The sequence below is a fragment of the Saliphagus infecundisoli genome, from assembly GCF_020177375.1.
In the GTDB taxonomy this organism is placed as follows: domain Archaea; phylum Halobacteriota; class Halobacteria; order Halobacteriales; family Natrialbaceae; genus Saliphagus; species Saliphagus infecundisoli.
The window spans coordinates 1-55806 of record NZ_JAIWHV010000023.1; the positions used below are offsets into that span (position 1 = coordinate 1).

The 55806-nt window shown below is 57.9% G+C and carries 55 protein-coding genes and 3 pseudogenes (1 of these 58 only partly in view); 14 read left to right on the forward strand and 44 right to left on the reverse strand.

Translation table 11 applies throughout. The annotated features are described in order from the left end of the window. Positions 1-170: 170 nt before the first annotated feature. The 9 genes from LCF40_RS17860 to LCF40_RS17900 all read right to left on the reverse strand — a co-directional run bounded on the left by LCF40_RS17860 (position 171) and on the right by LCF40_RS17900 (position 5371). Positions 171-437 (reverse strand): hypothetical protein, encoded by a 267-nt coding sequence (locus LCF40_RS17860; RefSeq protein WP_224829545.1) that lies wholly within the window; start codon positions 435-437, stop codon positions 171-173. 34 nt (positions 438-471) lie between these two features. Then, complete coding sequence (locus tag LCF40_RS17865) at positions 472-618, reverse strand: DUF7563 family protein (protein ID WP_198668079.1); 147 nt, start codon at positions 616-618, stop codon at positions 472-474. Further along, positions 611-796 (reverse strand): hypothetical protein, encoded by a 186-nt coding sequence (locus LCF40_RS17870; RefSeq protein WP_224829546.1) that lies wholly within the window; start codon positions 794-796, stop codon positions 611-613. Before LCF40_RS17870 ends, LCF40_RS17865 begins: the two co-directional genes overlap by 8 nt. After that, positions 793-1122 (reverse strand): DUF8118 domain-containing protein, encoded by a 330-nt coding sequence (locus LCF40_RS17875; RefSeq protein WP_224829547.1) that lies wholly within the window; start codon positions 1120-1122, stop codon positions 793-795. Before LCF40_RS17875 ends, LCF40_RS17870 begins: the two co-directional genes overlap by 4 nt. A 508-nt stretch (positions 1123-1630) precedes the next feature. Then, the gene (locus tag LCF40_RS17880) at positions 1631-2557 is read right to left on the reverse strand and encodes a hypothetical protein (RefSeq protein ID WP_224829548.1); all 927 of its coding nucleotides are present in this window, start codon (positions 2555-2557) and stop codon (positions 1631-1633) included. A gap of 600 nt (positions 2558-3157) precedes the next feature. Beyond that, on the reverse strand, positions 3158-3475 hold the full coding sequence (locus LCF40_RS17885; RefSeq protein ID WP_224829549.1) for an SWIM zinc finger family protein: 318 nt from the start codon (positions 3473-3475) through the stop codon (positions 3158-3160). 558 nt (positions 3476-4033) lie between these two features. Continuing rightward, the gene (locus LCF40_RS17890; RefSeq protein WP_224829550.1) at positions 4034-4258 is read right to left on the reverse strand and encodes a hypothetical protein; all 225 of its coding nucleotides are present in this window, start codon (positions 4256-4258) and stop codon (positions 4034-4036) included. Between the two features lie 352 nt (positions 4259-4610). Continuing rightward, the gene (locus LCF40_RS17895) at positions 4611-5021 is read right to left on the reverse strand and encodes a DUF7567 family protein (protein WP_224829551.1); all 411 of its coding nucleotides are present in this window, start codon (positions 5019-5021) and stop codon (positions 4611-4613) included. Positions 5022-5026: 5 nt separating this feature from the next. Then, entirely contained in the window at positions 5027-5371 is a 345-nt protein-coding gene (locus LCF40_RS17900; protein ID WP_224829552.1) for a hypothetical protein, read from the reverse strand. A 469-nt stretch (positions 5372-5840) separates the two neighbouring features. Between LCF40_RS17900 and LCF40_RS17905 the strand changes: the two genes are divergently transcribed. Beyond that, positions 5841-5969 carry a heavy-metal-associated domain-containing protein gene (locus tag LCF40_RS17905; RefSeq protein ID WP_224829553.1) on the forward strand — a complete coding sequence of 43 codons (129 nt, stop codon included), beginning with the start codon at positions 5841-5843 and terminating at the stop codon, positions 5967-5969. Between the two features lie 74 nt (positions 5970-6043). Here LCF40_RS17905 and LCF40_RS17910 read toward each other — a convergent pair whose 3' ends face one another. After that, positions 6044-8317 (reverse strand): heavy metal translocating P-type ATPase, encoded by a 2274-nt coding sequence (locus LCF40_RS17910; protein ID WP_224829554.1) that lies wholly within the window; start codon positions 8315-8317, stop codon positions 6044-6046. Between the two features lie 133 nt (positions 8318-8450). Between LCF40_RS17910 and LCF40_RS17915 the strand changes: the two genes are divergently transcribed. After that, entirely contained in the window at positions 8451-9005 is a 555-nt protein-coding gene (locus LCF40_RS17915) for a winged helix-turn-helix domain-containing protein (protein ID WP_224829555.1), read from the forward strand. 3 nt (positions 9006-9008) lie between these two features. Here LCF40_RS17915 and merA read toward each other — a convergent pair whose 3' ends face one another. Continuing rightward, entirely contained in the window at positions 9009-10448 is a 1440-nt protein-coding gene (gene merA, locus LCF40_RS17920) for a mercury(II) reductase (protein WP_224829556.1), read from the reverse strand. Positions 10449-10526: 78 nt separating this feature from the next. On the opposite strand from merA, the gene LCF40_RS17925 reads away from it, so the two are divergent. Beyond that, a complete protein-coding gene (locus LCF40_RS17925) occupies positions 10527-10889 on the forward strand; it encodes a winged helix-turn-helix transcriptional regulator (RefSeq protein ID WP_345777863.1) in 363 nt (120 codons plus the stop codon). 171 nt (positions 10890-11060) lie between these two features. Here LCF40_RS17925 and LCF40_RS17930 read toward each other — a convergent pair whose 3' ends face one another. From LCF40_RS17930 to LCF40_RS17975, 11 genes are all read right to left on the reverse strand, one after another. Further along, a complete protein-coding gene (locus LCF40_RS17930) occupies positions 11061-12689 on the reverse strand; it encodes a DNA cytosine methyltransferase (RefSeq protein WP_224829558.1) in 1629 nt (542 codons plus the stop codon). 352 nt (positions 12690-13041) lie between these two features. Then, positions 13042-13254 (reverse strand): hypothetical protein, encoded by a 213-nt coding sequence (locus tag LCF40_RS17935; protein ID WP_224829559.1) that lies wholly within the window; start codon positions 13252-13254, stop codon positions 13042-13044. Positions 13255-13367: 113 nt separating this feature from the next. Then, positions 13368-13541: a hypothetical protein gene (locus LCF40_RS17940; protein WP_224829560.1), complete on the reverse strand. Its 174-nt coding sequence runs from the start codon at positions 13539-13541 to the stop codon at positions 13368-13370. Continuing rightward, positions 13538-13930 (reverse strand): hypothetical protein, encoded by a 393-nt coding sequence (locus LCF40_RS17945; RefSeq protein WP_224829561.1) that lies wholly within the window; start codon positions 13928-13930, stop codon positions 13538-13540. Before LCF40_RS17945 ends, LCF40_RS17940 begins: the two co-directional genes overlap by 4 nt. Beyond that, a complete protein-coding gene (locus tag LCF40_RS17950) occupies positions 13923-14243 on the reverse strand; it encodes a hypothetical protein (RefSeq protein WP_224829562.1) in 321 nt (106 codons plus the stop codon). The genes LCF40_RS17945 and LCF40_RS17950 overlap by 8 nt, the downstream gene beginning before the upstream one ends. 409 nt (positions 14244-14652) lie before the next feature. Further along, positions 14653-15060 carry a type II toxin-antitoxin system PemK/MazF family toxin gene (locus tag LCF40_RS17955; protein ID WP_224829563.1) on the reverse strand — a complete coding sequence of 136 codons (408 nt, stop codon included), beginning with the start codon at positions 15058-15060 and terminating at the stop codon, positions 14653-14655. Then, a complete protein-coding gene (locus LCF40_RS17960) occupies positions 15050-15505 on the reverse strand; it encodes a MarR family transcriptional regulator (RefSeq protein ID WP_224829564.1) in 456 nt (151 codons plus the stop codon). The genes LCF40_RS17955 and LCF40_RS17960 overlap by 11 nt, the downstream gene beginning before the upstream one ends. A 510-nt stretch (positions 15506-16015) precedes the next feature. Then, positions 16016-16162 carry a DUF7563 family protein gene (locus tag LCF40_RS23795; protein ID WP_425504256.1) on the reverse strand — a complete coding sequence of 49 codons (147 nt, stop codon included), beginning with the start codon at positions 16160-16162 and terminating at the stop codon, positions 16016-16018. After that, complete coding sequence (locus LCF40_RS17965) at positions 16155-16343, reverse strand: hypothetical protein (protein ID WP_224829565.1); 189 nt, start codon at positions 16341-16343, stop codon at positions 16155-16157. The genes LCF40_RS23795 and LCF40_RS17965 overlap by 8 nt, the downstream gene beginning before the upstream one ends. Beyond that, complete coding sequence (locus LCF40_RS17970) at positions 16340-16669, reverse strand: DUF8118 domain-containing protein (protein WP_224829566.1); 330 nt, start codon at positions 16667-16669, stop codon at positions 16340-16342. The genes LCF40_RS17965 and LCF40_RS17970 overlap by 4 nt, the downstream gene beginning before the upstream one ends. 443 nt (positions 16670-17112) lie before the next feature. Next, a complete protein-coding gene (locus tag LCF40_RS17975) occupies positions 17113-17862 on the reverse strand; it encodes an SCO family protein (RefSeq protein ID WP_224829567.1) in 750 nt (249 codons plus the stop codon). 93 nt (positions 17863-17955) lie between these two features. Between LCF40_RS17975 and LCF40_RS17980 the strand changes: the two genes are divergently transcribed. Then, on the forward strand, positions 17956-18600 hold the full coding sequence (locus tag LCF40_RS17980; RefSeq protein WP_224829568.1) for a plastocyanin/azurin family copper-binding protein: 645 nt from the start codon (positions 17956-17958) through the stop codon (positions 18598-18600). A gap of 336 nt (positions 18601-18936) precedes the next feature. Here LCF40_RS17980 and LCF40_RS17985 read toward each other — a convergent pair whose 3' ends face one another. The 5 genes from LCF40_RS17985 to LCF40_RS18005 form a co-directional block, all read right to left on the reverse strand. After that, a complete protein-coding gene (locus LCF40_RS17985) occupies positions 18937-21399 on the reverse strand; it encodes a heavy metal translocating P-type ATPase (protein WP_224829569.1) in 2463 nt (820 codons plus the stop codon). Next, complete coding sequence (locus tag LCF40_RS17990; RefSeq protein ID WP_224829570.1) at positions 21396-22217, reverse strand: sulfite exporter TauE/SafE family protein; 822 nt, start codon at positions 22215-22217, stop codon at positions 21396-21398. Before LCF40_RS17990 ends, LCF40_RS17985 begins: the two co-directional genes overlap by 4 nt. 245 nt (positions 22218-22462) lie before the next feature. Further along, positions 22463-24253 carry a polysaccharide deacetylase family protein gene (locus tag LCF40_RS17995; RefSeq protein ID WP_224829571.1) on the reverse strand — a complete coding sequence of 597 codons (1791 nt, stop codon included), beginning with the start codon at positions 24251-24253 and terminating at the stop codon, positions 22463-22465. 724 nt (positions 24254-24977) lie between these two features. Beyond that, complete coding sequence (gene cydB, locus LCF40_RS18000; protein WP_224829572.1) at positions 24978-25982, reverse strand: cytochrome d ubiquinol oxidase subunit II; 1005 nt, start codon at positions 25980-25982, stop codon at positions 24978-24980. After that, positions 25975-27399, reverse strand: a complete 1425-nt coding sequence (locus LCF40_RS18005; RefSeq protein ID WP_224829573.1) for a cytochrome ubiquinol oxidase subunit I — start codon at positions 27397-27399, stop codon at positions 25975-25977. The genes cydB and LCF40_RS18005 overlap by 8 nt, the downstream gene beginning before the upstream one ends. A gap of 201 nt (positions 27400-27600) precedes the next feature. Here LCF40_RS18005 and LCF40_RS18010 point away from each other — a divergent pair, with 201 nt between their 5' ends. Then, entirely contained in the window at positions 27601-28146 is a 546-nt protein-coding gene (locus LCF40_RS18010) for a plastocyanin/azurin family copper-binding protein (protein ID WP_224829574.1), read from the forward strand. Between the two features lie 132 nt (positions 28147-28278). On the opposite strand, the pseudogene LCF40_RS18015 reads toward LCF40_RS18010, so the two are convergent. Together LCF40_RS18015 and LCF40_RS18020 are read right to left on the reverse strand one after the other, a co-directional pair. Then, positions 28279-28459, reverse strand: a pseudogene (locus LCF40_RS18015) (IS1595 family transposase); the annotation flags it as partial. Between the two features lie 89 nt (positions 28460-28548). Beyond that, a complete protein-coding gene (locus LCF40_RS18020) occupies positions 28549-30927 on the reverse strand; it encodes a twin-arginine translocase subunit TatC (protein ID WP_224829575.1) in 2379 nt (792 codons plus the stop codon). 367 nt (positions 30928-31294) lie between these two features. Here LCF40_RS18020 and LCF40_RS18025 point away from each other — a divergent pair, with 367 nt between their 5' ends. Beyond that, on the forward strand, positions 31295-31873 hold the full coding sequence (locus LCF40_RS18025; RefSeq protein ID WP_224829576.1) for a hypothetical protein: 579 nt from the start codon (positions 31295-31297) through the stop codon (positions 31871-31873). 106 nt (positions 31874-31979) lie between these two features. On the opposite strand, the gene LCF40_RS18030 is transcribed toward LCF40_RS18025, so the two are convergent. After that, entirely contained in the window at positions 31980-32330 is a 351-nt protein-coding gene (locus tag LCF40_RS18030) for a DUF7471 family protein (protein WP_224829577.1), read from the reverse strand. A 215-nt stretch (positions 32331-32545) separates the two neighbouring features. Here LCF40_RS18030 and LCF40_RS18035 point away from each other — a divergent pair, with 215 nt between their 5' ends. After that, positions 32546-33073, forward strand: coding sequence for a winged helix-turn-helix transcriptional regulator (locus tag LCF40_RS18035; RefSeq protein ID WP_224829578.1), 528 nt, complete (start codon positions 32546-32548; stop codon positions 33071-33073). An 88-nt stretch (positions 33074-33161) separates the two neighbouring features. On the opposite strand, the gene LCF40_RS18040 is transcribed toward LCF40_RS18035, so the two are convergent. Further along, on the reverse strand, positions 33162-35687 hold the full coding sequence (locus tag LCF40_RS18040) for a heavy metal translocating P-type ATPase (RefSeq protein ID WP_224829579.1): 2526 nt from the start codon (positions 35685-35687) through the stop codon (positions 33162-33164). Between the two features lie 570 nt (positions 35688-36257). Between LCF40_RS18040 and LCF40_RS18045 the strand changes: the two genes are divergently transcribed. The 3 genes and pseudogenes from LCF40_RS18045 to LCF40_RS18055 form a co-directional block, all read left to right on the forward strand. Continuing rightward, entirely contained in the window at positions 36258-36452 is a 195-nt protein-coding gene (locus LCF40_RS18045; protein ID WP_224829580.1) for a hypothetical protein, read from the forward strand. 433 nt (positions 36453-36885) lie between these two features. Then, the gene (locus tag LCF40_RS18050) at positions 36886-38100 is read left to right on the forward strand and encodes a hypothetical protein (protein ID WP_224829581.1); all 1215 of its coding nucleotides are present in this window, start codon (positions 36886-36888) and stop codon (positions 38098-38100) included. A 209-nt stretch (positions 38101-38309) separates the two neighbouring features. Continuing rightward, positions 38310-38501, forward strand: a pseudogene (locus tag LCF40_RS18055) (IS1595 family transposase); the annotation flags it as partial. A gap of 209 nt (positions 38502-38710) precedes the next feature. On the opposite strand, the gene LCF40_RS18060 reads toward LCF40_RS18055, so the two are convergent. The 4 genes from LCF40_RS18060 to LCF40_RS18075 all read right to left on the reverse strand — a co-directional run bounded on the left by LCF40_RS18060 (position 38711) and on the right by LCF40_RS18075 (position 41374). Beyond that, positions 38711-39439 (reverse strand): CPBP family intramembrane glutamic endopeptidase, encoded by a 729-nt coding sequence (locus tag LCF40_RS18060; protein ID WP_224829582.1) that lies wholly within the window; start codon positions 39437-39439, stop codon positions 38711-38713. A gap of 91 nt (positions 39440-39530) precedes the next feature. Continuing rightward, complete coding sequence (locus LCF40_RS18065; protein WP_224829583.1) at positions 39531-39965, reverse strand: disulfide bond formation protein B; 435 nt, start codon at positions 39963-39965, stop codon at positions 39531-39533. After that, positions 39955-40461, reverse strand: coding sequence for a DsbA family protein (locus LCF40_RS18070; RefSeq protein ID WP_318247910.1), 507 nt, complete (start codon positions 40459-40461; stop codon positions 39955-39957). Before LCF40_RS18070 ends, LCF40_RS18065 begins: the two co-directional genes overlap by 11 nt. A 247-nt stretch (positions 40462-40708) precedes the next feature. Then, the gene (locus tag LCF40_RS18075; RefSeq protein WP_318247911.1) at positions 40709-41374 is read right to left on the reverse strand and encodes a COX15/CtaA family protein; all 666 of its coding nucleotides are present in this window, start codon (positions 41372-41374) and stop codon (positions 40709-40711) included. A gap of 49 nt (positions 41375-41423) precedes the next feature. Between LCF40_RS18075 and LCF40_RS18080 the strand changes: the two genes are divergently transcribed. The 3 genes from LCF40_RS18080 to LCF40_RS18090 all read left to right on the forward strand — a co-directional run bounded on the left by LCF40_RS18080 (position 41424) and on the right by LCF40_RS18090 (position 43489). Further along, complete coding sequence (locus LCF40_RS18080) at positions 41424-42386, forward strand: transcription initiation factor IIB (RefSeq protein WP_224829606.1); 963 nt, start codon at positions 41424-41426, stop codon at positions 42384-42386. Between the two features lie 450 nt (positions 42387-42836). Beyond that, positions 42837-43214, forward strand: coding sequence for a helix-turn-helix domain-containing protein (locus LCF40_RS18085; RefSeq protein WP_263623743.1), 378 nt, complete (start codon positions 42837-42839; stop codon positions 43212-43214). Beyond that, positions 43211-43489 (forward strand): DUF7521 family protein, encoded by a 279-nt coding sequence (locus tag LCF40_RS18090; RefSeq protein WP_224829587.1) that lies wholly within the window; start codon positions 43211-43213, stop codon positions 43487-43489. Before LCF40_RS18085 ends, LCF40_RS18090 begins: the two co-directional genes overlap by 4 nt. 11 nt (positions 43490-43500) lie before the next feature. On the opposite strand, the gene LCF40_RS18095 is transcribed toward LCF40_RS18090, so the two are convergent. The 8 genes from LCF40_RS18095 to LCF40_RS18130 form a co-directional block, all read right to left on the reverse strand. Then, complete coding sequence (locus LCF40_RS18095; RefSeq protein WP_224829588.1) at positions 43501-43890, reverse strand: SpoIIAA family protein; 390 nt, start codon at positions 43888-43890, stop codon at positions 43501-43503. 26 nt (positions 43891-43916) lie between these two features. Next, positions 43917-44852: a cation diffusion facilitator family transporter gene (locus tag LCF40_RS18100; RefSeq protein WP_224829589.1), complete on the reverse strand. Its 936-nt coding sequence runs from the start codon at positions 44850-44852 to the stop codon at positions 43917-43919. A gap of 4 nt (positions 44853-44856) precedes the next feature. Beyond that, complete coding sequence (locus LCF40_RS18105; protein WP_224829590.1) at positions 44857-45300, reverse strand: DUF7996 family protein; 444 nt, start codon at positions 45298-45300, stop codon at positions 44857-44859. A gap of 1 nt (position 45301) precedes the next feature. After that, positions 45302-47986, reverse strand: a complete 2685-nt coding sequence (locus tag LCF40_RS18110) for a heavy metal translocating P-type ATPase (RefSeq protein ID WP_224829591.1) — start codon at positions 47984-47986, stop codon at positions 45302-45304. A 109-nt stretch (positions 47987-48095) separates the two neighbouring features. Next, complete coding sequence (locus tag LCF40_RS18115; RefSeq protein WP_224829592.1) at positions 48096-48401, reverse strand: cupredoxin domain-containing protein; 306 nt, start codon at positions 48399-48401, stop codon at positions 48096-48098. Positions 48402-48542: 141 nt separating this feature from the next. Next, positions 48543-49793: a ZIP family metal transporter gene (locus LCF40_RS18120; protein WP_224829593.1), complete on the reverse strand. Its 1251-nt coding sequence runs from the start codon at positions 49791-49793 to the stop codon at positions 48543-48545. 1 nt (position 49794) lies between these two features. Beyond that, positions 49795-51054 carry a multicopper oxidase domain-containing protein gene (locus LCF40_RS18125; protein WP_224829594.1) on the reverse strand — a complete coding sequence of 420 codons (1260 nt, stop codon included), beginning with the start codon at positions 51052-51054 and terminating at the stop codon, positions 49795-49797. Between the two features lie 128 nt (positions 51055-51182). Continuing rightward, positions 51183-51860, reverse strand: a complete 678-nt coding sequence (locus LCF40_RS18130) for a metal-dependent transcriptional regulator (protein ID WP_224829595.1) — start codon at positions 51858-51860, stop codon at positions 51183-51185. Positions 51861-52093: 233 nt separating this feature from the next. Between LCF40_RS18130 and LCF40_RS18135 the strand changes: the two genes are divergently transcribed. Then, complete coding sequence (locus tag LCF40_RS18135) at positions 52094-54139, forward strand: aconitate hydratase (RefSeq protein ID WP_224829596.1); 2046 nt, start codon at positions 52094-52096, stop codon at positions 54137-54139. A 409-nt stretch (positions 54140-54548) separates the two neighbouring features. Here LCF40_RS18135 and LCF40_RS18140 read toward each other — a convergent pair. Next, positions 54549-55806: pseudogene (locus tag LCF40_RS18140) on the reverse strand (heavy metal translocating P-type ATPase); its annotated part runs 312 nt beyond the window's last position; the annotation flags it as partial.

Below are 55806 nucleotides of genomic sequence, written 5' to 3' on the forward strand. Positions count from 1 at the left end.
ACGGACTGTGGCCAAGCTCCAACATGGCGACGGCACGCCGTCGCCGTGCTTCCAATTCTTCTTTCGTTCCGACTGGACGTGTCACAATGTTCAAACTAGGCGTCGAGTGAAGATAGCTCTTTGCTCGATGAAAAGCTCAATATCGAGGACAATCCGGGGCGTGGGGTAACTCACGATCGAGGGGGTTCAACGCGGTCGATCGACTCGAGATGGACGGTGTCGCGCAACTCGCCGTCGTGGCGAACATCGGTGATGATACGAATGTCGCCATCCATGTCGAACCGCTTAGCAATATCGAGGAGATCGAAGAGGCCAGCGTCAGCGTCTCGATCTAATACGAGGATCAGGTACCCCCGAGTCGGGATCCAGCCGTCTTCGACGAGTGCGAGCGACTGAAACTGCTCGAGCGCTTTCTCCGGGTTGTCTGAAGAGCCCATCGGGGGTATGGTTTCGATATGTGCTGGCAGTAGGTTAATTGTTGAGGCCAGCGGTGGCTCCGTCGTAGCGGTCTGTCTGGCTTCGACAGTGGGGACAAGCATGGAGCGTGCCCTGGTTGTCCGCGAACACGAGTTTGTACTGGTCGCTGACGTGACCGCCGCAGTTCTCGCACTTAGCCATCGGTACTCTCCGTCTCTGTGAGCTGATCGTAGAGAGCGAGCGTCGTCTCGAGTTCGCCGATCGACTCGGTGAGCGTTAACGGTTCAAGGAGGTGGTTTTCGAGACGGTCAAGGGTTTCGAGCGTATCATCGAGTTCGGTTTTGACTCGGTTGCTCGACCAGGAATTGCGGGGGCTCATCGGTTCTCACCCCTGCGTTGGGGGCACCCCGGAGCGTGGGGCAGACGATCGCGGCCACCGAGGTCGACGAGGAGCTCGCGCTGGCAATCCCGACACCGGACGTAGGCTTTCCCGCCCTGTTCGGGTGGCTCGGTGTGGTACGTGTACGCCGATTCGACCGTCGTCTTACCACCGCTGTCGGCAATCGTTGCACCGTCGGTGATGGCGTCTCGATCTCGTAGCGCACGAACTCGGGCTGCGGTCCGCTGTCGGAGTTCGCGACCTGCGTCGGTTTCGTAGTGGTCGGCTCGCTGTGCGATCGCGTCGATCTGGCGCTGTTGTGCCATCTAACTTCGCCTCCACCCCTCTCAGGGGACGACCAACACCACGAGCGGGCTGCGAGGAGTGGTTCTAGTAGATGGTTACCCCACGTAATTGGCGTTTTCAGCCGCCAATGAGACAGGCACGACGGACCGACTATCCACATTGGAGTTGCAATCTGTTTCGGAACGGTGCTCATCTCTTTCTCAATGAAAACCTCAAAATCGCTTTTAGATGGATCTGTGGGGTAACTAAAGCGTCTTCCATGCGAGTCGTGTTCTCGAGCGATTCAGAATGCGAAAATTCCAGGTTGCTCTCGCCTGATTCTCGCGTTACGTACAGGTCAAGCAGGTAACGGCGCAGCAACCTATTCCTCCGATATCTGCCAAGAGAAGCCTGCTAAATATAGAGAGTATGAAGCAAAACGCTTCAAGCATGTCCTCGAATGAGGGTTTCAACAAGGTAGCCAATCTGGTATTTTGAGGACATAAACCATCTCAATGAAATGTTCATTCCACATATCACTGGTCTCATCTAATATCTCTGATGGACGTTTGCTGGCTCGATATTTAACTTCTTAATCCGTTCGACCATCCTGTCATCCTCTAATTGGAAATGTCCAGGAGGCCCCCCTATTGCCTCCTCAAGATTATCAGTCTGGTAGACGTCGAAATGGCCCGATTCAACTTTCGAAAAGTGGTTCTGACCCATATGGTCTTTATATACCAACCACAGATGGATATCAAGATTGTTAATGGTATTCTCTCGAAGAATTTGAAGAACATCTGTGAAGATGATAGTCTCTGCTGGAATACCACGTTCAAACCCTAAAAATCCGATCTCGGCTTGATACTCGGCTGTTTCCCCTGGTTCTAGATACCCTCCATAATGTCGCATCTGGTCGGATTCAAACTGCTTAGGCGACACGAGAGAGTCGAGAGCAGGCCGTAAGTTAAATGGCCGTCCATCCATCTCTAAGCGGATATCATCTATCAGAATAAAGCTATCTCCATCATAGTAGAGTAATTCACACCACAGGTTAAGATGGTTCGCAACTCCTTCTCCCTTATTGGCAAGTTTCACAGTGTACAAATTATTCTCAACCCCGAAATCCGGATTACTCAAAATGGGTGATGATTCTAAAACCTCGATATCTGGCTCGAATTGAGTTCTGTTTAGGGAAACTTGTCTCTCCAATATCTCATTTTGTTTATCTTGGATGTCAGTTTGCTTTGCTATAAGTTCCGTTTGTCGCTCTTGGGCAATCCCGAGATTCAAGTACAGGAAGGCGAGAATAATGGCAAAAATGAGCGAACCTGCAGGTGCTACAGCTTGTGTCAACTCTAAGTAAGAGAACTGGGTTAAGGGAGCGATGATAAACACAGCAGGAAAACCAAGTAAAACTATGCTCGAAAGTAGCAATAATAGCCAATATCTTTTGTCAACTTCTTTTCCCCACATACTATCAGTATCTCATGCTAACAAAACTTTACTCTTGCTCTAACTCACATCAGACAGAGGATCAGTTTTCCGCTGACTACCCCAACTGCTGCATTCGCGCTGTGTATGCAGCACGACTCTATCGATATCCATATGATTTTACAGAAGTGATCGCGTTAGGTTCGCACTCCGATGTAACATTGGTCGAGTTTCGCCGATCGACAGAGCGGCGCTATCGTTACATACAGGTGACTGAAGTAGCGGCTCTCGCTACTGTCCAATTGACCGTTCATTTTCTGTCCACTTTTCGTCGAAACGAGGACCTTTCCTCACAACGTGCTCGTCTCTGTCCCAGTTCACCACTTCTTCCCTCTCTAATTCCGTGAGAGACAAGTGACTCAATTGGAGGCGGAGCTTCGCTACATCTTCGTCGGCTGAAGGAGGGTCATTATACAACACATTTTCAGACTGGTTCTTTCCGATCATAGCTAATAGAGACAGGAGCCGAATACGGATTAACTCCGGAGATTTTCACTAATCTCTTGTTTTTAATTAACCGAGATACTTTCTGTGGCGCATGATCAGTAAGCACGCTCGATGTAACACGACCGCACGTATTGCTCATTGAGTAGCGACTGGCCGACCGGAGAGGTTTCGAACGCGTTGGAGATTATACGCCGAGTCGAGGACGGCCGTTCGAATCGCGACTGCGGCTCGATGTTTGCACGCCCCCTGGTGGTGCTCGTCTGCTGGACACGTGCAACTGTCCGGCAAGCCGCCGTCGATCGTCACGAGGTACTCGTGGTCGCTCGGGTCTTCGTGGCTCGCGTTGCGGACGACCACACCCTGTTCGATGAGTTCGAACTCGAAGGCTTCGTATTGAGCGCGTTCGAGCGTCCGCTCGGTCGTGTCAAGGCGATCAAGTGGATGTGCTGGCATGGGTTACTCACAGTCGGGACAGATGAGCGGCAGGTCGAGATTCTCGGCGGTTTCCCAGCGGTCTCTCTCTCGACCACTCCAAACCTTCCGCAGAAATCACAGCTGGTGTTCGTCTGCTCTGGATCGGTTAGCACTTCGACGCGGGAATTGGCCGACCTGGACTCGAGGGTCAGCGGTGGTTCAGGCGTGAACTCTGCGACGATCGGATCTGAAGCTTCGCTGGCGGTGATCATCTCGACTCTCAGCGCTCAGGAGAGCGATCAACACAACCTGGGGCGCAACCCAGTGAGCTGTCCTGTCTTCTCCCACTGATTAATACGACGGCCCTGTATGGAAGCTGCGGACCTCACAGTTCTCGTTGCGACAGCGAGCACGCGTGAAGCCCATCCTTCTGGCCAGTTTGTTCTGGTATTGGCAGTGGGGACAGCGGTACGTTCCGCTCCGGGATTGGGTGTTCTGATTCATCTCTGTTCGCCTCCACCCCTCTCCGAAGGGTCGACCAACGCCACGGCTGTGTGCTTCGGATCCAGTGACCAGTTGGGGGCGGTTCCACCGGTATCAGACACTGTCTTCGCTCTCTGTACCGTCTTCAGCTTCCAACTGACAGGCCAGCGAACAGTAGTCGGGCAACCCAAGGTTGAGCGTTTTGTGGCTGTTCTCGGGAATCGGTTCGGTGCAGACTGGACACGGGTCGCCAGCCGTGTCGTTCATCGGAATCGGCCGTGCGATCCCTCGATCGCGAAGACCGTCGAGGATCTTCGCTTCGATTTCCTTCTCACTCATCGTGATCACCGCCATCCTCAACGGGATCGACCTGGATGGTGAGCTGGCAGATCGGACACTCGAGGACGAGTGGGGATGCCGTTCGAATCGTGAGAAACGTCGGATCGTGCGACCACGCCGTCCCCAAGCACTGCACTCGAGGGATCGACGTCGTGGTTCGATGAGGCGACTCGTGGTCAGGGGTTGAACACTGGTGTTGCATCTGAGGGTCCTTGTCAGGACGAGTTGATCGCGTCATCCCTCTGCCCCTCTCCAAGGGACGAACACCACCACCGGCTGGCGTTCGTGCGATCGGGCAGCCACTGGTCTGATGGTGGGGCTTGATCTGGGTGAGTTACCCCACGAGTGTTGATCATCTCTCGGTCGTGGGGTAACTATGCTCGTCCTCGTTCTCGTTCTTTGGCTCTCGATTCCAAGCTGGTTCCCACTCACAGTCGTCGTGAACGTGGTCTGCGCGCGCCGAAAACCAGTGCCGGTGGTAGCCAATGTTCTCGGTCCCAAGCCACTTTCCCGAAGCGACCGGGGCATACTCCTCGGTTTCGGGGATTTTCTCGCCATCGTCGACCGACCAGGTGTACGTGCCGTCGAACTCTGTGATGAACCCCTGATCGCCCGCTGGTTCCCGAAGTGTGCATTTCGTGTTGCAGTTCCTGCAGAACACGCCCTGGTATACGAGGTGGGTCCACTTGTCGGACCCACAGACTGGACACTTCACGACGTCGAACACGCCACTATAGCGGTCTTCGGTTTCGACGATTCCCATACTGATCAAGCCTCACTTCCGTCGGGGTCGATGCGGGTGGTCCGTCCAACTTTCCCGTGAGCGCCGGCCAACACCTGTGAGACGTGATCGAGCATCGCGATGTCGGTGACGATCGTGTTCCCGTCTTTCTGGAGAACGACCACACCGCTGTCGTGGAGCCAGACGGAGACGCCGATGCCCCAGTGGTGCCATCGGTCAGCCGAGAGGGCTGCCGACGAAAGCGACAGGCTCTCCTCACCGCGTTCGATAGCAGCCCGAACGCCGTTGCGAAGCTCCCACGCCTGCGACTCGGTCAGCGTCTCCGAAGCAGCCTCAGCACTGTCGACGTGGGCCAACAGGTTGGCGACCATCACGTCCCACCCCCGGTGTCGGTGGTCGTCGCAATCCACCCGTTATCGAGTCGAGTGGTCGGTAGCTGTGCTACTGCCAGTTCGTCTGTGCGAAACCTCTCTGAAACCCCAGCCCTCTCTGAGGGTCGACCAACGCCACTGGCCGTCCGCTGCTCGTTCGAGAGAGCGATATGCCGACGCTCTCTCGACGCGTCACGATCGCGGTCTGACAGGGATCATCGAAGCAGTCCATAGTTTTGAAGTAGATCTATTCAGAAGTTGTCAGAAACGCCGTGCAAGATGTAACGCGCGTATCTCGCACAAGAAGGAATCATATCGAGGATCCACGAATGATCCTCCGATTCGACGAGGGATGCTGTGAGGAGTGTTTCAGAGACGAGAGCTATACCAGATAGTCTGGTTTGACCACCCTTCGACTACTACAAAGATTATCGTAACAGTCTTTGGCGAACAGGTCAGACTGATTTATATGGAACGCAAGACGATCTCCGTCACGGGAATGTCGTGCAACGGGTGCGAACAGAACGTCGAGAACGCCCTCCAGACCGCCGAGGGGGTCACCCGCGTCGACGCCGACCACGATGGTGACACCGTTTAACTCGTCGTACAGGATGACGTTGTGGACGACGACATCGAAGTCGCCATCAAGGACGCGGGCTACGACGTAACGGCCTAATCGGCAGTCGCTCCTTCTTCTACGACCCCGCCTGTGTCACCGTTTTCGACGGCGAAGTCAGTGTTGACACCCTCGCCGGAGAGGAGCTGACTCGCGAAGCTGTTGGCCAGCACCGCCGACACGGACAGCACCATCGCAATCATCGCGAACACGGGGTGGACGAGGCCAGTCGTCGCCGCCGCGACACCAATACCGTTGAACGAGAACGCTGCTACGAGATTTTGTCGAGTTTTCCGGTAGCTCTCTCGGCCGATCTCGTGGGCGTCCATCACGCCGCCCAGCCGATCGCCCATCAGCACGATGTCGGCGGACTCGATGGCGATGTCCGTCCCCGCGCCGATAGCGATGCCGATGTCGGCCTGCGTGAGTGCCGGGGCGTCGTTAATGCCGTCGCCAACCATCGCCACGCGGTGCCCTTCATCCTGCAGATGACCGATCTCCTCGCGCTTCTCGTCGGGCAGCACGTCGGCCATCACGCGGTCGATGCCTACCTCCTCGGCGACCGCTTCGGCGGTACGCGCGTTGTCACCGGTGATCATGACGGGCGTGATACCGGTGTCGTGCATTCGCTGGACGGTCGCAGCGGCGTCGACCTTGATTTCATCGCCGATGCCGATCAGGCCCACAAGATCGCCGTCACGGACGACGCCCGAGACCGTGAGGCCGCGATGCTGGAGGCGCTCGATCTCAGCGGCCACACGCGAGAGATCGATGCCCTCGTCAGCGAGCCAGCCCGGCTTCCCCACGAGGACGTCGTCACCGTCGGCGGTTGCCCGGATGCCCTTGCCGGTGACAGAATCGAACGTCTCGGGGTCGGCGTATTCCACGCCACGCTCGTCGGCACACTCGAGAATTGCGCCGGCGAGCGGATGTTCGGAGAACGCCTCTGCACCCGCTGCCGTCGCCAGCACCTCGGACTCAGCACCATCGAGTCCAACGACCTCGCTGACGGCGGGCTCGCCGACCGTGATGGTGCCTGTCTTGTCCAAGACCATGCGGTCGACGTCGGGGAAGATCTGGAAGGCGTCCCCGGAGCGCATCAGAATGCCGTGGTTTGCCGCCTTTCCGCCGCCGCGGATTAGGGCGAGCGGCGTCGCCATCCCGAGCGCACAGGGATACCCGAGGACGAGAACGGCCAGCGCCGCGAAGGCACCGCGCTGAACGTTCGGGCTGGCATCCCACGTGAACGGCGTGACCAGCCAGAACAGGAAGGCCAGCGCGGCGATGGTCAAAACGGTGGGGACGAAGTACCGCAGAACGCGGTCGGCGAGTTGAATGATCCCGGGTTTCATTGCTCGCGCTTCTTCAATCTCGTGAGCGACCTGATTCAGAAACGCGTCCTCGCCGGTCTCGGTGACTTCGACCAACAGCGTGCTGGTCTCGTTGACGCTGCCACCGATCACCTCGTCGCCTGCAGATTTCTCCTCGGGGATGGACTCGCCGGTGGCAACCGACTCATCGACGGTTGATTTGCCGTCGACGACCTCGCCGTCGACGGGGATGTTCTCACCGGGTTTGACGCGGACGCGGTCGCCGACATCAAGATCGTCGACCGGGACTTCCTTGGCGCCGTCCTCGGTGATGCGGCGTGCGGTGTCCGGTTGGAGGTCGAGGAGGCTCTGGACGGCCTGCGACGCTCGCGTACGGACGATGAGGCTGGTATACTCCGAGAGAATGTGATAGGTGGTGATGAATACGGAGACGGCGAAGAAGTGGACGGTCGGGAACCCCGGAAAGACGGACAGACCGAGGAATCCGCCGAGCAACCCGGCGAAGGCGCCCGCCTCCAACAGGACGTGCTGGTTGAGGATGCCCCGACGAAGGCTCTGATAGGCCTTCTCCTTGATGTAGCGGCCGGGGCCGAACATCGTTCCAAGGGCCAGCGTGAGCGCACCGAGATCCATCGCCAGCGATTCGGACTCGAAACGGCCCATCACGACTATCATCCAACCCATCAACGCGGCGACGACGATAGAGGCGCTCCCCGCGAGGACGAGCCGACGCTTACCGTCGGCGAGTTCGGCCTGCTGCTCTTCGTACCGCTTCTCCTTGTCCGGGTCGCGGATCGAGTAACCGAGGTCGCGGAGCGTGTCCTTCACTTCGACCTCGTCGATGCGGTCGTCGTCGTACTGGACGAGTACCTCCTCGTGGGCGAGGCTCACATCGACGTCCTCAACCCCGTCGGTGCGGTGGTATGCCTTCTCGATGCTCTCCGCGCAGAACGAGCAAGACATTCCGCCGACGTTGAACTGTTTCTGTGTCGTTCCCATCTTGAGTCATCCTTGTCACGGGACGCCCATAACCATTACGATAGAAATTATAACGGTGTCAGGTATTTCGAACCGTAGTCGGATGCGTGGCGTTACTCTTACTACCGTTGTTCTCCTACCCGATGGCAAGGAAATGGCCCTGCTTGAATCCGACGTGCCGATCCGCGAGGTCGTCACGACCGACCCTGAGAAGGCGAAAGCCCTCGAGAATGACGTGCGAGCGAAGATACTGGACATGCTCGCCGAGGAAGAGATGACGATCGAGGGGATTCATGAAGAACTGCAGCGGCGCGGCGAGGACAAGGCCGAGACGACAGCGCGGCACCACGTGAACGTCCTGAAGGACGCCGAAATGGTCGAGATTGCCCGGCTTGAGGAGGCCGGTGGCGGCACGCGGAAGTACTACAAGTCGAACACGCGAGTCTTCTCCTATGACCTTCCGGAAGGGGCCGACGAGAGCCTCACGGGGACGCAGGCTACCGCGACTGAGGAGTTGGAGTCGCTCGTTGAGACGCTGTACACGGAACACGGCGACGAGATAGAGGCGGTCGCCCGCGAGATGAAGCCCTGCGAGTACTGCGAAACCCAGTACTACGAGGAGTTCGTCCTCCGTGAACTGTTGAACCAGGCCCTCATCGATCTGAGCGAAACCGGTGGCCTCGAAGACGTGTTCGGGGAGAACGACTGAGCATCACTCGACGCAACAGCTCATCTTCGAGGTGTCCCGGCGGAACGCCTGACAGGCGTGTTTGAACGCCTCGGAGAACGTCGGGAATGGATGGATTGTGTCGATGATGTCATCGACGGTGAGGTCGAACTTCACGGCCAGCGTCGCCTCGGGGATCATGTCGGCGGCCCGTGGCCCAACCATGTGGACGCCGACGATTTCGTCGGTTTCGTGGTGCTTGACGACCTGCACCAACCCACGCGTGTCCTCGACGGCCTTCGCCTTCGGGACGTCGTCCATCTTCACCGTTCGGCACGTGCAGGTACCGTGCTCGTTCATATACTCCAATTCGGTGGTGCCGACGCTGGCGACTTCAGGGCTGGTGAACACCACCTTCGGGACAGTGTGGTAGTCGATGGTTGAGCCCTCGTCGCCGGATGCGTTATTAACGGCGTGGTTACCCTCCTTGGCGGCAACGGTCTCCAGCATCGGCTCCCCGATGCAGTCTCCGGCCGCGTACACGTCCGGATTTCCAGTCTGGAACCCGTCATCCACGACGATGGCGCCCGATCCGTCAGTCTCGATACCGATCTCATCTAGTCCGATGTCGTCGGTGTTCGGGCTGACACCGGTAGCGACGAAGAGGTCGGCAGCCGTGAACGTCTGTGAGTCGCCGGCAACCGTGGCCTCGACGGTGACGCCGTATCCCGTCTCGCTTCCCTCGGAGACCCGCTCGATGTCCACACCCGTCTCGACGGTGATTCCCTCCGCCTCGAAGCACCGCTGGAGTTCACGCCCGAGCTGGCCCTCCATCTCAGACAGGACGCGGTTCGACCGCTGGAGGATCGTCACGTCCGTTCCCATATGGTGGAGGATCTGGCCCCACTCAAGCGCGACATAGCCACCACCGATCATCACGATGCTCGTGGGGAGGTCGCAGCGTTCGAGGATGGTCTCGCTGGTCTCGTATTCCACTGTGTCAATTCCGTCGATAGGCACGATATCCGGAGAACTACCGGTCGCCACGAGCGCCTTCTCTCCGGAAATCGTCGTGCCGGCGTCGGCACCATCGACAACCCCGATGGTCGTGTTGTCGACGAGGCAGCCGTATCCCTCGTAGATGTCTGTGCCGAAGTGTTCCGCCACGTCGATGTAGTTCTGTTCGCGGAGCGAGGCGACGATCTCGTCCTTCTCGTCGATGGCTGCCGCCCAGTTCGTTGCCGGTTGGTCGTCGTCGTATTCGACCGCATCAAAGGGAGTGTTCGGCGGCTCGTAGGCCGTCTTTCCCACTTCCAGGAGGTGCTTGCTCGGGATACAGCCGACGTTCACGCACGTCCCGCCGAGTGGCAGTCCAGTGTTCACTATCGCGATTGAGAGGTCGCGCCGGTCGGCCTCTGTGATGGCCGCAAAGGCCGCTGAGCCGCCGCCGAGAATTACGAGGTCATACGAGCGAGAAGTCGTCATCTTGGTCTATAGTTTGTAACGCGAAGTTATTATACTGTGGAGTCCAAAGCTATTGAGTAGGTTGGAGGCCTCTAAGTAATGGCAGACGCTACTTCTTCACCGGAACCGACGTGCGACGTTGACGGGACGTGTTACTGTCCACTGACGGGCGTGATCAACACGCTCAGTCGAAAATACGCGATGCAGTTGGTGAGCATCATCGGCGCCCACGACTCGCTTCGCTTCGCCGAGATTGAAGACCACCTCGCGAGTGCCAGCACCTCGACGATCTCGAAGCGGTTGGACGAGTTCAAGGAGGCTGGACTGGTGTCGCGCACGCAGTACAACGAGATTCCGCCGCGCGTGGAGTATGCACTGACCGAGGAAGGTCACGAAGTGCGCGAGCGGCTCGAACCACTGCTGGAGTGGACGATGACTCGATCTGGCACGGCCACTCAATAAGCACCTCTATTGGTTAGCTGAATGAACTCAAATTGCTCGGAACAAACAAGGTCAGTCTACTGAACTCACTCTCTAAGTCTTGCACGCCGATTTCAACATATCTTCTATCTATCCACATCAACTAGTGTGAGAATCTCCGCTACCCCCTCTGAATCTACCATGGAGTAACGGCTAGTTGTCGGCAGTTTCACCTCCGTCGGCGACCGTCTGGGGCGTCTCGTACTGGGTGACAGTCGGCTGGTTCGTCGGAAGCAGCAGGTGCTTCACGAGTGCTTTGCCGAGGCTAACTGGCACAGCGTTCCCGATCTGCTTCGTGATCTGAGTCTTGTTCCCGGCGAACTCGTACGCTTCGGGAAAGCCTTGGGCCACAGCAAGCTCCCGTGGTTGGAGCATCCGGTAGCGGAGATCGAGTCCCCACGGGTAACAGTCTGGGATGCACAGCGCGTGACGATCTTTCGTCGTTACCGTCGGGAGCGGCTCGTCGATTGACTCCACGTCGGAATTCCCGTAGTATTCCACCAGGAACGGACGAGCAAGGTACGGATCGGACCCAGTTGCGGTGATCGTCGGGTACGGCTCCTCGATCTCGTGCGTTCGGGGACACTGCCCTTCTCGTTCGCTCTTGTATGGGACGAGAAACGGCCAAACGAGGTGCCCATCGTGGTTTTTCGCCGTCACCGTGCGGAGTGAACACTCGTCCGGCTCGTAGGTCGTGTTTGAGTGCAGCCCTCGGAACGCTCCGTTTCGTGGAAGAACGAACGGGTCAGTGTGGATACAGTGGATCGCCCCCCGCGTGGCGACCGTCGGGACGGGACTTTCGGTGGCGTCCTTCGCCAGTGCGTTCGAGTGCTGTCCCATCACCATCGTCGTCGAAAACTCGGTCTCATCGGCGTCAGGATCGGCTGCTGGCCCCTCCACGAGGAACGGATCGTCGCGTTCGTCGGCTGTGTGCTCGAGATCGTCGAGGGCAACCACGTCGTCTTGCATCGCTTCGACGTCTTCGGGCGTGATCTCGGCGATGGCGTCTGCGTACGGCGCGAGACTGTCGGCACAGTGTTGGCGGATGCCTTCGGCGATCCGCTGCATCGTGTTGTTCGACAGGGGCCGAGAGCGCGTCCAGATCGAGTCGCCGAGCTCGTCCCAGTCGATGATCTCCGCAGCACTGCGCCACTCGTCGGTACCCGGCTCGTCGCCGTTCTGACTGTGGGTTGGGTCGGGGAACGCGGGACGATAGTCCCGACGCGCCATGACGAAGAAGCGGCGGCGAGAGGTTGCATCACCGTAGTCCGCCGCGTTCAACGTCGTGTGGCGAACCGAATAGCGGTCGGCCTCCAGCTGGGTTTTCCAGGCGTCGAATTTCGTCCCGTCACGCGTCGGTTCACCATCGACGATGGGTCCCCACGATTTGAACTCGGGGACGTTCTCGAGGAGAACCGACTCGGGTTGGAGTTTGCCGATCCAGTCGAGGACGTGCATCGGGCTCGCACGCTGCTGTTCGGTCACCGGCTTGCCGCCTCGGGCGGCCGAGAAGTGCGTACACTCGGGAGCGGCGATGAGGAGATCGACGGCTCCAGGGTCGACGACGTCGGGCGGGTAGAGTTCCTCGACTTTCGCGTTGAGGTGCGCCGCCCACGGGTGGTTTCGTTGGTGAGTTTCGATAGCCTTCCCCCAGTGATTGACTGCAACGAGTTCGACGTCGCGGTCCAACTCTTCGCAGGCTTCTGCGAGGGCCGTTGAAAGACCCCCACCGCCGCAAAACAGGTCCACGGCACGAACGGCCTCGTCTGATCGGTTTGTCATCTTTTGAACCCTCCACCCCTTGTCGAGGGGGTCGAACAACGCCACCGACGTGCGGTGCAGTCCGCAGCCCGTCGAGTTGAGGAACAGCGGCAAGGTTCCAAGTTACCCCACGCCCTCGTATTCTGTTTCCTCCGTGGGGTAACGAAGAGAGTCCCATCGAGAGAGGTGGTGAGCAAACCGGCGATACCGCCGCCGGTTAGGATCACTGTTCGTTGTGGTTCGCGTCTCGAATTCTCGAAGCCGCCTCGTCGATCGCGTCTTGAAGATCGGCACGCTTGAAGGTGGCCGGACGACTCGATCCTGCAAACGTCGACGTCCGGGGAGCGTAGCCGGCCCAGTGGTCGTCGCGACCCTACTCCAACTTGTAGAGCCGAGAGTGCTCGGCGTCGCAGAGTGAGATCGTCTCTTTCGTCACGTTGACGTACGCCAGTCGGTCGAGATCGAGCGATTCACAATAGACCTCAATCCGTTTGCGGTCTTCGAAGCTCCCTGTCCGTAGCTGGAGCCGCTCTAGATCACCGCCCCCAAACCTGGAAAGCATCGTTTGGCTCTCTTCAGAAGGCATCGGTGGTCACCTTGACCGAGTCGTCTGTTCGTGACATCTCGCTCCATCCCATCGTACCTCTGCCCCTCTCGGGGGGTGACCAACGCCACCGGATGTGCGGTGCGCGCAGGCAGTCACGCCGGGGTTGCTGGGTCGTGGCTGTCGGGATCGTCACACGAGCAGCCGATCGCGGCGACGTCGCCACAGTTGGGACACTCGTAGATCGGAATCACGTCCGAGCCCCGCTGGGGCAGCGGTCCTTCTTTCGGCCCCTCGTAGCCACACTCGGAACAGTGAGAGCGACTCATCGGTCTCGCCGTGCTTCCTCGCGGACCCAGTGGGCCGCCTGCTGGTGGTCAGCAACCAGTTCGTGCGTTGTGGTCTTCCCAGCGAGCAGCCGGCCGGTCTCGACATCGGTCACGACGTCGGAGCGAGCGACTGCCGAGAGCAGATCGCTCGCGATTGAAGCCATCGTCGCTGCCCGTTCGTGGGCGTAGGCGTCGTGTTCGTGATCGAGCGCGGGCTCGGCGGGCCGGTCGGCCTCGAGTTCGGCGAGGCGCAGGATCGCCCGTGCACCCCAGCAGTCGAACTTGGTGTCGTCGAGGTGGTCCGACTCGTGAACCACGTCGTGTAACTGCTCGGCACGATCGCGGATGATCGGTGCATACGCCTCGGCATCGATCTCCTCGTCAGTCATCCCGATCGGCCCCCACATTGCCGGAGTGCTCGCCGACCGGGCACCACCACTGGACGACAACCGTCCCGTTATCGAGATCATCGACATCGTACTCGGCGCCGTCTGGGATCGGCAACGTGACGTGTTCCTCGCCGGCCTCTTCGGGGTAGCCCTCGGCCGGTTCCGAGCGGTCGTCGCCGTACTCGGCGTCTGGTACCGGATCATCGATCCCGCCGGGTCGACCGTAGCCGGGAACGGCGTGAGGGTCCGAATCAAGCGCCCGCCGCCGTTCCTCTCGAGCGCCCTGATGGAGCTCACGGAGTTCGGGATCCATCAGCACCACCCCTCGTCGGGTTCACTCGAGAGGCTGCTGTCGTCTTCGGTGAGCGGTACGTCTTCGTCGAACGTGCGGTCGTAGACCTCGAGTAGTGGCATTCGAACTCACTTCCAGGGGACGAGCTACTGCCTTCATCTCGCCCCTCTACCCCTCTCGGGGGTGAATCGACACTACCGTGCGGTGCGGACAGGTGTCTCGGTGACGTGTCCGGGCTGGATACGGGCTACGGTGGCTGTGGGGCAGCCCCGCGTTCGAGCGAGTTGAACCCGCCGAGATTCGCGTGCAGGAGTTCGCCCGGTTGAACGACGTATCGACAGGCGTGGACCGGATGCCGGCACTTGATGAGCCCGGCACCCTCGTGTCAGAGTCACCCTCTCGAATCAAGCTGATGGAGAGGTTATACTTTTCACAGGTGTGTTTCGGAGGGGTCGAAAAACGTCTTGTAATCGTCGCCGAGGGCATAAAGGAAGTCCTCGGTGACTTGCGCGACGCGCTTGTCGATTTCGGACTCGTAAATCGGGCGGAGAGCCCAGAGCATCACGTGTGAGTTCTGTCGGGAAAGAGCTTTACCCTCATCGAGGTCGGTGTAGGTGATTTTCCGTGCCCACGCGTTGTCCGTATAGAATCCAGTGGTGAGAAACGCAGCAGTGTAGGCAGGATCTTCGACAGTCTCGTTGTATCGGTCAGGATGTTTGTCGTCAGAAATAATGAGGGCAGGACGACTGGATTTAGCATCATATGGATCATGGTCGAGAACGACAACTGCTCCCTGTGGGTAATAAGTATCCATAACTGAGGGCACGTCACTCGTCAAGATCCGGCATCTCGGCTATCGTCTCGAGATCCGCTTCATGGTCTCCCTGTTCCGCATCGACATTCGGCTGCGGGAGACGTTCTTGGCCGAGGTCGGGAAGGTCACTAGCCCAGTTTGGGTTCTCTTCGAAATAGTCGTCGTCGAACATTCGTTCCAACGTGTTGGCGTCTTTGAACGACCGGAGGCGACGATAGATAGCATCGCGTCGATCATGATTGATATGAACGTGGTCGCCGTCGGAATGCCGTTCAATGACTCCCTTTTCCACGAGACGGTCCACGGTTTTGTAGACGCTCGTTTGCTTCACGTCGGCGTGCTCTGCGAGCTCGGTCTTCGTGAAGGCAGTATTCGGGTATTTGCTGAGGACGGCAAGTACCCGGGCTTCGTTGGTTCCCGGCCGAACATCGATAGGATCGTCGCCGTCATGCTGAATTTCAATTGGCATAGTTGGTGTCAACCTATGTCTGATTATGTCTTATGACGTCAGGCCATAAAAAGTCTGCGGAGCAACATTCCTCACACAGATCGATCTTTCCGTTAGGAATGGGGAGACGCTTATCCCCGAAACGAAGCCAGATCACTCAGGTTCTCACCCCGATCTTCGTTCGACACGAGCATCCACGGCAGGAGCTGTTCGATGTTGTCGCTGCTTGGAGTATTGCCATAATACCACGCGGAGGACAGTCGTTCCCCCGCAGCCCTCCAGGGGATGAACAACATCTCCGAGCACAACGGGTGCGTTGGTCGCCGTTTGCGGAGTTACCCCACGGCCTGGACTAACCTCTCCTCTGTGGGGTAACTCACGAGACGAGTGGCTGGGCGGGGAGCTGTTCGACCGCTGCTTTGGTCTGCTTCGCTGGCGTCATCTCTCTTCGCACTCCTGGTCTTCTGGAGTGAACCAACACGACCAGTGGGAGCAAGCTGCTGGCCGCTCCCACCTTCCACCCTCCGTCGGTTACTGGGCCAGATCTGCCCCAGCGCCCTCGAAGATGTCAGTTTGGGACCGGCAGTTCGGGCAAGCGTGGAGCGTCCCATCGTTGCCAGCGAATACCCTGGCGTATTGTTCTGTCACGTGACTGCCACAGTTCTCGCAGTTAGGCATCGTCGGCCTCCATCTCGGCGAGGTGGTCGTAGAAAGCGATCGTCGTCTCGAGTTCGACGATCGAGTCGTTGAGCGTCAGCGGCTCGGCAAGGTGCTCGTCGAGCCGGCGGAGATTCTCAAGCGCGTCTTCAAGCTCGGATTTCACCCGATCGGATGACCAGGATTGGCGGGTGGGACTCATCGCGACTCACCCGTGCGTTGGGGGCATCCTGGTGCGTGGGGCAAGCGATCTCGCCCGCCGAGTTCGACGAGGAGTTCGCGCTCGCAGTCGCGGCACCGGACGTACGCTTCCCCGCCCTGTTCAGGTGGCTCGATGTGACGAGTGTAGGCCTGTTCGGACGAGCTGTCACCACCACTGTCGGTGATCAGTCCTCCGTCGGGGGCGACGTCTCGGTTCCGGAGGGCGCGAACTCGGGCTGCTGCACGCTGGCGGAGTTCGCGCCCCGCGTTGGTTTCGTAGTGATCAGCTCGCTGTACGATCGCGTCGATCTGGCGCTGTTGTGCCATCTAACTTCGCCTCCATCCCTCTCAGGGAGAGACCAACACCACGAGCGGGCTGCGGGGAGTGGTTCTAGTGGACGGTTACCCCACGTAATTGGCGTTTTCAGCCAGCAATGAGACATGCACGACGGATCGACTATCTACATCGAAGTTTCAACCTGTGTAGAGATAGTGGCAGTCTCATTCTCAATGAAAACCTCAAAATCAATTTTAGATCGGAAACGTGGGGTAACTCAAGCATCTTCCATGCGAACCGTGTTCTTGAGCGAGTCAGGGCGCGAAAATTCCAGCTTGCTCTCGCCTGATTCTCGCGTTACGTACAGGTGACGCAGATAGCGGGACGACAATCACTCCCTCCGCGGCAAAGGTGTATTGAGACAGATTCAAGCGGTCGTTCTTGAGAGGGTTAGAGGCGGCATGGACGTTTCAGCGGCTATTCGCAGCGACGGTTAGTCAAAGCTGTTCCGTACGGTCCCGAGATCGTCGATAAGTACTGCTGGCGTCGGCGTGTTACTCCCGTCGTAGGCACGTTCGACGTAACCATCTCGGTTGACGAGCACCGTCAGGACGACGTGAACGAACGGGGCGTTGCCACCGTCGTGCTCCGTGTTCTGTTGGTCTCCGTCCGTTTGGTTATTGCTCTGATTCCCCCGTGGCTCCAGATCGTACGTCTCGGTCTTCTCGACGCCAACGCCGAACGTCTCGTTGACGACGGACGTCACACGGTCAAATGACGACGGGCGGAGGAACTGCCAGTTATCGGCTGTGGGATCGGCACCTCGGTCTTCGCTAAACGCCTGTAGGCGCTCGGCAGTATCGAACTGGGGATCAAACGTGATCGGAAGGAGAGCGATCTCGTCTCCGTACCCGTTTTCGGCGGCGTCCACCTGGACCTGTGCTAAATTGCTGGTGAGCACCGGACAGGGGCCCATACATCGGGTGAAGATGAATGTGACGAGAACGTGACGATCACCTTCAAATTCGGTCGTCGTCACCTCGCGATCGTGCAACGGCGATGGGAGCGTCACTTCGGGAAGTTGTTCCTCGAACGCCGGAAACGAGAGCGCTTCACTCTCCGCTCGCCGCCACTCCGGTTTGTCGAGGACTGTTGGGCCAGAATCCCGAAACGTACTGAGACATCCTGCCCCAAGAATCGATCCGACGGCCGCGGTATGGCGAAGATAGGAACGCCGGTCCATGCATAGCACAATTGGAGACATGTATAACCATGGTCTGGTTTGATTGTCGAAGGGGGCACAAGGCCTATGGAAAATCTTCCCTGATGATGATGTATGCACAGACGGGAACTGCTCAAAGCGGTCAGCGGCATGCTCAGTGTCGGCGTTGCCACGACTGCGATGACCCCCGTCGGAGCCCAAGAGGAAGCGAACGAGAGCGGCGGCGGCGAGGACGGTGGCGGAGAAGCAACCGGCAACGGAAGCGAGGGTGGTAATGAGACCGGAGGCGGTGGTAACGAGAGCGCCGGCAATGAGACTGGCGGTAGCGGAGGTGGCGCGACGGAGACGATCGACGTCGTGGACAACGCATTCGAGCCCGAGGAGCTCGCAATCGAACCGGGAACAACCGTCGAGTGGGCCTGGCAGAACACCGCAAACCAGCACAACGTCAACCCGACGTCCCAGCCGGGTGAAGCCAACTGGGAGGGTCACATGTCCTTGGAGAGCGGGGACTTCTCCTTCCAGTCCACGTTCGACGTGGAAGGCGAGTACGAGTACCAGTGTGACCCCCACGCGAGTCTCGGGATGGTCGGTACCATCACCGTCAGTTCTGGGGCGGGCTCGGCAGCCGAAGGCCCGATCCAGCTCGTCCCCGACGCGGCCTGGACACTCGTGATTGCAACCGTCGCGGGGATGCTCGCGACGTTGTCGCTAGCCTATGCGTTCATTCGCTTTGGCGGCTCGAACCCCCAACAGTAGTCCCGAACACTAATCAGAAGGCGTAGTTGGCCCTCTGATGACTTCCATGTCGGAAAGAGTGATCAGCGAAGCAGTGGAATCCTTGCAGAGAAAGCATGAGAAGCGTTACTGAATCGTCAGAAAACTCGAAATAACTTCACAATGTGGCTGATGGATTCTAGGTAGCTCTTGGCTTATATTCCCCGAAAATCTTCCCTACAGTGGGTCACCGTGCAGTAATCGCCGGTAGGAAGACCGCTTCTGCGGCGGGTACTACCCTGATGGGACATGAATTAGAAGCTACTACCGACTCCGAGTACCACGGTTGAGACGACGAGATAGTCCATAGTCCGCAACTCATTGAAGCAACGATCGCGAGGAGTTCGTGACGACCAGCAGGCTACTGGCCCCCATCGCGAGAGCGGCGAACAAGGGGTTGAGCAGTCCGGTTATCGCCAGCGGGATCGCGACCGCATTGTAACAGAATGCCCAGCCGATGTTGCCTTTGACCCGGCGATCAGTCGCGCGTGCGAGTTCGAAGACGGTATCGACCGACGAGAGATCGTCATCTACGAGTGCGACGTCGGCGGCGTCCGCGGCCATTGCGGTTCCGCCGCCCAGTGCGATCCCGAGGTCCGATGCCGCGAGCGCCGGCGCATCGTTGGTGCCGTCGCCGACCATCACCGTCCGTCCCGTCTGCTTGAGGCGCTCGACAGTCTCAGCCTTTCCCTCGGGAGGGACGCCGGCAAACACACGGGAGATCGACGGATCGTCCCGAAACTGGCCCGCAGCACGGGCGTCGTCACCGGTGAGCACGACGACCTCGGTGTCGGTCGCTGCGATCGCCGACAGCGTCTCCGACCAGTCTTCCCGGAGGTCGTCGCCGACGACAATTACGCCCTCGGCAGTCCCGTTTCGACCAACGGCGACCGGCACGCGCCCTGCCTCGCGGCTCTCGGCGATCCGCCCCACGATCCCCTCGGGGACTGTCCACCCTCGCTCGCGAAACAGGTCCGGATGGCCGACGACGACCTCCTTGCCGTCTATGACCCCGGAGACACCGTTTCGATGGCTCTCGAAAGACTCGATGCCGTCGGTGCAGTCGGCCTCCGTCGTGTCGGTCTCCCTGGCCCCTTCCATCTCACCCACTGTCGATGCCGGCTCGACCGTTCCTCCGTCGGCGAGCCGGCGCTCGGCGGCGATCGCCCGGCCGACCGGATGGGCCGACCGCGACTCGAGCCTGGCGGCCAGAGAGAGCAACTCGTCGCCGAGGTCGGTTTCGACGACGGTCATCTCGCCGGTGGTCAGGGTGCCGGTCTTGTCAAAGACGACGGTGTCGGCCTCGCGGATGCGCTCGAAGACGGTGTCGTCGAAGACGACGATTGAGCGCTCCAGGGCGTCCCTGATCCCGGCGGCGACCGCGAGTGGCGTCGCCAGCCCGAGCGCACACGGACAAGAGACGATCAATACGGTGAGTCCGACGAGTAAGGCGTCGGTGACCCCGGCGCCCGTTGCGAGGTAGACTGCGGTGACGACGACCGAGAGCGCGAGGACGAGCGGGACGAAGATCGTCGCGAGCTTGTCGGCGAGCTTCTGGATCCCATGGCTTGAACTCTGGAGGTCCCAGACGAGTTCGGTCACCCGGTCCAAGCTGCTCGTTGCGTCCTCGCCGACCCGGACGGTGACCGCGCCGTCGGTCACCAGTGAGCCACCGACGACGGGGTCGCCGACACTTTTGCCAACAGGCAATGACTCGCCGGTGACGACTGCCTCGTCGATCGCGACCTCACCGGAGACGACCTCGCCGTCAATGGGCACGCGTTCGCCCGCACGAACCAGCACGCGGTCGCCCGGTTCGAGGTCGTCGACAGCGACCTCGACGTGGCTCCCGTCAGCCTCGATACGGCGGGCATCATCGATTCGGACGGCCGTGAGATCGGAGAGCCGTTCGGTCGCCTGCTCCTTGATCGTCGACTCGTAGTAGTTGCCCACCGAAACGATGACGATGATCGCGACGGTGACGTCGTAGTAGACGTGGTTGCCACCGACGGCGATCGACAATGTGCTGTAGAGGTAGGCGCTGACGGCCGCGATCGCGACAAGCAGGTCCATGTTCGGCGAGCGGGTCTTCGCGGCGACGTAGGCTCCCTGGAGGATCGGCTTGCCAGTAACGCCCAAGATGATCGTCGTCATCGCGGCGATGGTGAGATAGAACGGTGTTGCGAGGTCACTCGCAAGTGTCTGTGTGAAGAACTCGGTCGTCCGCTCGTCGTAGAGCAGCCCCCCGAAGTAGGTAGGGTAGATGATGAGAACGTACTGCAACATGACGGTCATTCCCATGAGCACGCCGACGATGACCCGCCCGATCATCCAGTTGTCGGCCTTGCGGCGGCTGACCGCGTCGTCGCGAGAATAGGCGCTGTAGCCGAGCCCGCTGATCGCCTCCTGAAGCTCAGTCTCAGAGACGAGGTCGGGATCGTGGTCGATCCGGACCGTATCCGTCACGTAGCTCGAATCGGCGTTGCTCACGCCCTCGGTTGCGACCGCGGCCGACTCGATGAACGCCTCGCAGGTCGCACAGTGCATCCCGTCGACCTCGAGATAGGTCGCCTCGTGGTCGTCGGGGACCTCCCGCTCGGTCCCCTCCGAGCGTTCGCGACGGACATCCTCGGCCCCGACGTCCTCGACATCCCCGAGGGCGGCGTGGACGTCCCGACAGCCCACACAACAGAAGCGGTTCCCTTCGTCGTCGGTGACGTCGCTCCCTGTAACGGGGAGTTCACACAGCGTACAGCCGGCGGCGTTTACGTGATCAGTCATCTCGGTGTGATCTCAGTGGTTGGCATGATCGCCCCGGCCATGCCGACGTCAACCCCGTCGTAAAATGGGAGGCTGGGATGGGGGACGTGGATCCCGATGCTCATCAGGCCGTGGGCAAAGAGGACGTAGCCGAGTGCGACAAAGGCGACCCCGAGCAGCCGATGGACCCGCCGGCGGTGAACGGCGTCGACGGACTCGATGACCGTCCCGTAGGCGAATACTGTCGGGATGGTCCCGACTCCGAGAGCGGCGAGGGCGACCGCGCCGCCGGTCGGCGAGCCGGTCGTGAACGCATAAAGATAGGCGGGGTAGAGCACGGGGCAGGGAAGCAATCCGTGGACCGCGCCGAGAGCGACGATCCCTGGCCCGTTCGCGAGGCGGTCGACGTGCGAGAGCAGCCAGCCGGTCACCCGCTCGAGGCCCGGAATCGAGAGTCCCCCGGTGGTCCGCCCGGCCAGATAGTAGATCCCGGTCGCGATGACGAAGCCGCCGACGAGCAGGCCGACGCTGCCACGAAGCGGTTCGACCGCCGCGGTCACCGAGTCGGTCGTAACGAACAGTATCCCCCCGAGCGCGCCGAAGACGGCCCCGATAATGGTATAACTCGCCGTCCGACCGAGATTGAACAGCGCGTGCTGGCGGACCTCGTACGTCGTGAGGTGGGCCCCGCGGCTCTCGTGGCTCTCGCGGCTTCGATCCATCCGGTCGGAGTAGATCGTCACGAGCGGGCCACACATCCCGAGGCAGTGGGCACCGGCAAGCAGGCCGATGACCAGAAACAGCGCCACGTCGACCCCGAGGAGGGTAGGTACGTCCACGGTCTGGTCCTTGTCTCGGCTATCGGCCCGACGAGGTAATGGGTTTCGCCTCACCGGCGTCTCCGGGCCGGTCTTCGAGAGGGCCCAGACGACCTCCGCCGATCCGATCGTACCTCACGGCCGTGATCGGGATGACGACGATCGGATGGTCGATCCCGCGATCATCTGTGTGACGCTTCTCACGGGGCTATTCGTCGTCGATACCGGGGCTGAATCGCTTGGGCCAGTCGCGTGGAGTCGACCGATTAATGGTTCTCGGTCCGCATCTGCCAGAGGTCGTCGAAGGTGATTACCTCGACGTTATCGGTGTCGACAATGTATTGGAGGAACTCTTCGTACTCACCCTCATTGACGGTGTTATCGAGGTCGAAGTCGTGGAAGTTGAAGATCGCACACTGATTGTATTCGGCCGCAAGGTCGATACTTTCCTTACAGATTTCTAAGTCGTACCCGATCGTCCGGGGGAGGACGAGGGGGTCGAAGCCGTAGACGCCTGTGAGATTGGTGTTGCCGGCCTGGTTGAAGCCGCCAGCGTAGTAATAATCGCTGACGATGTCGAGAACGGTCGCGTTGAAGTTGTTATGGGGGAACGTGAGGAAGTTCGCGCCCTCAAAGCCGCTGTTGACCTTGAATTGCTTGTCGGTTTCGATGGTGTCCCTGAGTTCGTCAGGGTCCATCTCTCCAAGGCGGGTGTGGGAGCCGTGGCCGACGATCTGGTCGCCGGCCTCCTGACGTTCTAAGAGTTCCCCGCGGGTCATTACGTCCTCGCGGCCGCCGATGATCCACTGGCGAACGATTGATTGGGCGGCGTTGACACCGTACTCATCATGCAGCGGTGAGGCTTCGTCGTAGAACCCCCGCATCCCGTCGTCCCAGCTGAGTACGACGTAGCCAGAATCGGGTTGGTCGTGGGTACGGATGTCGTCGACCCAGACTTCGGCTTCCTCGCCCGTATGGTGGACTCGGACCTCGAGGGTCGAGAGGAAGTCCATCTCGGGAGGATACTCATCTTCGGCGACGACACCGGGGGAGGTGCGGAACCAGCCGGGATCGTCGCCGCCGTAGGCGATCGAGCGGAGCTGATAGGTTCGGGAACTGCCGTAGACGTCGACGAAGCGGAGCTCGATAGCGATATTTTCGGGGGTCGTTGTTCGAACGGCCATCGAGAAATCGAGGTCGGTTAGGTCGGGGTTGTCACTTTCGAGGTCGCGCTCGATGACCATGTTCGTGCCCTCCTCTTCGGTGTACATTCGGACGCTCTGGGAGCCGGTAAAGGAGACGTCAGCATCCTCCTCGGCGTTGCCTTCCGTGATCGACCAGTTCGAGAGATCCTCGAAGTCGTCGAAGGAGTCGCCGGGTTGGGCGTACTCCTCGCGGCTGTTGTACTCCGTCTCAACGGCGAGGCCGCTCCCGCCTTCCTCGAGGGTGACCGTCGTCTCGGCGTCGTCGCCATCGATTTCGACGGTCTCCTCGTTTTCAGCGTACTCCTCGGCGCTGGCGAGAACGGTGTACTCGCCGTCGGCCAGCCCGGTAAGCTCGACCGTGCCGTCGCCGCCGGTTTCGCTCTCGTACTCGCCGGAAGCGGCCGCGTCTCCTTCGGAGGCCGTCTCGTTACCGGACCCACTCTCGTTGGCGTCCGTTTCGTTTCCGGTCTCGTTGGCACTCGTCTCGTTGCCGGCGTCGTCCCCCTCCTCGGGAGCATCTCCGTCCGTGAGCTGGTCGCCCTCGAGCCAGACGGTCGCTCCCTCGATCGGATCGCCGTCCCCGGTCTCGACGGTCACGGAAAGTGAGTAACCGTCCTCGGTGTCGGACTCATTGCCCTCGCCAGCGTCGGACTCGTTGCCCTCGTCCGTGCCGTTGTCCTCGTCGGTTTCGTTTCCGGCGTCGCTTTCGTTGGTGTCGTCGGTTTCGTCAGTCTCGTTTGTGTCGTTACCCTCATTGCCGGTCTCGTTGGGATCTTCCCCGTCGTTGCCACCGTCAAAGGCGGAGCAACCGGCGATTCCGGAGACGGCTGCGACCCCGGAGAGCGCGAGCATTCGACGTCGTGTCGTCGGTTCGGGAACCATTTTGACTTAAGAGCCGCGTGGGTAGGTTGTTATAGTTTATGTATCTGTTCTAAGCTGGGAACGGAGGCTGATCGCCGAAGCGTCAGTTATTCGTTCAAAAGCTTTCTCAATGAGTTACACCGAATACGGACATACTCGGATCATCTGTAGACACAGACTGGTAGCGAATTGGAAGTACTCCATTGAGGATTTGGATCTCGATCCTCGGCGTGAAATGTCGATATGATTGGCCGAACTACAGTAACGGAGCATCTCGAATTGATATTCTCTATACGGCTGAAATCGTAGGATTCTGTTATATTTTGCCTCCCTGCTGAATCAGATTAAGTTCACTCACTTGACGAAATCGAATTCGATATCTGGAGACGACTAAGTGGTGTTTGCGTCGGGAGCAATCCATTGTTTGATGAGTTCGTTCACATTATAGAAGAGGACGCCAACAGAGACGAGAGTTGTGCTGAAATAAATAATCAACCCTGGCGGACCACCGATCGATGTGCCAATTGCACCTCCTCCGAAACCAATAACCGTGAGTTCGACCCACGTCACTACGATCCGAGACAGCAATCGGGGTTCCGAATTGGACGGTATTGATGTCATCGTCTCTGATCACCATATTTGCTAACCGATTTTGAGTTCTTCATTAGATTCTGTTTCTGCAACTCAACGACACGCTGTTGCCTAATCATATGTCTCATCCGTAAGATTCCTCAGTATCGACGGGACCACTGAACGCTGAATAGAGCACGACAAAGTACACGAGCACGATCGGGAGCAGCACGCTCGCCATGATCGACATGAGATTGAGCGGAAGCGTAGAGATGATGGCCTCCCGGATAGTGAGTCCTGCGGTCCGGTCGACGAAGGGGAACAGAAGGGTTGCGACGAGCCCTACGAGTCCGAAGACGAGGGCGGCTGTCGTTGCGAACGCGGCGTAGTACCGGTTACTACGGAGCGCGACGATATAGATTCCTGTCAGGGTGGCAGTGAGGATCACAAGTGCGACGATGAGGGGTGATCGGAACGAAGAGCGCAGCCCTGGTTCAGTCATATATATCGCCCCGAGAGTACTGATCGCTACACCAAGATAGCCCACGGCAGCTCGGACACCGTAGTCTCGCATTTCACCTCGTAGCGCGCCGCGGGTTTTCAGCCCGAGGAATGCCGCACCGTCGACGATCGTGAGGGCAAGGACTGTGACACCGCCTAGGATCCCCACTGGGGTGATGAGGCCGGTCGCTCCGACTAGCCAGTTCATGATGAACAGACCCAACAGAAACGGCGTAACGGTACTCCCGATAACGAACGAGTAGCCCCAGAGTGTCCGCCAGCGGCTGTCTTCACGCTCCTCGTACATTTCTGGGGCGAGCCCTCGGAGACCGAGAGCGGCCAGAATTGCGAACATCAACAGATAGTATCGGCTGAAGAGGTTCGCATAGACGGACGGAAACGCTGCGAATAGTGCTCCACCGAAGACGACAAGCCAGACTTCGTTCCCGTCCCAGAACGGCCCGACAGCCGCCAACAACTGTTCCTTCTCGTGATCGTCGTTACGGGTCGCAAATAGCACGCCCACGCCGAAGTCGAACCCATCGAGAAAGAGGAACATACCGAGGATGAAAAACAGCAGCGCAAACCAGAGCTCGGCGAGCGGTAATCCGAATAGCGGCTTCGTGGCCAACGATCCGACGTTAGTCACTAGACGTCACCTCTGACTCTGGGGCACGGGTAGATTCACTCTGCGTGAGTTCGTCTTTCGCTGGCGGCCCCGCGCGGATGATACGACCGACGACGTATGTGTAGAGGCCCAATAACAGGATGTACCCGGTAACGAACCCGAGGAGTGTGAATGTTGCTTCGGCGCCTGTGAGATTCGGAGAGACGCTGGCACTCGTCTTCATCACCCCTTGAATGACCCATGGTTGTCTCCCGACCTCGGTGACGATCCAGCCGACCTCTACGGCGACGAATCCCAGGAGAGATGACGCCATCAACGCTTTATGCAGCAAGCCATCCTCGAAGAGCTCCCCGCGCCACCATCGATAGGTACCCCAGAGGGCCAGCAGAATGAACCAGAAGCCGAGCGCAACCATGATTCGGAACGCCCAGAAGACGATCGCCACTGGAGGAGATTTCGTCGAGAAGGTTTCGAGGCCACGTATCGTAGCCTGTGGGTTTCCTCCACTTGCGAGCCAGGATGCTCCACCCGGAATGCCGATGCCAAAGAGATCTTTCGTGCGTGGATTCAGGAGATCGTTGACGTCCATCGGGAATGCAACAATATACTCGGGGACGTAGGAGTCGGTTTCCCAGACGGCTTCCATTGCGGCGAATTTTTGGGGTTGGGTTTCCAAGACGTGGCGGGCATACCCGTCGCCCTGAATCACCTGCAGTGGGGCTGTGATGAGGAGGACAACGAGCGCGATTTTGAGCGTCTTCTCCCAGACGTTGATGTGTTCAATTGAGTAGCCCCAGACGTGATGCCGGAACACGTAGTAGGCAGCAACGCCAGCCATGAAGAGTGCGACCGACTCAACGGCAGCGTTCTGCATGTGGATGAACATATAGGGGAACCTCGGATTGAGATAGGCTGCGAGCGGGTCGGTAAGCCTCACAATTTGCTGGTCGTTCTCCACGACAATCTCGAACCCACGCGGCGTCTGCATCCACGAGTTCGCGATGAGGATCCAGACGGCCGAGAGCCACGTGCCGAGCCCGACGGCAATACTTGACAAGAAGTACAGCCGATCCGATACACGGCCACGGCCGAAGACGAAGATCCCAAGGAACGTCGCTTCCAGCATAAACGCCATCATCCCTTCGAGGGCGAGTGGACCCCCGAACAGCTCCCCGGCGGTTGTCGAGAACGCGGCGAAGTTCGTTCCAAATTCGAACTCAAGAACGAGCCCGGTCACGGTACCCACAACGAAGCTCACTGCAAAGATTTGTGTCCAGAACCGACGGAGCTGTTCGTACACTGGCTGTTTGGTACGAATTTCTTTCCATGTGAAATAGATGAGAAACGGTGCGAGGCCCATACTCATCACTGGGAAGATGATATGGACGATCGTGGTAAGCGCAAACTGGAGACGACTAGCAAGAACGGGATCAACCATCGGCCCCACCTCGATGGATGTCTCTCTTGGTCTGAACGATGACCTCCAAATTGAGCAAAACGTGGGCCCTTGTCGGATAGCAGATCATCACTCAGACTTTGCGACTTCGGTACGTCAAATGAAGGCGGTGTCCTACTTATTGGGAATCCACCTTGGCTCCATATACCAGGGCCTTTGAAAGTGAGTATGGAGCGCCGACAGATGCTCAAGACAGCCGGAATTCTCGCTACAGGTGGCGTAACTAGTCTCGCAGGATGTAGTTCTGGAAACGGAAATGGTGATGGCGGTGAACCGGCCACGACTGAGACAGAGGGGACCGATGGCTCGGGCAGTTCGAATACGGTCATGATGGTCACCGAGGACAGCGAGTATTATTTCGATCCGATCGGCCTGTTCGTCGAATCCGGAGAGACAGTCACGTTCGAAATCGAGAGTGGAAGTCATTCGGCGACTGCCTACGAGGAAGAAACGAGTTCGGCATCGGTAACCCGGATACCTGACGGAGCAGAAACGTTCAATAGCGAAACACTGAGTGAACAGGGCGCGACCTACGAGCACACGTTTGAGACCACCGGTACATACGATTACTTCTGTATTCCACACAAGACCCAGGGGATGATCGGACGGATCGTCGTCGGCGAACCAGGCGGCCCTGCTGAAGGGAGTATGCCGCCGGACGGAGACGTTCCCGAGAGTCAGACCATCGTCGACCAAGGTAGCGTCTCATACAGCGAGTTCTCTGGGTGACATCCACCCCAGCATAAACAGTAGACGCCGAATCAAAGTGAAGCCGGAAGATGTTCTACCTTCCCGCCGGCCTCATTGAGGAAAACAGGAACAGAACGTCGCGGAAGGAATCGAACATCGAGGACCGCCGCCGTTGTCCCGAGCCTGGAGAGCTGTTTCACCACACTCGGGACAGGGAGCTTGCTCCCAGGCGTGCTTGTAGCGCTGCTCGATGATGGCGTCGAGCGGCTCGAGGCGGAACACTTGCCTGGCGCTCGACAACCTCCTGTAGCATCCCGCCGAAAGCTGTCTGTTGGAACACATCCACTAGCAGACGGCGGGATGCTGTAGTTCCTACGCGACTGTTTCACCAGATTCGGCAAGAGCGTTAATTGATCCGCCAATCGATCCACTGCCCGGCGATCAGCGATCCAGCAGGCCGGTATCCAGCGTCGGGCCCTTCCGCTTGCCGCCGAAGAACCGGCCGCCGGCGGTGAGCAGGTAGAGGACCCCGAGCCCAAGGAGGTAGGTGAAGGCGAGGGGGAATGCGAGCAGGAGCATTGTCAGGATCCCAGAGGGGCTGGCGAAGGCCGCGGCGGTGAATATCGCGACGATGACGACCCGCCAGCCTTTGAGCATCGTCCGGTAGGGGACGAGCCCGCCGACGTGGAACAGCATCATCGTGACGACGATGTTAAACAGGAAGCCGATGCCGATGGTGGTGAAGATCACCATCCAGCTGAAGTGTTTGATCCGGTAGGAGATCACCATCCCAGCGTCGATCGAATCGGAGATTAGGTACGAGATCACCGAGGGGGCGATCCAGAAGAACCCAAGGAAGGTTCCGAGCGCGAAGCCGGCGATCAAGGCGCCGCCCCAGACGATGAACACTCGGCGGTCGCCCCGAGCCAGCCCGCGTTCTTTCAGCGCCGGCCAGGCGTAGTAGAGGATCAGCGGGAGGACGGCGATGATCCCCGCGATCACGCTCACCTTCACCTCGAAGATCAGCACCTCGACAGGGTGGAGGGCGATGACGAAGTCGCCCTGCTGGATCAGCGTCTGGGTGTCGGCAGTCGGCGAGATATCGGTTCCCTGGAGTTCCGCCAGCGAGACCAGCAACTCGTGGGGCACGTTCGAGACGAACGCCTCGAGGATGATCCCGAGTCCGCCGGAGTAAAGCCCCATGAACACTCCGCCCATCACGACCATGAACAGGCCGACGATGCGGAACATCCGCGAGGTGAGACTCTGGAAGATGAAGGCAATGTCGTAGGCGTAGCCGCCGATGTCCTCCTCGGTCGTCTCTTCCTCGGTAAAGGAGTTCACGATGTCGGCGGCGGTACTCGAGAAGACGTTGTCCTCCTCCTCCTCGTCGGGAGCGGGTGCTCCCTCGCCCCCGCCGCCAGCGGCCCCGGCGTCGTCCGCGGTCGCGGAGGCGTCGCCGGTGGCGGCCGTGCCTGCAGCGCCGACCTCCCCTTCGGCGGTCGGCCCCTCGTCCTCGGCGTGGAGGGTATCGAACCGGTCCAAGATCGCCTGGGCCTTCTCGCGGTCGTCGTCGAACATCGCCTGGCGGGCGTGGTCCATCGCCTCCTCCTCGTCCATCTCGAGGAACGCCTGTGGCGGGACGGCGTCGATCGCGTCGGCATCGAGGACGTCGATGCCGATCTCCTCGGGCTCGCCGGTCCGGATCTGGTCGATCCGGGGGTGGACCGGCTCCTGGAGCACCTTGATCGTGTAGGCAAAGAGCGCGAGGAAGCCGATGACGCCGGCGACGAGCAGGCCCGCCAGGAGCGCACCCGCAGTGCCGTACTCGGCGCCGAGGGTCTCGAGGGCGGTCGGCCCGCCCGGCCGGATCGCCCCGGGGAGGAGGGGATAGAGTTCGTCCTCGAGGACGTCGAAGCCGCCGAAGGCGACGAAGCCGGCAACGGCGATCCAGACCGCACCGAGGGTCCCGCCGGCTTGGAGCGCCCGCTTCCGGAGCAGGCTGGTGCCGCCGATCGCCTCGGCGGCGCCCCGCCTGCGGGTGTTGGTCAGCAGTTTCGCGAGCCCGAGGCTGAAGGCGTAGAGGACGGTCAGTGGGATCATCCACATGACCAGCGTGAAGGGGTCTGGCGGCGAGAACAAGGCGCCGAAGACGGCGATGGCGACGATGGAGTGGCGCCACTTGTCCCGGAAGGTCTCGTAGGGGACGATTTCGGTATAGGCGAGCGCGCCCATGAAGAGGGGAAGCTGGGCGGCAAGCCCGAAGGAGATGGTGAGCAACGCCATGAACTCGGTGAACTCGGTGATCCCGAAGTTGGGATTGACGCCCGCGCTGTCGGCATTGCCCGCGAGGAACTCGAAGGCAAACGGAAAGAAGACGACGTAGGCGTAGACGATCCCGACGCAGAAAAGCCCCAGCGCGGTCACGACGAAGCCGACGATCGATGCCTTCGAGATCGGGATCGCCGACTCGTATCCCCGCTCCCTGATCGGTTCCCGAGCGAAGTAGAGGACAGCGGGGATCGAGAGGATTGCGCCGACGATCATTCCGATCTTCGCCTGCAATAGGAGGACCTCGAACGGCGTTCGGGTGATGACGTCGGTCTGCCCGGCGAGCTGGCTCGACATCTCTGCTTCCGCCGTCGCCTTGAGGAACTCCCAGACGTAGATCCGGAGGGCGTAAAAGGAGCCGATGAAGCCGATGACGAAGACGATGAAGATCTTCTGAAGATGGTTCTGTGCGATCGAGAGCACCTCGGCGATCGTCTGCCTACCGCTGTCGATCGCCCGGAGGGCGTCTTCGTCGACGGCGGAGCTCATCGCGTACCCGTACGGTACTTATATCCAGTTATCAACCTTTCGTGTCGGGAGCTTCAGATGATCACCCGTCCTTCCACCGAGATCTCCGTCGTCCCGGAGTGATCGTAAGAAAAAAGGCCTACGCTCTTACCGTGTCTGATGAGACACGTTGAGGGCGAAGGAGCCAATAAACGCCGGAATTCTCTCGCCTTTGAAGATAGATTCCGGGGGCCATATCGGCTGTGAACTCGATCATGTGTCGTTCAGCGGGGGCGACGTTCGTGACGTCCATGTCATGTCTCGCCAGTATTGTATATAGGGTAACACAGCATTTCGACAATCGAACCCGAAACGATAGATGAGTTCTCATCGAATCTCATCCTGTCGTATGGACTTTAATTCATCCCACTCGGCTGATCGTGTCGACAAGGCAAACCATTCCACAACTAGACGCCGAGTTCTTAAAACGAGCGCCGGTGTAGTCGCAGCCACAAGTGCTTTTCCGGTGCTAAGTGGAACGGCAGCTGCTCACTTTCCGGATCAGCTTGAACTTGATGTCAAACCTGGCTGTGCGGACAATCCTCTCGACGTACAGAACGACGATGACGTCCCAATTGCTGTCCTCTCAACAGAATTCGTCGATGGAGATGGAGAGACCGTGATGTTCGATCCGACAGAGCGGGATGTTCGCTATCGGTTCGGTGCGCCCGACGCTGTTGAGAGTGGTGGCGGTGCACGCCCCGTTCACGATGGCCATTGTACTGATGAAGGAACGCTCATTCTCCATTTCCCGGTCGAAGACATGGATCTTGATGGCGATGAGACAACTGGCAAACTCCTCTGGGAACGTGACGAAACTGGCGAACACGGGTATGCCGGAACCGACGAAATCACTGTGACTACTCCTTCCAGTGATTCTGCAAACGATCTCAGATTCCCACGATTCGGAAGATTCGCACCATTTTGAGATATATGAAATAACTGATGTAAGAAGGGGAAACAAAAGAAAATAACGCTGGCAGTATGTTGCCTCTCCCCATCCTAATCGGCCACGTTCGAAGCTCAGGGAGCTATTAGGTTTGTTTATTTTTGATAGAAGGGGTATCTGTTGGTGATCCACTTCGATACACTGTATAAAGAATGATAATTGAAATGAGGAAATCGAAGCTATGTTCAATCAAATGATGGATTGTCATCGGAACGACTCCAAGAACGGTGCCAAGTCCGACAACGGAGCGAGCCACAAGCATCCCCAATACGAACGTAATTAAGAGGTAGCGGAGCGTCTGTCGTCTTGAGTACGCGATAAGACCGAGCCCAAACAAGACGATCGTCCCGACTACCGCAAGAACGATTATAAGAACGAGAACTGGGGCAAGTTGCGGATCCAGCCATTCGCTACTACGAGAGCTCACAGCGAGCATGGATGATAGGGATTCGAGTGGTAGACTATCTATTCGCTTCGGTGCAACTCCTCTGGAAAGTCGGAGACACGGGGTAAATGCTTGCTTTGATATCGAAAGGAATTGGAAAGACGTTATCACTGTCTTCCCATTCGATAAAAATCAGCGAAAGCCATTATTCCACTGGCTCACTATCTTCGATATCAGCTTCCCTTCAAACCACTCCAAATAATCTTATGTCCGAGACGCGACAACAAATCCGAACGCATGTCAACGAGAACGTTGGTATACATTTCAACGAACTCGTTAGGCAGTCAGAGTGTGCGCCAGGTCAGGTTCAGTATCATATCCATCGCTTAATCGATGAGGACGTTCTCATTCGCAGTGAATTCTATGGCCGAACCCACTACTACCCACCTCAATACGACGAGTGGGAACGTGGAGCACTTGCGTTATTCCGGCGTGAAACGGCTCGTGAAATTGTTGTCCACCTTATCGAACATGAATCGGCCGACCCCAACGAGACCGCCGAGGCGCTTGGTATTGCCCGAAGCACCCTTGAGTACCACGTCTCTCATCTTGTTGAACAAGAGATTGTCGAAAAGCAGTACAACATGCGAAATCAGGTCACACTCTGTTTAGCCCAACCAGACCAAATTGGTCCGTTACTGGTGGAAGTGACGCCAACAGTTCCCGATCGATTCATTGATCGGTTCACAAGACTCGTCGACAGTCTACTCGAACCATCCTCTGAATCACCGTAGCTGGCGCGCTATACCGGAAGAAACGTGTTGACGCCTCCTTTTCAAGTGAAGTGAGGAAACCAATTAGTTATCATATTTGGGTTGACTCTCATCTCTTGTCATCGGGGAGCAACCGACGAGAGCTATTCACACCAATTAAGCCAGCAGAGACAATCGCGGCAAATATCACAGTTACGGGATTTAGAAGGCCAATGATTGCAATCGGAATGGTGATCGCATTGTAGCAGAGTGCGAGCGCGTTGTTCTGCCGGACCCGTGAGCGCGCGGCGTGTGCTAATTCGAACGCAGTCTCGACGGATCCGAGGTCGTCCGTCGAGATCGCTATATCGGCGGCATCAGCTGCAAGTGCCGTTCCGCTTCCTAGTGAGATTCCAAGATCTGCTACCGCGAGTGCCGGAGCGTCGTTGGTTCCGTCGCCGACCATAGCGACGTTGCGATCGTTTGCCAGCCGACGGATTGTCTCTGTCTTTCCTGCTGGGGGAACGCCTGCAAACACCTGATCGACGGCTGTATGTCGGTCGAAGAACTCTGCCGCCTCTGCGTCGTCGCCGGTCAGGACGACCACGTCGACGCCGCGCTCGTCAAGTTGGTTGAGGGTCTCCTCCCAGTCCTCGCGTGGTTCGTCTCCGACAATCACGACGCCTTCGGCTTGGCCATCGCGGCCTACGATAACTGGCAGATGACCGAATCCGCGGGCCTGTTTGACACGCTGTTCGATCTCTTCACTCACTCTCCAATCCTCTGCAGCGAACAGGTCTAGTGAACCGACTGCAACTGATCGGCCGGTGACTGTCCCAGTGATCCCGGTCGCATGACTCGAAAACTCCGAAACGGGATCACTCTCTGGCTCCGCGATTGTATCGGGGGCCCCATCGGTTTGCATCGGATCGGTTTGGTCTTCGGAACGACCGAATGCGGCGACAATGGCTTCAGCTGCTGGGTGTGATGCTCGACGCTCCAGCATAGCGACGTCCTGGAGAAGGTCCGCCGGCGCATTAGCCTCGAGCACTTCCATTGAACCCGTCGTCAGCGTCCCAGTTTTGTCGAAAACCACTACGTCGATTTCACGGAGCCGTTCGAAGATCGTTTCGTCGAAGACGATGATGCCATGCTCCATCATCATACGAAGACAGCTGGCGACCGAGAGGGGTGTTGCAAGTCCCAGCGCCCATGGAGAGGTGACCAAGAATACGCCGAGCATTGCGAGGACCGTACTTGCAACTGAACCGGTCGAGACGTAAATGCCGGCCCCAGTGCCGAGCGCCGCAAGAACGAGGACCGGAGCGACAAATGTGGCCATCCGATCTGCACGCCGCTGGATCCTGTGATCCGTACTCTGGATGTTCCACACGGACTGCATGATTCGGTCGATACTACTTGTCCGCGCTTCATTGACTTCGACGAGCGCAGCATCGTTTGTGACAATCGATCCTCCGAGGACGTCCTCACCAGGGGATCGCCTGACTGGAACCGACTCGCCGGTTACGATCGATTCGTCAACGGTACAGGCCTGATCGACTAGCGTTCCGTCGACGGGAATCCGCTCTCCCGTGCGGACCAACACACGATCACCTGCCGTCACCTCCTCGACGGGGACGACGTGTGTCGTCCCGTCGTCGCTGTAGCGTCGTGCCTCGTCGACCTGAGAGACTGTGAGGTCCGTAAGACGTTCGAGCGCACGCTGCTTGATCGATGTTTCATAAAAGGCAGCACCGGTGACAGCTGCAGCGACGACCAACGTGAGGTCAAAGAATACGTCATTCTCACCGGCGATGATCGCGGCTGCACTGTACAGGTACGCACTGCAGACGGTAAACGCGACGAGAAGATCCGTATTCGGCTGCTTAGTCCGAAGGCTGGCGTATGCTCCACGCAGTACCGGCAGTCCCGTGAACAGCAACACAAGTCCTGTGAGACCGAGGTAGAGACGTAGGAAGAGAGCACCTGAAGACCCCTGGAGTTGGAAGGAGTTCTCATAGAGTTCGAGGAACGTCGTATCAACCATATCCGCCAGGTGGGCAGGATACACGAGGACGGCGTAGGGGAGAAGAAGAAATGCCCCAAACAGGACGCCAGCCGCATAGCGAAAGCTGAGAAACTCATCTGACCGACGTTTACGCATTCCCTCCATCTCTCTAGAGCGGAGTGGGGCGTCCGCCTCGGCCTGGCGAGAACCCGCAGCGTCGCCTCGTAGGTATGCGTCGTAGCCGAGCGTGCTGAGCGCGTCTATGAGGTCCTGCTGGGTTACGTGGTTATCGTGCTCCACACGCACGGTCTCGGTGACATAGCTGGCCGTCGCGTCGGCTACTCCGTCTAGTGCCATTGCCCGGGACTCAAGGTACTCCTCGCAGGTCGCTGAGTGCATCCCGTCAACCCGGAAGAAGGTCTGGTCTCGGTGGTTCGACTCCCCGGGTGGCGAACTCTCGGTCGCTGCTGGAGACGTTTCGGAACAATCCGAGCCCTTGGCCTGGATCGGTCCGTCAAGTGTCTCGTCAATCTCGCGGCAGCCCTGCGAGCAGTACCACTCGTCGGACGGAGCGTCCGCAATTCCTGACGCAAAGTCGATTGTCCGACCACATAGCTCGCAGGTGGCATTGGGATGTGTGTCGTCCATCGGTGAGGTTCGCACGTGTGTCGTTCTCAGAGATGGGTACGGAAACGTGTTTCCGACGCGGGTCAGCCGGGCCTATCCGAGACACTACTGTCCGATTCTATGTCGATGTGAGTCGTGCATCAGTCCGTCAAGAGGGGCTTGATTGTCCATCATTCCGACGAACCGCGGGACCGCCTGCCAGTACGCGTCAAACTCCTTGCCGTGCTGTTCTTGGAGCCAGAATTCTCCGCCAGCCACCAATACTTCCCTATGAAATGGGATTCGCGGTAGGCGGGATGATCATTGTTATCGCGGATGAAATCATTCCGGGGGCATATTCGGAAGGAGACGGACGCCTCGCTACTATTTCTCTGGTTGTTTGTATTGCTGTAATGTTTGGTATTGATGTTGCCCTTGAATAAGTTAGCCCGAAGCAGCTTCTAACGGTTACTTCTCGCTTGTAGCATGCTTTGTTTTCCATTAGGTAGTTAAGCAAAGAGTTATTTTTAATTATGTATAATTCGGCACCTTATTGCGCAAATTTGCCACAGAGAGAAAAGACACTTCAGCGGTCATTTTCTTCGTGTTGATATGGGTACCAGCCGTCTGATCTTCGCGATCAGCGTCATCATATTGACTGGTATAGCTCTCTTCGTGGCGATGAATTCCTATTGGAATTCCGGCGGCCTAGCTATGCTTGGCTACTTGCTCGCCTTCTTCGGTACGATCGCTCTGATCCCGTTGGTTCTCCGCGACAAATTAAACAAGTCTTGGTCAGAAAAGTGACGTATGAGGCTCAGGGCGGAGTGGCATAGGCTTGGATGAACTTCGTTGCCTGGTGATTCCTGTCTGGTGACAGGACGTGCATCGTCTATGCAAGCCGTCAAGCATATCGATAGCTCAGGATGGCGAGTTGTACGCCATCATTGTTCGATAGACTCGCGAGTGGGACGATTATGGGCTAATTCAGGAAGGACCGACACCGACCCTGTATACGAATCTCTCGCCGACGCTGAAGATCCGTATCATCGATCGATGGCACCAAATCGTGAACTCGAACGCCGGATATATCGATAACTCAAACTGAGTCCAGAAGCGTATTCTCCAGTCACGTCCTGTCGGCTTTCTACCGGCTCCTGATCAACCCAGAGGGAGGGCCTGTCCGACTGTTCGGTGCAGATTCAGCAGATAGATCCGTTTGGAAGAGAACCGTTCAACAATGGCCCAGGATCGCTTCCGAGTGCGGGCATCCGGTGACTACACGCAGTCGCGATCAACAAGGTTCGTCGGCGCCACCGGAAAACTCGCCGTCCTGTTAGTTGTATTGCTCCAGATCCCAGTCGTAACGGCGCACGGTGAGGCAGAGTCGACGGCACTGAGTCAGTCTCATGGTCTGGCTGCAATTTTCGTGGGGCTGGCCCTCGTCGGCGGCGCAGTTGCGCTAAAGCGCACCGAACGGATCACCCCGACGACGGCGCTCTACGCTGCCTTTGCCGGTCTCGCCGTCGTCACGATCGGAGCAATGGTGTTTGACGGACTCGCACCTGACGCGTCCTACAGCGCCAGTACGATGCCGATCCCCCGCTCGTGGTATCCGCCGATGGCCTTGTTAACCGGCGTCGGAATCGCGGTTGTCAGTTTCGTCGTCGGGTGGCTCAAATGGCCAGGCCGACCGCGGTACACGTCCCTCGGAATCCTGATCGGACTTTGGGTCGCGTACCCGACGTTGATTCCCGGCCCTGCCAGCACGACGAACCCGCTGGGGTACGTGATCGTGCTCGCCACGCCCGTACTCCTAGGATACATCGTCTGGAAAGATGCGCAGGATGGGATCCGTGTCGCGTTGCACGACGCGACAGCCCGTCGGTTTGGAATCGGCGTCGGATTCCTCCTCGCCATGTACTTCTCGGCGCTGAGCGGCTATCTGACGTTCTTCCCGAGTGAGGGATCACCTCACCACACGATCGTGTCAATCGAAACCGTCCAGTACCAGCTCGTTCAATGGCCAACCCTCGAGGTATTCCTCCCACAGGTTCCGTTCTTTGTCGCCGTATCAATCGGATCAGTCGTCCTCGTCGGTAGCCTAAGTACACTCGTCGGGCTCAACGCCGCGCTGATTGCCTACCAGTGGCGATCTGAGCGCGTCGCGATCGCCGGAACCACCGAGGGAACGGCCGGAACGAGCGCCATTGTCGGCTCCTGTGCGTGTGGCTGCTGCGGACCGATCGTTGCCCAAGTTGTCGTACTCGTTGCTGGGCCGTCGATCGCGGCGCCGCTCTACTGGGTGTTCGTCGACTCAAAGTCTCCGTTCACGATGCTCTTCCTGGTGGCGAGCATTGGGCTCTTCACAGGTGGGCTAGTCTACGCGACGAAGCAAGCAAGCGATTTCGGGGCCCCTGTAACCAGTTCACCAGCCGCTGTCAATGACGGATGACGTGTCCGGTTAGCCCTCGGTCGAGTTGAGGAAGCCGAGATTCTGCTACTGGATGGCGTTGGAATGGTAGTCCCAGGAGTCGGCATCGTATGTCTGCCTGGCAACCTATCGAGTTCCAAGGCAGCTATTCAATCGGAATGGCCGGAGTGATCCAAATCGCTCGACAAGGTCGACAATTAGCTCCCGACGATTTCGGTGACGTACCCGTTGTAGACTTTGATCTTACATACAAAACGATGTACCGGCGCGTCGAGTGCTTTGCCAGAGCGCTCAATGCGCCTTCCCTCGATCTCGTTGGACCGGTCGAAATAAACGAAGTGTACGTCTCTGCCGGGATGCAAAGTCGCGCGCGTGACTTCTGGTCGCACTCGCGTGGGCAAGAGTCGTACGATGGCAACAAGGATCGTCCTCTTGTTCGCACTCAACAACCCCAAGAAACTCGCCAAAACGCTATGAATCGATCTCCTATCTTGCATGTCCAATAGAGCAGGGTGGCGGAGTCCTAATTCACGGGACAGCACGTGGATTTTTTGGCCTGGATAAATATCGCAGGTGGACCTCAATGCTGCTGTCGCGAGTCCAATAGTGAGGAGCAAAGATTGGCGAGCGGTTACATCCCGCCTGTCGCCGTCAGGTATGCGCTCGCAAACTGTACCGCATTGTACGCACCGTGAATCACGGCCGGAACAGCGAGGTTATCGGTGTACTCGTATGTTGCGCCCAGTGCCAGGGCGAGAACGAATGCGATACCGACATACACCAGCTTCCCTTCACCGGACAGCGAAAAGAGATGAATCGACGCGAAGAGGACGCTCGCAAGAACGATTGCATAGGCCGGATGCAGTGTTTCTCGGAGCGTACCCTGAACCAGTCCCCGGTATAACAGTTCCTCTCCCGGACCGACTAGCAGAAACGAGAGAGGAACGAGCAGTAGAAATACTGCTGGATTCTGATGACCAATCGTCACGATCTGATTTTGTGCCGACTCGAGTCCGAGCAAAGAGATGATCGTCGACGCGATTACGAGCAGGCCTAGGAGCGTAACTATTCCGGCGATGGTCACGGCAACATCTCGCCTGTCCGGAATCGTAACCGGGACGAAGTCGAAGCCGAGATCGCGGAATCTGAGATAGAGGACAGCGACCCCCCCGAACGTTACTCCTTGCAACAGGACTGTACTCAACACGAGACGCAACGATGGACGAGCTGTGACATCGATTCCGAATACGGCCAGAAGTATGGCAGCGACGGTAATGACGACCGATCCGATGATTGTGGAGCCGTACGTGAGTCCTATCGCACTCACAACTGAGCGGACTGGTGAAGTTGATTCCGTCATTTGAAGGAACTGATAACGGAGCGGTCTGTACAAGCTATACGCGAAGCTTCGATAGTTCGTCGTGTTGTCGAATTGTTATTGAGTTTTATCATTAGTTGTGGCGTCTTGTTTCGTTCCGCCTCACAGCCATCCTCGACCAGCTGAGCCCTGCGGCTATGACGAGCATGAATGCGAGAAGTGAGAGGTTCGGAATCGTCAGTCCAAATATCGGCGCCTGCCATTGGACAGCAGCACACGATCCATCGAAAGAACAGGTGGTTGTCGTCGCCTGCAGTACTGAGTGATAAGCTGCGGTTACTCCACCGAGGACTGAAAGCGGGATAACAGTCCGCCAGACTGCAGGACGGGCTTCGATCGTTGCGACACCGAGGACGACGACTAGCGGGTACATCAGAATTCGTTGGTACCAACAGAGGTCACACGGTACCAGTCCGAGACCGAGGCTAAACCAGAGACTTCCAGCTGTCGCGATCGCGACGACGAGTGTTGCACTGCCCAATACGAGCCGGACTCGGTCATGACCCATTTGCGAGTTGTTCGATGAAGGTACGGATTCGTTGTTCGTCACTCAGCGGGTTGACCATTTCGCCATCGATTATGAGTGCGGGGGTTCCCGAAATGCCGGCGTCGGCTGCTGCCTGACTCGTCTCCCGAATCGGTGATTCGTAGGCCTGCTCCTGAATCTTCGTTCGGAACTGTCCCGTCTCCGTTACTCCGGCCTCCTCAGCGAATGAAACGAGTTTGTCAGTGGTAGCCCACGTCTCACTCTCGGGTGGTTGATTGGCGAATACGTATTCATGATATCGCCAGTAGGTTTCAGGATCCACGTTCCAGGCTGCGAGCCCAGCTTGAGCAGCACGGGGGGCATCAGAGCCGAGGAAAGGTTCACCGTCAATATAGGCTAACGAGCGGAATTGTAAGCTAATGTCACCGGGCTCAACGTAGTCTGTGACGATATCGCCGAGGAAACCCGTGCTGAAGTCCGCACAGTACGGACATTTCCAGTTTCCATAGTAGGTCACAGTCGGTTGATCGGCTGACCCCGTCATCGCATACGTGGCTGACGCGGGGTCGTCTGGGACCGGCGCGTTTGCTACTGGGCCATCTACATCAGTATTTGATGACTCATTGTTTTCGCCACCGAGACATCCACTGAGTGCGACTACTCCACTCGTCGCGAGGAACCGGCGTCGCGTTAGCAGTCCACGTTCTTCACCCAATGGCGTGAACAGGGTCGAGATGCGTTCGCTATCGGTCATGCTTCTTCAATCATACTGTGGGTTTCTGAACTCGTCTGTTACGAAGGTAGGCCGTGAGTACGGTTGTGAGCAGGCTGAGGAGAATGAGAGTGGTGACTCCGAGGTGCGTTGTGATGATTATCGGTTTGAGGTTCTCTGTGATAGTCAGTCCTCCGAGTAAGACCTGAACTGGAAGCAAGACGAGTGCCGTTGTTGCGGACCATTTGACTAGTGTATCGTCTGGATAGACGATCCACAATCCAACTGCTGTCCCCGCGATGAAGAGGCCAGCAGTCATCGCAAGTCCCCGGTGCGCCCATTCGGCGAATATCTGGAGGGCAGAATATGGAGAATTTGCGATGATGTCGGGTTGGAGGAAAAGCACCCAGGTGCCATAGCAGGTCGGCCAGTCGGGGCAGAAAAGTCCGCACCGATTGCACTCGTATAGGCGCCGAGAAGCATCACGATATACACCAGAACCAGCGTCAGGCTGGCGATGTGCTCGTACTCCACTGGAGTTTCTGAAATCGTCCTTTGCAGGTAGTTCGAGTTCGTTGACTTTTGAGCCATATATCGGTTGGTGGGGAGATCCCAAATTACAATGTGGCTTGTTGAAGCGATGGTGACAAAAGTATAGGTCGGATTCCCATCGAATGGGATTCCGCCATCTATTCATTGTGGAGTCATCCCACAGCATTGTTAAGAAGACCCACGATTTGCTGGGAGATTACCTACGTACGAAGTTTATGAGACATCAAGGACAAACCCACGAACGGTCGTCAGATAGTCGCGAGCGGGACTCAGAGTCTGTTGAGGGTGAAACGTGTCCCGAGTGTCAAGGCCAAATCACCCAGGATGGTGACCGGGGTGAAGCGGCTTGTGAGAGCTGTGGATTGATTTTCGAGGAGAGCCGGGTCGACCACGGTCCTGAATGGCGCGCGTTCATGTCGGACGAACGTGATGAAAAGAGCCGCGTTGGTGCCCCGACAACGCAGCTGATACACGACAAGGGACTGAGTACGACGATTGGCTGGCAGGACAGGGACGCCTACGGACAGGCGGTTTCCGGTCGCAAACGCGCTCAGTTGCAGCGCCTTCGAACGTGGGACGAGCGGTTCCGGACGAAAGATGCCCACGAGCGGAATCTCAGGCAAGCGCTCGGTGAAATTAGCCGCATGGCGTCTGCTCTCGGGCTTCCGGAATCGATTCAGGAAACCGCCGGTGTTCTGTACAGGCGTGCTGTAGAAGAGAATCTACTGCCTGGTCGCTCGATTGAGGGAATGTCGACGGCTTCGTTGTATGCGGCTGCCCGACAGCACGGAATGCCACGGCCGTTGACGGAATTTGCCGACGTGAGCCGTGTCGAAAAAACCCGGATCCAACGAGCATACCGATATCTTTCCCGTGAACTTGGGTTGGAAATCGAGCCGGAAAATCCGACTCAATATCTTCCACAATTCGCGTCATCGCTTGACGTGAGCGACGAAGCAGAACGGCGCTCTCGGGAACTTCTTGAGGTGGCAACAGATAATGCCGTCCACAGTGGGAAGAGTCCAGCAGGATTGGCGGCCGCCGCTCTATATGCTGCGACCTGTCTCACGAACGAGCAGATCACACAGGAGACGATAAGTGAGGTCGCCCACGTCAGTCAAGTAACGATCCGAAACCGATATCAGGAGCTTCTCGAGGTGTACGCGGAGCATGACTGACCGAGCGGCCTGTTCGGACGACGTACAGTTACTGATGCGCCCATGATCCGATTTCTACTATGAGCGAGTTCTCACTCCAGACCGAAATCGAAGTATTGGAAACGCTTGCTGATCGGTCACCTTGTCATGTGATGGAGGTCGCTAAAGCCGTCGATAGACATCCGATTACTGTCGACCAGACATGTGCCCGCCTCTATAATGACGAGTGTATCTGTTCACTCGGCCGAGGCCTCTACGAAATCACTAAAGAGGGAGAACAACGACTCGAAACTGAGCACCGGTCATAATACCCCGCTACAAGTGTCACCATGTCGATCCTCATCTCGCGATTCTTCCGACAACTCTTCCATTATGAGCTGGGGGTTGCAATCTGTCTTGGATTCGTACCGTCGGGAGAATTCCCGAACGACAATCGGACATCATATCCCGACGAACACGTATAATCGAATAATGGGAGACAGTTCAGTGTCGTCCGAGGACTCACCGACGTTACAGGATGTCCTCGATGCGCTGGATGATCCTGAGTGCCGGGCCATTCTCCGCGAAACCGTTGAACCCATGACTGCAAACGAACTTATCGGTGCCTGTGACATCCCCAAGTCGACGTTGTATCGCAAATTAGAACTGCTCAGTTCCGGTTCTCTCGTGCGAGAGCAGGATACGATCAGCCCAGGTGGCGGACGAGTCACCCACTACGAACGGTCGTTCAATGACGTGACGATCTCCATGGACGACACAGGCGAGTTTTCGGTGAGTGTCGAACGTTCACCGCAGTCTACCGACGAACGGCTTGCAGACATCTGGTCGATGATGGGGGACGAGGTATGAACGAAGTAATAACCGCGATTGCGGTGGTTAAGTTCGTAATCCTACTTCTCGGAGGTGGGATCACCTACATCGCGTTCAAAGCCTATCAGCGGACTGGTGAGGATTCGCTCCGTGTTCTGGGTATCGGATTCGGTGTCATCACGCTCGGCGCTCTACTGACAGGCGTGGCCAACCAGTTCTTTTCCGTCTCACTAGCACGCGGTGTGCTCATTAACAGTGTGTTCGTCGCGCTTGGCCTTGCAATCATTATGTACTCTCTACATATTCAGAGATGATTTGGGTTTCGTCAGTCCATATTTACTGTCTGAAGCCACTGAAGTGCGGTTGACTGCTCTTCTGTCTCGAAATAGCGCATTTGGTCGGGTGCGACCGGCCAGATGGGCCGGATTATTTTCCACCAATCAAAGAGCAATTTCGCCCAGACCGAATCGCCGACTGCGGCGTAGCGGCTGATCGTGAACTGTGACCCGTAGCGTAGGTCGGGAATGATACCGTACAGGTGGGACAGAAACGTCGAACACGTCCAGTCCGGGACCACTTCTAGAACATGGACAGCACCATATTCGTTTGTTTTCTGGACGAGCAGTGAGTACAGTTCATCGTATCCCTGTCGGGTCCCCCGGCCGACTCGAATCGCGACGAGGTCTCCTTCGGTTTCATCGAGAATCTCAAACATCTGAGAGCTTGTGGTGGGAGCCATGCTTAGTGGTCGTGACTCGTACGATCGTCGGTCCCCATATCGATCTCCGTGTCACCCACGAGCTCGACGGTCGCGTGATCGATTCCACGGTCCGAAAGAAGCTGGTGGACTCGAGAGCGGATCGTCTGTTGTTGGTCTAGGGATGTTGGCTCATATTGAAGCCGCACCGTCGCTACCGTCAGCTGACTACATACTTGCCAGACGTGCAGGTCGTCGACGTACTCGACACCATCGATAGTCGTCAGTTCATCTCGAAGTCCATCCGGTGAGAAAGGGCTTCGCTCCAGGAGAATCGACGTGCTCCCGTGGAGCACCTTCCCTGCCGAAACGAGTATTAAGACACCAATGAGGACGGCAGCTACCGGGTCGGCGATGGGTAAATCGAACATGACGACGGCTAGTGTCGATATGATCACTGCGACTGACCCACCAGCATCGCCAAGGAGATGGTAGAATGCCCCACGCTCGTTAAGGCTCATTTCTCCTCCCTGGACGATATAGACGGACCCCAAATTGACAAGCAAGCCGCCGACAGCGATGATCAACGTCATTGTGGGGTCAATCGCGACTGGATCCAAGAATCGTTGATAGGACTCCCACAGAATATATCCGACCATCGGAACGAGCAGTATCCCGTTGAGAAACGCAGCAATTGGCTCCAATCGATGGAGACCGTACGACCACTCATCACCGCCTTCGAACCGTTCTGCAGTATAGCTCGCTCCGAATGCCATCGCGTACGCGAGCATGTCGAACAGCATGTGGAGCGCATCACTGATGAGGGCGACCGAACCGAAGAGGATTCCACCAGCCAGTTCGACAAGAAACCCAAGAAAATTGATAACTGCGACGAGTGCAAGCCGACGCGTACTGCCGCCTGGTTCAGATGGTGCTTCGTGTTCTGCCGTATCCTCCTGCGGATGCTCGTGCAGAGTCATAAGTTCACATTAAAGTTAGTGCTATTTCGAATCCGAGATCTCTGGATTTTCTTGGGTAGATACCTAGGACGTATCTCCTTTCGTTGACGTCGAATCCTGTGCCGGAGATTCGACAGTGCCGAGGCTTCAGACTCGCATTGTGGCCGTCAATTGCAGTTTCGGGCTGATCTGATTCTTCGGTGAGGGACGTGTCCTGAGCGGAGGTTCCGACGAGATCCAACGGACGAATCCAGATGAACCAAACAACGGATATAGTCGTGCCGTAGCCGACGATCCACACGAGATCAACTACGGCAGAGAGGTTCGCCTCTTCGAGAGCATATACCAGAAAGCCTGAATTGATGAGTCCAACGAGAACAAACAACTGTCGCGACGAGAGACCGAACGGATATCCTCGCTGGTTGGCCTCGGTATGGGTACTGACGATTTTCTTGGTCTCTGTCCCCATATTATCCCTCTAGAGCGTTGGTTTCGGTGTCTGTCTCCGGCGTAATTCGAGAGAGTCGCATCGCATTCCCAGTGACGGCTGTCGTCATTCCGGCGTCGCCAGCGAGGACGGCGAGCCAGATGGGGACGTATCCGAACGGGACTGCGACTGCCAGACCGGCTTTGACAGCGAGACTCGACCAGATGTTCTGCCGGATGACGCCGTTCGCATCGTTTGCGAGTTCGTAGAGATACGGGAGCTTCGCAAGGTCATCGCCCATTAAGGCGATGTCGGCGGTTTCCAATGCGGTGTCGGTTCCGGCAGCTCCCATCGCCACGCCGACTGTGGCGGTGGCGAGTGCCGGTGCGTCATTGATGCCGTCACCGGTCATCGCAACGCCGTCGTACTCGTCGACGAGGTCCTCTATCGCGGTCACCTTCTCCTCGGGGAGCAATTCGGCCTGGTACTCGTCGACGCCGACCTGTTCGGCGATCGCGCGGGCAGTCCGCTCGTTGTCGCCCGTCAGCATCACCGTTCGGGAGACGCCGAGTTGATTGAGCCGTGTTACTGTTCGCTTCGCTTCCGGACGGATCTCGTCGGCGACCGCGATGACGCCTTCGAGCTCGTCTTCGGTTCCAACGAGGACAACGGTCTTCCCTTCTGCTTGGAGTTCGGGAACCGTCTCTTCGAGGAGGTCGAGACAGTTGTTCCGGTCGCAAATCTGGCGGGCTGTCTGTGTCACAACACCCCTGTCCGTCGTTGCGTGAACGTGCGAGAGGTCGAAATCCAACTCCTCGAACAGCCCTGGCTTGCCAGCGAAATGGGGAGTTCCGTCAAGGTCGGCACGCACACCCTTCCCAGTGATGCTCTCGAAATCGTCGATCTCGCGTTCGGCGACCCCCACGCTGCCGGCTTCAGCGACGATTGCCTCGCCGATGGGATGTTCACTCCGCTGTTCGAGCCCATGTGCACACCGGAGGACGTCTTCCTCTGACTTCCCGTTCAATGGAACGACGTCAGTGACGGTGAGTTCACCTTTCGTGAGCGTTCCCGTTTTGTCGAACGCGACGACGTCGACGGCGCCCATCGCTTCGAGGTAGTTGCCGCCCTTGATTAGGACCCCATTCTTCGCGGCACTCGTGATCCCCGACACCACGGAAACGGGTGTTGAGATGACGAATGCACACGGACAGGCTAGTACCAGTAACGTCAGCCCGTAGACGACGGCCGTAGGCCAGGCCGTCCCGAGGACGTATGGGCTTGCCACCATCGTCAGGATAGCGAAGGCGACGACGACTGGTGTGTAGTATGTCGAGAAGCGTTCGACGAACTGCTCACGCTCGGTCTTGTTCGACTGGGCGTCTTCAACCATCTCCACGATACGCGAGAGCGTGTTATCGCCAGCTTCGGAGGTGACCTCCGCCTCGAGATATCCCTCTTCGTTGATCGTGCCGGCGTACACCTCGTCACCTGTCGTCTTGTCGACGGGCACGCTTTCGCCCGTGATGGGCGCCTGATTGACGGCGCTTTCACCGTCGACGACGGCCCCGTCCATCGGGATTTTCTCCCCCGGCTTTACGACGACAATGTCTCCGACAGCAACCTCATTGACGGGAACCGTCTTCGTGCTATCGTCCCGCTTGACGGTCGCCTCATCCGGTGAAAGGTCCATTAGCTCTCGGAGCGAGTTCCGGGCGCGATCCATCGAGTACCGCTCCAGCAGTTCGGCGACGCTGAACAGGAACGCGAGGGTGGCGGCCTCGAAGTAGAGCGCCTCACCGAAGGCGAGGCTCGCAACGAGCGCCCCGAGGATAGCCACCGACATCAAGAAGTCGATATCGAGGTTCAGATTCCGTGCCGAGTAGTAGCCGTTGCGAAGAATCTCTTGACCACCGGAGGCGACGGCAACGAGGAACAGTGCATCGGCAACAAACAGATCCGTGCCGAGAAGACTTGCAAGCTGTATATTCTGCCCAGTCAGGAAGAACTCGAAGAGCAAGCCGAGGGCGACGAATCCACCGCTAATCCATGTCTTGAGCGCTCGCGGACTCGTCCAGATACTCTCGCGCTCCTCAGTCGCTTCCTGACGTACTGATTCGTCGCTCGAAGTGTCTGTAACCTCGTACCCGCCACTCTCGATAGCACCGATGATATCGGCTTCTCCAGCCCTCGAAGAATCGTACGTGACGGCGACGGTTCCGGTCGTTGGCTGGGTTTCGTATGTTGTGACACCACCGACCCTGTCGAGAGCATTTTCGATTTTGCCCGCGCACGAAGGGCAATCCATTTCTGGGACCGTGAATTCCGAGGTTACCTCGCCAGTGTCCTCCACGGTGTACCCGACCTTTTCAACCCGATCAGCTATCGCGGTGGCGCTTGTTTGCTCGCCGTCATAAGAGACTGTCAACGTTCCCGTCGTTACTTGTGGGTCGACACTACGGATTCCGCCCAGTTTTTCGACACTGTTTTCGACCTTTCCTGCACAGGATGGGCAGTCCATTTCCGGGACCGAAAACTGTGCAACGTCCCCTTGATCTAATGGTGGGGAAGCGCCATCGACACTCCGTCTTGCGTGCTGTGTGTGTTCATGATCAACATGGTCGTGGTCATGCGTGTGCCTTTGCTCGTGAGATCCCTCTTCGTGCTCGTGGGCATGATCCGGTGATTCACCACTTCTGTCGTGGGAATCGTCGTCAGGTGAGGTCATTACTCGCCACTAGCCACTGCACGTTTATTAAATCGACTGCTATAAAACCCCCTTTAAACACCAATCCTTAACAAAATATTCGGTCTAAATTATTAATCCTGTCCTCGGCTCATTCCACTCGAACTGTCCCGACCATCCCGGAGACCTCATGTGGAATACAAAAGTATCCGTATGTTCCAGGGTGATCGAACGTGTGGTCGTAGTTCTCGCCCGGAGCGATGAGTCCCTCCTTGACCCGGCTCCTTGCAGCACGCTCTGACTCGAAGCCACCACTTGCGAAGTACGCGGCCTCGTCTGGAATCTCGTCTTCATACGCTGTGACCGTGTGCTCAATGTTGCTTTCGTTCGTCCACGTTACTGTCTCCCCAGGTTCGATCGTCACGGTCTGTGGCTCGAACGTGTGGCTGTCGGGCATCGTGGCGGTCTGGCTTGACGATGACTGTCCATTCAAACACCCGGCGGTGATGAGAGTCGCCAGGGTAACAGCGCTAAGTCGCAACACCGCCCGTCGATCGTAAAACTCGAGTGACATTGTGACAAAATTGGGCGGGACCTATTAGAGCGCCACGAAGAGGTCGGTCACGTACATAACGCTGAGACCGAGCAGGAATGCAAGCAGATTCGTAGCGCTGGCCACGCGACCGCCTGCATCCCGAACCATTCGTGCAATCTCCCAGTTGACCTGCAGGATTGCACCAACTCCAATTGCGAGGAAGAAGGCGCCGATCGTCGGCGAATATGCGAGACTACCGATCCAGCCACCGAGGATGACTGGTGCGCCGGCGATGACGCCGAGCGCGACGAAGTGCTTGAGCGACGGGCGTTTTCCGCGGGCGACCGGCGCAACAACAGCTGGGCCTTCCGTCACGTTGTGGAGCATAAATCCGATCACGAGGAATGCGCCGAGCGACACACGCCCAAGTGCAAACGAACTCCCAATCGCCAGCCCCTCCGCAAGGTTGTGGAGGCCGATCCCTACCGCGACCAGATAGGCGATCCAGAGACCACTACTCGCCCGACTATCACCAGCGTCGACACGCCCCTCACGCCACGCGCTGATCGCCTGGACGAGTAATAGCGCGCCGAAGATCCCGAAAACGACCAAGAGATTGCCCTCGAACGCGCCTGGAACCCGCTCGGCGAGTTCGAACGCCTCGAACCCGGCGTCGAACGCCAAGAAGCCTAGTACACCGGCCGCAAATAAGAGAACGGCGTGCAGCCAGCGATCACTCATCGTCTTGATGTAGGGGAACCAGAGCATCCCTAGTGCGACCGGGATCACCCCGACGAACAGCCCGATGACGGCAAGCGTTCCGAGCAGACTGAGGCTAAATCCGGGTGACTGGCTCGGAGCGACGATCGTATTATGGAACGTCGCTCCGTCAGAGAGTACGAGAGCGACTTCAAGATCCCACCCCGGATTCCAGTGATACGGGATTACGATCTGTGCGCTTTCCATCGGGGCGAGCGTTTGGTCACCACCGGCCCCTTCGACCTGGAAATCCCAGTATGCTTCGTCGACGAGAATCTGTGATATCGTCACGGATTCGGGCCCGTTATTCGTCACGTGCAGTACGACTGTTTCATCGCTCGGAAGCGTCGTGTGCGTGACCGTGACGTCGGGAAGTGGTTCACCGCTCTGAACACCGGCGAGCGGTGACGTGAACGCGAACACACCCAAGACGAGTACGAGCAATACGATCGGGAGTAACGCGCTGACCCACCGCGGAAGTCCGAGCGGTTGTGTGACCTCGTTCTCAGCTGGTACACCACTGTCAGTCGTCGAGTTTTGTGTCTTGTCCGCCATGTTAGACCACCTCGAAGAAGCTCATCCAGCCGAGTTCGGCGAACTCCGACTGGTGAGCATGAAACATGTACAGTCCCGGATCGTGGTCAGAGTAGTCGATCTCCAGAATACCGCGCTGTGCCTGGCACTGCATGATCGTGTCGACGTTCTTGAGCGTCGGCGTCAATGTCGTCCCGTGGTCGTAGTAGTCGAAGAACTGCGAGTGAGTATGGAACGAATTGATGAGATCGAACTCCGTCGAATTGGAGAGGTACACGCGCTGGCGTTCGTTCTTATCGATCTGGATGGGGCGTTTCGTCTCGCCCGCCGTCCAGTTGCCGTTGCCGTCAGTGCCACCAACCCCGTATCCGAACGCCCGTGTGTTCACCGCGTAGACCTCATTGCCACCGTCGAAGTTGGTGTCGAACGAGTTCATCACCATTACCATCTCGTTGACGGCGTCGTTCTCAGCGTACTCGTGATTCCGGCTCCTCGCCTCTTCGACGAGCTGGTCCTGGAAGTTGTCGGTAATCGGCCCAGGGTAATTGACGTAGTCGCGTGGGTTCTCACTGACGCGTTCGGGGTCCGGATCAACGATGATTGTGCCGTAGAGTCCACGATGGATGTGTTCTTTCAGTGGGAGCGAATGGCAGTGATAAAAGTGCGTGCCGGCGGGTTGGGCGATCCACTCGTAAGTGAAGGATTCACCCGTATTGAGGACGCCGGGGCCGTTCTGGGGAATTCCATCCATTCTCGGGTTGAGGTTCTTCAGGTGCGGATGAATCGTGTGAGCATGCCGCCCTAGGTTCGTGAACTTGACACGGATCAGGTCGCCCTCAACAGCGCGGATCGTCGGGCCCGGCACCTGGCCGTTGAATGCCCACGCCTGGAACTCGACGCCCGGTGCGATGGTGATCGTCGTGTCGACGGCAGTGAACTCGAACTCCCGGACGGTTCGGCCGTCCTCCTCGTAGACCTGCTGAGGAACGTTATCCTGCCCGCTGTCTCCGATATTGAACGCCGTGAGGAACTCGTGCGGGTCGAAATCCAAATCCCGGTATTCGCCTACAGCACCGAAATTGCCGTGTTCATCCTCGTCCTCGTGATCGGACGAGGCACTTGTCCGAGAGCTCCCGAGTCCGACTGCTGCACTCCCGGCGACACCGAAACCGCCGAGTACCGTACGGCGACTGACGTTCGCTTCACCGGTGAGCGATTCGACCAATCGCTGTTCAAGTCGTTCTGTGACATTCGCTGCACTATCGTAATCTATCGATGGCATGATCTCCTCCGCTGGTCGAGCCTTCGAATACCCATATATCCTAGTTGACCCCATCCAATATATAAATTAGCCCTATCTAAACTTTGAGTGGATCTAAACAAATAACGGGATGCGGACTTTCGAGCTTCTCAGTTAGCACCCTTAGTGAGAGATCGGGTAGATACAGAACGTGCAACTTCATCGGGTAGAGCAACTGGTTCGTCTCCACTATCAGGATCGAGTGTGACCATACCAAATGATGTGGTCTCGACAACGTCCACTACAGTTCCGGGGTGAATCCCGTGTTCGGACAGGTACCGGAGTAGAGCCGGATCTTTGTCCGGCACCCGTTCGATTCGAACGCTGTCGCCTACTTGATGATCAGCAAGCGTGTCCTCATATTTTGCTCCCGAAACGTCTAGATCCGCCGTGGGAATTGGGTCGCCATGGGGATCAACCGCTGGATCTTCCAGCTGCTCTGCAATCCGGTCGGCGAACTGACTGCTGATATGGTGTTCAAGGCGATCTGCTTCGTCGTGTACCTCTGCCCAATCATACTCAAGGTGGTCCGTTAGATATCGTTCTAAGAGCCGATGGTGGCGAATGATCTCGAGAGCAATAGGAACTCCAGTGTCCGTGAGCTTGACCCCCTGATAGGGTTCGTAATGGACGAAATTACGCTCTGACAATTTTTTCATCATACTGGTAACCGTCGATTGTTCTACGTCCATATATTCAGCGAGAGCCGAGGTCCGTACCCGGCCATCCGTTTCGTTCTGGAGATAATAGATCGCTTTGAGATAGTCCTCCACGATCGCGCTCAACATAGACGATAATTAGGCCCGGCTAAATTTATAATTTGCTATATAACATATTCTCAATGTCACCAACTGTGAGTGCGCTCCTGATGTTCCGTGAGATCGTTCTGGTGTGTCTCATCTACAACACCAAGCGTGCCGTTCAGTAGTGAAATCCAGTGCTCTATGGCGATTCAATAGAGCCGTCGTAATGGAAGTACTTGCGTATCTCGCTGGCTACTGAGTATGGTAATCGACCGGCGGTGGACAGACCGGTCTCGTTTTCTCCCACACTTGTGGCTGTGGGGATTCGCGTTGGACTATGCGAATGCGCCACAAGAATAAAGAAGACATTGACCGTCTCTTCACCCATGCCTGGAACAGTAACCGAGAAGCTCATCGAGGACCATCTCGTCGACGGCCAGCTGGAACCGGGCGAGGAGATCGCCCTCGAAATTGATCAGACGCTCACCCAAGACGCCACGGGGACGATGGTGATGCTCGAACTCGAGGCGATGAACATCGAACACCTCGAAAGCGAACTCTCTGCACAGTACGTCGACCACAACCTCATCCAGGAGGACAACAAGAACCCCGACGACCACCTGTTTCTGAACAGCGCGTGCGAGAAGTGGGGCGTCTGGTTCTCGCCCGCCGGGAACGGCGTCTCCCATCCCGTTCACCAGGAACGGTTTGGCGTGCCAGGCAAGACGCTGCTCGGGTCGGACTCGCACACGCCCGCTGCGGGTGCCATGGGCATGCTCGCGATCGGCTCCGGCGGTCTCGATATCGCCATGGCGATGGCTGGCGAGCCCTACCACGTGAACATGCCCGAAGTGTGGGGCGTTGAGTTGCGTGGTGAACTCCCGGACTGGTGCAGCGCCAAGGACGTGATCCTCGAGATGCTGCGTCGTCACGACGTTGATGGCGGTGTCGGGCGCGTCATTGAGTATCACGGCCCCGGGTTAGACACCCTGACAGCGATGGATCGCCACGTGATCGCCAACATGGGCACCGAGTTGGGTGCCACCAGCACGGTGTTTCCGGCCGACGACGCAGTGAAAGAGTTCCTCGCTCAACAGCAGCGCGCAGACGAATTCCGCCCGTTGCACGCTGACGACGACGCCGAGTACCACGTGATAGAGACGATCCACCTTGACGAGATTGAGCCGTTGATCGCCAAACCGTCCAGCCCCGGCAACGTCGTTCCGGTGACGGACGTCCAGGGTGAGGACATTTACCAGGCATACATCGGATCCAGCGCGAACCCGGGACTCCGGGATTTCGCGGTACCGGCGATGATCGTGAAAGGAGAGCGCGTTCCATCGGCGGTCAGCTTCGACGTGAACCCCACCTCTCGACAGATGCTTGAGAACTTGACCGAGATGGGACATCTCGGAGAGTTATACGCGAGCGGCGCTCGCGTCCACCAGGCGGGGTGCAACGGGTGTATCGGGATGGGCCAGGCACCAGCGTCCGGCCGAAACAGCCTCCGAACGGTGCCGCGGAACTTCCCCGGGCGCACCGGCACCCGTGAGGACAGCGTGTTCCTGTGCAGCCCCGAAACCGCGGCTGCGAGCGCGCTCACCGGCCAGATCACGGACCCACGCGCCCTCGAAGAGACGCACGGCATCGAATATCCGGAGTGGTCTGAACCGCAGGAGATCATCGTGGACGAATCGGCGTTGAGTCCGCCGCCGGAGACCCCGGGTGGCGAACTGGAGAAAGGACCCAACGTGAAATCCTTGCCGGAATTCGAGCGGGTCTCCGACGCTATTACTGGCCCCGTGTTGATGAAAGTCGGCGACGACATCTCGACCGACGAGATCATGCCCGCTGGCTCGGACGTGCTTCCCTACCGGTCGAACATCCCGAGGATCAGCGAGTGGGTGTTCGATCAGGTCGAGCAGGGGTTCTATGAGCGCGCCCAGGAGCAGGGCGCGCCGTGGCTTGTGGTGGGCGGGTCGAACTACGGGCAGGGGAGTTCGCGCGAGCACGCGGCCCTGGCACCGTACTACCTGGGGATGCGGGCGGCGCTGGCGGTCAGCTACGCACGCATCCACTGGCAGAATCTCGTGAACTTCGGCATCGTGCCACTCGAGTTCACTGATCGAGGCGACTACGAGGAGATCGATCAGGGCGATACACTCGAACTGCCCGACGTTCGCGAGGAGATGCAGAACGGCAGCGAGGTTACCGTGCGCAACGCCACACAGAACACGACGTTCTCAGCCGAGCACAGCCTGAGCCCGCGCCAGGTCGAAATCGTCCTGCAAGGTGGGTTGATTGAGGACTTCAAGCCGAGTTGACTGAGAGCCGTATGGGGCCGACGTCCTTATTCGACTCACTCGCCCTCAGGGTGCCACTTCGTGTTGTCGGAGGCGCCACCTCAAACCATGATCATTTCTGTCCCGTTTCGACTATTTAAATTCGCCCTGAGACCGTCAGAGTCGGTCTGATGGCAAGAAACGTTGAATCACAAGCCGAGTGTTCGTCGAATCGGTCATCGACTACTACGAGTGATTTTTACTCGCTGCTCGACGCGAGTGGCCCGCGCAATGTTTGAGCCTTTAGAGAGCTTACTAGGCTCAAATGGCGACAGGTCGTCGGATAGAAGTGGCGAGACATTTATCGGAAGATCAGCTTGATGAGGCGATTAACGAAGCCCAGAAGGCGGACGAGACGCGTCTCGTCCGGCGGCTCTGTTTCGTCAAGAACCTCCTCTTGGAGTTCACTGACCCTCGTGTCTTTATCCTCAGGCAAGACTTCAGCAAAGACGGTATCAATGCCAAGTTCGTCGGCGGCTGCATTGGCAATATCCTCCGAGTCACCGGTTAGCATCGCCACATCCATTCCCAACTCGTGAAGCGCGTCCACGACCTGGTAGCTTTCCTCGCGGATGATGTCAGTAAGGGCGAAGGCAGCAACCGGTTCGCCCTCTTGAATGAGGTACTACTGTTTGTGTGTTCTCACCGGCTTCTTGGGCGAATTCAACAAGGATCAATGGAACGTCGCTGTCGAGTTGAGAGAGGAGATTAGGACCGCCGACATAGATCTCTTACCATCGATCGTTGCTCGAACACCACGGCCCTTGAGTGCCTCGAAGTTCGTGGCATTCTGTGCTGAGACCTCACGCTCGGTTGCCGCATTGCGGATGGCGTTCGGAATCGCCTTCGGCGCCAGCAGCGAGGGAGAGTGCCTCCTCTGCGGTAAGGGCATCCACGGTCGTTATATCCACGACACCCTGCTCACCTTCAGTGAGCGTCCTGTTTTGTCAAAAATCACTGTATCGAGTTCACGGGCTTGCTCCATGGCAACCCGATCACGGATGAGCATCCCGTTCCTAGCCGCCAACGACGTATTGATGGCGACCACCAGCGGAATGGCGAGTCCCAATGCATGCGGACAGGAGATTACTAATACAGTGACAGCTCGTTCGATGACGGAGGCGCCAAATGTTATCGCGAACGTCCACACGATAACAGTGATAGCAGCGGACGCCACTGCGATGTAGAAGAGCTAACCTGCCGCACGATCCGCGAGAATCTGGGTTTGAAACTTACTCTGCTGGACTTCCTCAACGAGACGCATAATCCCGGCGAGGACCGTTTCCTCACCCGTGGCAGTAATCCGGACTCGAAGACTTCCGTCACCGTTAATGGTCCCTCCGATTACTTCGTCACCAGGATCTTTGAACATCGGGCACGATTCGCCGGTGATCATTGACGTCGGACTTGCCTTCCTCGACGACGCCATCGGCAGGGACGCTCGCACCTGGACGAACAAGGACGAGGTCCCCTTCCGCTAAATCGGAAACGGGCACCTCTTCAGTCTCACCGTTGGTGATTCGTTCGGCTGTGTCGGGCATGAGCTGGGCTAGCTCATCGAGCGCGCTCGAGGCACGGCGAACGCTGCGCATCTCGATCCAATGCCCTAACAGCATAATATCTATCAGGGTCGCCAATTCCCAGAAAAA

What these genes read in the sequence shown, in the direction of transcription:
- LCF40_RS17960 (WP_224829564.1), bottom strand. Translation starts at nt 15,505, where the DNA reads ATGCCAATTGAAATTCAGCATGACGGCGACGATCCTATCGATGTTCGG.
- LCF40_RS18045 (WP_224829580.1), top strand. Translation starts at nt 36,258, where the DNA reads ATGGGTACCAGCCGTCTGATCTTCGCGATCAGCGTCATCATATTGACT.
- LCF40_RS18110 (WP_224829591.1), bottom strand. Translation starts at nt 47,986, where the DNA reads ATGACCTCACCTGACGACGATTCCCACGACAGAAGTGGTGAATCACCG.
- LCF40_RS17995 (WP_224829571.1), bottom strand. Translation starts at nt 24,253, where the DNA reads ATGCTCGCGCTCTCCGGGGTCGCAGCCGTCTCCGGAATCGCCGGTTGC.
- LCF40_RS17905 (WP_224829553.1), top strand. Translation starts at nt 5,841, where the DNA reads ATGGAACGCAAGACGATCTCCGTCACGGGAATGTCGTGCAACGGGTGC.
- LCF40_RS17925 (WP_345777863.1), top strand. Translation starts at nt 10,527, where the DNA reads ATGGCAGACGCTACTTCTTCACCGGAACCGACGTGCGACGTTGACGGG.
- LCF40_RS18010 (WP_224829574.1), top strand. Translation starts at nt 27,601, where the DNA reads ATGCTCAAGACAGCCGGAATTCTCGCTACAGGTGGCGTAACTAGTCTC.
- LCF40_RS17885 (WP_224829549.1), bottom strand. Translation starts at nt 3,475, where the DNA reads ATGCCAGCACATCCACTTGATCGCCTTGACACGACCGAGCGGACGCTC.
- LCF40_RS17870 (WP_224829546.1), bottom strand. Translation starts at nt 796, where the DNA reads ATGAGCCCCCGCAATTCCTGGTCGAGCAACCGAGTCAAAACCGAACTC.
- LCF40_RS18040 (WP_224829579.1), bottom strand. Translation starts at nt 35,687, where the DNA reads ATGGACGACACACATCCCAATGCCACCTGCGAGCTATGTGGTCGGACA.
- merA (WP_224829556.1), bottom strand. Translation starts at nt 10,448, where the DNA reads ATGACGACTTCTCGCTCGTATGACCTCGTAATTCTCGGCGGCGGCTCA.
- LCF40_RS17930 (WP_224829558.1), bottom strand. Translation starts at nt 12,689, where the DNA reads ATGACAAACCGATCAGACGAGGCCGTTCGTGCCGTGGACCTGTTTTGC.
- LCF40_RS18095 (WP_224829588.1), bottom strand. Translation starts at nt 43,890, where the DNA reads ATGTTTGAGATTCTCGATGAAACCGAAGGAGACCTCGTCGCGATTCGA.
- LCF40_RS18035 (WP_224829578.1), top strand. Translation starts at nt 32,546, where the DNA reads ATGTCCGAGACGCGACAACAAATCCGAACGCATGTCAACGAGAACGTT.
- LCF40_RS17935 (WP_224829559.1), bottom strand. Translation starts at nt 13,254, where the DNA reads ATGCCTTCTGAAGAGAGCCAAACGATGCTTTCCAGGTTTGGGGGCGGT.
- LCF40_RS18020 (WP_224829575.1), bottom strand. Translation starts at nt 30,927, where the DNA reads ATGAGCTCCGCCGTCGACGAAGACGCCCTCCGGGCGATCGACAGCGGT.
- LCF40_RS17945 (WP_224829561.1), bottom strand. Translation starts at nt 13,930, where the DNA reads ATGACTGACGAGGAGATCGATGCCGAGGCGTATGCACCGATCATCCGC.
- LCF40_RS18115 (WP_224829592.1), bottom strand. Translation starts at nt 48,401, where the DNA reads ATGCCCGACAGCCACACGTTCGAGCCACAGACCGTGACGATCGAACCT.
- LCF40_RS18075 (WP_318247911.1), bottom strand. Translation starts at nt 41,374, where the DNA reads ATGCTGTGGGATGACTCCACAATGAATAGATGGCGGAATCCCATTCGA.
- LCF40_RS18085 (WP_263623743.1), top strand. Translation starts at nt 42,837, where the DNA reads ATGGGAGACAGTTCAGTGTCGTCCGAGGACTCACCGACGTTACAGGAT.
- LCF40_RS18060 (WP_224829582.1), bottom strand. Translation starts at nt 39,439, where the DNA reads ATGACGGAATCAACTTCACCAGTCCGCTCAGTTGTGAGTGCGATAGGA.
- LCF40_RS17900 (WP_224829552.1), bottom strand. Translation starts at nt 5,371, where the DNA reads ATGGTCGCCAACCTGTTGGCCCACGTCGACAGTGCTGAGGCTGCTTCG.
- LCF40_RS18050 (WP_224829581.1), top strand. Translation starts at nt 36,886, where the DNA reads ATGGCCCAGGATCGCTTCCGAGTGCGGGCATCCGGTGACTACACGCAG.
- LCF40_RS18080 (WP_224829606.1), top strand. Translation starts at nt 41,424, where the DNA reads ATGAGACATCAAGGACAAACCCACGAACGGTCGTCAGATAGTCGCGAG.
- LCF40_RS17865 (WP_198668079.1), bottom strand. Translation starts at nt 618, where the DNA reads ATGGCTAAGTGCGAGAACTGCGGCGGTCACGTCAGCGACCAGTACAAA.
- LCF40_RS17950 (WP_224829562.1), bottom strand. Translation starts at nt 14,243, where the DNA reads ATGGATCCCGAACTCCGTGAGCTCCATCAGGGCGCTCGAGAGGAACGG.
- LCF40_RS17880 (WP_224829548.1), bottom strand. Translation starts at nt 2,557, where the DNA reads ATGTGGGGAAAAGAAGTTGACAAAAGATATTGGCTATTATTGCTACTT.
- LCF40_RS18025 (WP_224829576.1), top strand. Translation starts at nt 31,295, where the DNA reads ATGGACTTTAATTCATCCCACTCGGCTGATCGTGTCGACAAGGCAAAC.
- LCF40_RS17875 (WP_224829547.1), bottom strand. Translation starts at nt 1,122, where the DNA reads ATGGCACAACAGCGCCAGATCGACGCGATCGCACAGCGAGCCGACCAC.
- LCF40_RS17890 (WP_224829550.1), bottom strand. Translation starts at nt 4,258, where the DNA reads ATGAGTGAGAAGGAAATCGAAGCGAAGATCCTCGACGGTCTTCGCGAT.
- LCF40_RS18100 (WP_224829589.1), bottom strand. Translation starts at nt 44,852, where the DNA reads ATGACTCTGCACGAGCATCCGCAGGAGGATACGGCAGAACACGAAGCA.
- LCF40_RS17895 (WP_224829551.1), bottom strand. Translation starts at nt 5,021, where the DNA reads ATGGGAATCGTCGAAACCGAAGACCGCTATAGTGGCGTGTTCGACGTC.
- LCF40_RS18120 (WP_224829593.1), bottom strand. Translation starts at nt 49,793, where the DNA reads ATGGCGGACAAGACACAAAACTCGACGACTGACAGTGGTGTACCAGCT.
- LCF40_RS17940 (WP_224829560.1), bottom strand. Translation starts at nt 13,541, where the DNA reads ATGAGTCGCTCTCACTGTTCCGAGTGTGGCTACGAGGGGCCGAAAGAA.
- LCF40_RS17915 (WP_224829555.1), top strand. Translation starts at nt 8,451, where the DNA reads ATGGCCCTGCTTGAATCCGACGTGCCGATCCGCGAGGTCGTCACGACC.
- LCF40_RS17980 (WP_224829568.1), top strand. Translation starts at nt 17,956, where the DNA reads ATGCACAGACGGGAACTGCTCAAAGCGGTCAGCGGCATGCTCAGTGTC.
- LCF40_RS17970 (WP_224829566.1), bottom strand. Translation starts at nt 16,669, where the DNA reads ATGGCACAACAGCGCCAGATCGACGCGATCGTACAGCGAGCTGATCAC.
- LCF40_RS18030 (WP_224829577.1), bottom strand. Translation starts at nt 32,330, where the DNA reads ATGCTCGCTGTGAGCTCTCGTAGTAGCGAATGGCTGGATCCGCAACTT.
- LCF40_RS18090 (WP_224829587.1), top strand. Translation starts at nt 43,211, where the DNA reads ATGAACGAAGTAATAACCGCGATTGCGGTGGTTAAGTTCGTAATCCTA.
- LCF40_RS17985 (WP_224829569.1), bottom strand. Translation starts at nt 21,399, where the DNA reads ATGACTGATCACGTAAACGCCGCCGGCTGTACGCTGTGTGAACTCCCC.
- LCF40_RS18065 (WP_224829583.1), bottom strand. Translation starts at nt 39,965, where the DNA reads ATGGGTCATGACCGAGTCCGGCTCGTATTGGGCAGTGCAACACTCGTC.
- LCF40_RS17860 (WP_224829545.1), bottom strand. Translation starts at nt 437, where the DNA reads ATGGGCTCTTCAGACAACCCGGAGAAAGCGCTCGAGCAGTTTCAGTCG.
- LCF40_RS17965 (WP_224829565.1), bottom strand. Translation starts at nt 16,343, where the DNA reads ATGAGTCCCACCCGCCAATCCTGGTCATCCGATCGGGTGAAATCCGAG.
- LCF40_RS18125 (WP_224829594.1), bottom strand. Translation starts at nt 51,054, where the DNA reads ATGCCATCGATAGATTACGATAGTGCAGCGAATGTCACAGAACGACTT.
- LCF40_RS18130 (WP_224829595.1), bottom strand. Translation starts at nt 51,860, where the DNA reads ATGTTGAGCGCGATCGTGGAGGACTATCTCAAAGCGATCTATTATCTC.
- LCF40_RS18105 (WP_224829590.1), bottom strand. Translation starts at nt 45,300, where the DNA reads ATGGGGACAGAGACCAAGAAAATCGTCAGTACCCATACCGAGGCCAAC.
- LCF40_RS18005 (WP_224829573.1), bottom strand. Translation starts at nt 27,399, where the DNA reads ATGGTTGATCCCGTTCTTGCTAGTCGTCTCCAGTTTGCGCTTACCACG.
- LCF40_RS23795 (WP_425504256.1), bottom strand. Translation starts at nt 16,162, where the DNA reads ATGCCTAACTGCGAGAACTGTGGCAGTCACGTGACAGAACAATACGCC.
- LCF40_RS17910 (WP_224829554.1), bottom strand. Translation starts at nt 8,317, where the DNA reads ATGGGAACGACACAGAAACAGTTCAACGTCGGCGGAATGTCTTGCTCG.
- LCF40_RS17975 (WP_224829567.1), bottom strand. Translation starts at nt 17,862, where the DNA reads ATGGACCGGCGTTCCTATCTTCGCCATACCGCGGCCGTCGGATCGATT.